This is a genomic window from Terrimonas pollutisoli (assembly GCF_029360765.1).
In the GTDB taxonomy this organism is placed as follows: domain Bacteria; phylum Bacteroidota; class Bacteroidia; order Chitinophagales; family Chitinophagaceae; genus Terrimonas_B; species Terrimonas_B pollutisoli.
On the sequence record NZ_JARKNA010000007.1, the window covers coordinates 1 to 57,671 of the forward strand.

The window sequence follows — 57,671 nt, forward strand, 5'->3', positions numbered from 1 at the left end:
TTAAGCAAGTCGAGTATTTGCTGATTGTTTCGCCTGATACGAGACGACTTATTGGTAATTTGCTCCATGAGAGCAAATCTATTTGAAGTAAGGTTTGAAAACTATGTGTAGTTAGTCGTGTGCTTACTTTATAACTACTATCTAATAATTTAAGTGTTAGCCTCCCAAGAGTGGCTTTTTCAATTACATGTTTATTTGTTACAATAGCCATGAAACGAATTGTGTCAACCTGAAATTCATAAAAAAAGCCAGTTCCAGTAGAGCTATAAGTTTTTTTTGCTCCTGAAATACTGGTATCTCTAAAGCCTTCAACTCTGACAGTGGTATTTGGAAGCAAATTTGGCGGAAATAGATTCCTCTGAGAAAAAGCTCCAAACGATATTAAGACGCTTACAAAGTAAGTAGTTAGTTTTTCCATTTTTTTGTAGTTAGATGCGATATTATAGATTTTTCATAATTTTTTTTTAAATTCTAGAAGCGGACATTAGAAAATTTATTGAAGTATAAATTGGTAAAAAATCAAAAAGAGGCCAAAGCTCCTAAGTGAATTCTCTTCCAAGGTTTTAAAACCCGAAAGCATGAGGTTTTGAAATAAAAGAATACTCATTGCATTCTTTACAGTAAAGAAGTATAAGGCCGGTTTCTTTTATTACTTGTTTAAACTCTTCTTCCCAGCCGAGTCTCATTTCAGTTTTGTGAGTTTGCCATGGACTCGGCGGCATTCGCTAGAACTCCATCTTTGGCACTGCCTCGAACAGTTGATAAATATACCGGAGTGATTCCCCGTTCTTCGCCATTTAAATTGCCGCTTTTATCCCTACCAGTCTATCTTACCTTTACGCCAAAGATCGTCCAGTACACTTGTAAGCTCCCCTTATTTTACTGATTATATTAACAAGGTCTTTTTTGCTAACATGCAACTATTTCTCTGTTGTCTTTATATCGAAATGTCCAGGCAAGTCTTTTATATCAGCCTTAGTGTGTGTCCGTAAAGAAGGAGTGGCGGCTCTGGAGTGTGCCTTCACACAGCCTGGCAACAGAAAGAAGTGAAAATGTTTCCTGGCTAATGGCGAGAATAGAAGAATAATTGAGCAGCTATTTTAATGATCACTTATGCATAACTCATCGGCTCATAGCCGAAATACCTTTTCAGTATACTTAGCTGACCAATATGGTATGCTTCATGATGGCAGATAAATGTAATAAACCCCCGCAGGGTGCTATCACCAATCGGTGTTTGAATAGGCGGGTCGGCCTGTAGTTCATCCTCGGTCAGGCTTTCCAGCCGGTCAATAATTTTTTCGGCAAAGTCCTCCCAGCCCGCTGTCAGCTTATCCATTGAGGGATAATTTATATCATCCTGAATTCCTTTTCCTTTTTCAAAAAGTTCAGGATAGGGTTCCCTGTCAGTAAGCCCCAGCACCGTGCTGAGCATGTAGCGGGTAGCAACAAGGTGACCGGTGATCCATGCTATATGATTAGGGCTGCCGCCAAAATGAGCTTTGGCATGCTCTTCCGTAATATCTCTTGTCACGTTAAGAAAAAGACGTGTTTGCAGCTTAAAAGTCTCAATTACCGGCTGTAAAGTTGTGGTTGCGGTTTCCATACACGCAGAAGTTTATCTTTGTATTAAAGTTACTGATATTATTTGTCCTCTGAATAGCCGTTCATTCGTTATAATCATACATTAATCCGGTATGTCTTACATCCGTTATATAAAGAGCAACGAATACGCCGGCAATATTGAATTGCCGTTTATTACCCATTTCAGTTTTAAGAAAGTGATAGACTGGTGGCAGGGGCAACTAAATGAACCTGGTTCCTTTGAAGCCGACCGGGCTGCCGAAGTCTTAAGGCGGGTAAACAAAAACCCTGCATTAGCGGAACCATTTACCGATACAGCCTTTATTGAAAATAACCAGGAAGATATTCAACTGTTGTTGTCGCCGTTCTTTCCATCGCTTACTACCACCAATGAAACAAGAGCGGTTACCCTGCCTTACCAGCCTTTTTTCTTTAATGTTACCAAACGCTTTGACGGGGTACTCGACGCCGCTGATGGAGATATAGGAGTGCCCTTTAACAACGAGAATTTTATGTATGTGTTTGGTAGTGTCTCCATATTGAATGCGCTTTATAGCGCCGGGATCAACTATACCCGCAATTTTTATTTTGATATCCGGGATAAAAAGACGGGTATTATGCACCGGTACCGGGCTTTTTTTAATGGTGATTTTGCACAGTTGAAGCCATTACAACAAATTGAAATAACCGAAAAAGATATCAGGGAGCTGGTAAATAATTTTGATAATATCGAATTATGGAAGAAGAAAATCCCGCCGAAGAGTTTCGTGCTCGAAGGGATCACCATCGTTACACTTTTTGACGTTACGAGAGAAGAATCCATTTCGGCGCTGAAATATGACTTGTTGAAAAAAGATGCGCTGGTAATGCCCGATATTGTTGAGCGGATAAGAACGAACCTGGGTGCCCTGCTGAACGTGCCTCATCTTAAAACAGGTTTTATCTCCTGGGATAAAGGACGAAACGTACTGCAATCATTGGGTTATGGATTCTGGAACAGTATCGTGATGAGCGATAAAAAAACAAAAAAAATTGAAGACGCATTTTACGATGTTTCGGAGCAATGCATTTTTAATAAAAAGAATCCATTCATTTTGCCGGAAATAGAGAATGGGGATGTCGATAAAAATGTATTGTCCACTCAGCTGGTTAAGCATAAACTAAAAAGTTATATAGCCATTCCATTACTGTACAATGATGAACTGATTGGGGTGCTGGAGCTCGGTTCTGAAAATGCCAATGAATTAAATGCCATTATCCCGCACAAATTGCAGGAAGTGGTCCCTCTGTTTACAACGGCATTAAAACGGTGGCAGGAGGAATTTGAAAACCAACTGGAGGCAATTATCCGCCAAAAGTGTACCGCTATCCATCCTACTGTTGCCTGGCGGTTTACGGAAGCAGCAGAGAAATTAGTGAACAACCTGCGTTTTTTTGCCGATGCCAGCATGGAGCAAATTGTATTCAATGATGTGTATCCGCTGTATGGGCAAGTAGATATACAAGGTTCCTCCACCCGGCGCAACCTGGCCATACAGGGCGATTTGGTGGAGCAACTGACGCTTGCTAAAGCGGTGCTGGATACAGCGGTCAATAAATTTTCTTTGCCTGTTTATAAAGAACTTCAGTTTCGCATTGAACGCTATATTGAAAAATTAGAGGGAGGACTTGCCGCCGGCGATGAAAACCAGGTACTGGAATTTTTAAAAACTGAAATTTATCCGGTATTCAATCACCTGCATACGCTAACTCCTGAATTGCATGAAGCCCTGCTTGATTATGAAAAACGATTAGATCCCTCACTGGGTGTGGTGTATAAACAACGGAAAGATTATGAGCAAAGCATAAAACTGATTAATGATAAGGTTTCCGCCTACCTGGATAAAACGCAGTTGGCTGCTCAAAATATGTTTCCCCATTATTTTGAAAAATATAAAACAGATGGCGTAGAACATAATTTGTATATCGGGCAAAGCCTGGTTAACAATAAAACATTTCATCCATTATACCTGCAGAACCTGCGATTATGGCAATTGCTGGTGATGTGTGAAACAGAAAATGCCATACGCCGGTTGAAGCCTAACTTAAAAACAAAGCTTGATATCTGTTCACTCATTTTAGTGCACAGCAATCCGCTGGCTATACGCTTCCGGATGGAAGAAAAGAGATTTGATGTTGACGGCGCCTATAATATCCGGTATGAGATTATGAAAAAACGGATTGATAAAGCCCTGGTAACAGAAACAAATGAACGGCTTACTCAACCCGGCAAAATTGCTATTGTGTACTCACAAGATAAGGAAGCCAAAGAATACATGAACTACCTGCGTTACCTGCAAAGCATCAGTTATATCGGGTCCGAAGTGGAATGGCTTACGCTGAAGGACCTGCAGGGTATTACCGGTCTGAAGGCATTGCGTGTACAAGTGGTGTATCAGCAATCTTTTAATGGCGTTAAAGACAGTAAGGCGGTTGAGGTGCTGGAGAGGATGAATTAGATTAATATTTTGGCTGGTAAAGCCTCCGCCTTGTGTGTCTCCACACACCAATCCTTAGCAACAAAATAAAAAAGTGTGTGTTGTGGTGTAGACATACTAAGATTTGATTTGATTTTATTTTATATTCTGAAAAATGTGATCGCTATTACATTGGTTATTGTTCAGACGTTTTGAAACGATTAGAAAGACATAATGCCGGAATGGTAACTGCAACACGAAACTGTAGACCTTATTTGATCAAAGCAGTAAAGAACTTCGCAACAGAACTGGAAGCAAGGAAAGAAGAACTCCGGTTAAAAAAACAAAAAAGCCCCCGAAGAATCGGGAGCCCTGAGATTGAAACGAAAACCAACTATTTTGACATTCATTACACAGCATTCTTTTGTTCCTGTGTTTTAAGCCTGAGTTTATTTAAGTGTACAAGAAATACTAATGTGGCAATCAGCATTACCACGGCTGCCAGGTAAGCGATAAAAAAGCCATAGTCTTTTTGCAGCGACAGCGGCCTGTAATCGGTTTTCTTTACCGAAGGTTTGGCAAATGGAGCTTTCTCTTCACCGGCAGGTTTCGCCGCTGATTTTATATACTCCACAATACTTTTGATATGATCATCTGTCAGGTCAGGATGATCAGGCATCGGCACATTATTAAATTGGTTAAAAACGGCCACCGCATCTTTGTCTCCGCTTTTTACCAGCGTTTGGGATGAATGCACAAATTTGATGATCCAGTCAATAGAGCGTCGCTGATCCACGCCGGCCAAAGCGGGGCCTGTCATTGTTTTATTTATGTTGTGACAGGCGGCACAGCGGCTGGTAAAAATTGTTCTTCCTTCTTCAACGGGAGGAGCTGCATTTACCAGGATTACTCCGCTCAATAACAACAGCAGTAGTGGTAATTTTTTACAGTTCATGTTTTAATTTTTTTATATCGTTTACCAATTGTTTCACTTCTTTGTCGCTGGTGCCATCGTAGTAGCCCCGTATTCTTTTTTGAGGATCGATCAGCACCAGCTTTTCGCTATGGATAAAATCGTTGGGTCCACCATCACCATCCGTCGCCACGATCATAAAACTATTACGAGCCAGTTTGTAGATCTCTCTTTTATCACCCGTCAGCAGATCCCACTTCGCCGTAACAATTCCAAACCGGTCTGCATGAGTTTTTAACTGTGTGGCACTGTCTCTTTCGGGATCTACACTAAATGAACTCAGCCAGATGGCACCGTCATTTTTAAATTCTTCATTAATCCGCATCATACTGGCTGTCATTTTCGGACAAATGGTTGGACAATGCGTGAAGAAAAAATCCGCAACCACAATCTTACCATCCCACTGCTTCTCTGTTTTTACAATCCCGTCCTGGTTGACCAGTTGAAAATTACCAATGTGATGATCTTTGGCTTTACCAATGACCGGCAATGCTTCAAACTCTTTTTCGTAGAAGTTCAGCAAGGCCCAGGCGCTGAACGGCAACACAAATACGGCTGTGATGAATAATGCTATCGTGGATCTTTTTTGCATTAGTTTTTAACTGACGCTTGCGGTACAGGATTATCAATATTATATCGTGGCGAACCCGGTCCACTGTTTTTATTTACGTTATACAATGCGGGGATATAAGCCAGCAGGATGATCACCAGCATGGTCACCAGCCAGGGTTTAAACCTGTCAAAAATGGGTACTCTTTTTTCATCATGGTAAGCTTCACTAACTGGTATCTCCAACTCACCTTCCGCTTTCTTTTTGCTGAAAATGGTAGCGAAGAAGATGATGATGAACAGCATACCAGCAATGAACATGATGATGCCACCCAGCAAAGCCAGCAATGTAGTCGGTACCCAGTCGCTGCGGAAAAGTGGGTTTCCAGGATCGAGATAAGAAGTACCGAGATTGGTTCTCCGTGGTTCACCACGCAAACCACCCCAGCTCATACCGAAAGAAAAGATCAGCATGCCTATTACCCATAGATAAGGAATGATCGTATTGAGCTTTGGCAAGGCGATTTTCTTTCCGCTCAGTTTTGAATAAATGTATAAGCTCATACCCACAATACTCAGGAACACCGGGCCAGCTACGGTCATGTGAAAGTGCCCCGGCATCCAGGCGGTATTATGTACTACTGTATTTAATGAATAAGAAGCATTGATGATACCGGTAACCCCACCGAAGATGAATAAGATCAGGCCACCGATAAAATAGGCAAACAAAAACCTGTTCTCATCAAACCAGGGAAGCTTTGTCATCCAGCCAAACAATCCTTTGGCTCCTCTTTGCCTGCCTGCATATTCCAATGATGCAGCCAGTGTAAAAGCAGTGATAAAGCTTGGTATGGCTACGCCATAAGTCAGCATGCCATGAAAGAATTTTACACCTTGTGCGATAGTAGGATCACTGTATTGGTGATGCACACCTACCGGTATTGAAAATAATAGGAATAGGAACAAGGCAACTCTTCCGGCAAGATCAGAATACAGTTTGCCACCTGCCACTTTTGGAAGAACAGTGTAAAACATGATGTAGGCAGGTAATAACCAGAAATACACCAGTGCATGGCCAAAGAACCAGAATAATGTTCTTGCCAGGTTTACATTCACCGTGTCGGTCCAGCCCATCGACCAGGGGATCAACAGCACTAACACTTCATACGCCACTGCCAGTGTACAAACAAACCAAATGATAAAATTGATCAGCGTACCTAATACCGCCAATGGTGTTTTGGTTTCGGGATTGGCTTTTTTCCATTGATTGTACATTCTTGCCCAATCAAACAAAGGAACCCAGGAACCCACTATTAATAAAGCCGCACCGAGATAAAACAAAGGATGACCTTTTAATGGCGGATAAAAAGTATAAAGAACAGATGCTTTACCAGCCAGCATAGCCCAGGCGGCCATCAGCACACCGGACAACATGAGCCAAAAGCTAAGCCACATTAATTTTTTGTTGGGCTCTTTTTTAAAATAAAAACTGATCGTCACATGACCAAAAGCCACGGCGAAAAAAGTGGTCAGCACCAATGCATTGATCACACCATGTAAAGTGAGACCCTGGTAGTAATCCAATTTTGCAAAAGCACTTTGGTGCAAGACACCGGCCCGGTAGATTGTTTGCATCAGGCCATGATAAATGCCAATGGTCAATAATGCTACGGGGATGGCCAGCTCGAGAAAAATGACCCGTTTGAATGATTTTGATACTTGCATGTTTGTTGGTTTTTGCCAGGCGCCATTTTCCTGTATTCGACAGGAGGCCCGGCAGTTAGTATTCTATTAATCGTTTGCAAATGCTGTTTGTTTCAACATGCTTCACCCCCCTTTAGGGGTTGGGGGCATAATTGACGATCACCTGTGCCCGCATGTTTTGGTGACCAACGCCACAATATTCATGGCAGACGATATCGTACACGCCGGGCTTATCAAATTTTACGGTTGTCTTATTGATAGCTCCATGAACCGCCATCATGTTGATATTTTTCTGGGCGATATTGAAACCGTGTACCACGTCTTTGGAAGTAAGATAGAAGTCCACCTCGCTGCCGACTGGCACATATATTTCAGATGGTTGAAACTGCCACATGGAAGCCACCGAAAATACCTGGTAGGTAGTTGAGTCCAGTTTATTGATCTTCGGTTCTTCATAGGCCTTGTCGTACGGCAGGCACTCCGGTACATCGCTTTTATATTTTCCCTTTGCATAGAGCAATGAAAAAACAAACAGGCCAATCACCGCTAAGGTGATTGCTACTACTTTCTTTTCAGATTTGTCGATTGTCATAATCAGTCAGTTTTAAACTCGGTCGATCATTAATAAATAGATACCATACCAGAAAAGCAGTGCGAGGATGACTAACAGGATAAAGAAAGCCATGGCACCTTTGGGAATAAATTTTTCTTCGTTGGGTGATTCCATATTTGTTGTTTTTGACATTTCGGAGACAAAAGTATCCTGCACTATTTCCGCAAATGATGATTCAAAGTATTCGGACCACATGATTTTTATCAGGTGAGAAAATGAGGATCGTCAAGCTGGTTGATTGATTGTTTAGTCTGGCTTCCGGATGATTAATATCTGCCTGGTATTTAACCTTAATCATGTGATACGAAACGGGTGTAGATGACATTTGCTATATGAATACTACAAGTGTCAGCCCGCTATTGATAAGAAAGTACAACCAGCCGGTACCCCGCTATACCAGTTATCCTACGGTCCCTTTCTGGTACGACAACATCGATAAGGAGAAATGGAAAGAACAATTTGCCCGGCAGTTTGATAAACAAAACGCCGCCAACGGCATCAGCATTTATATACATCTGCCCTTTTGTGAATCACTATGCACCTATTGCGGCTGCAATAAAAAGATCACCCAAAATCATTCTGTGGAAGAAGAATACCTGGCGGCTATTGAGAAAGAATGGAAACTCTATCGCCGGTTGATGAGCCAAACTCCTGTTATAAGAGAAATACACCTGGGCGGTGGCACCCCCACTTTCTTTTCGCCGCAAAATCTGAAAAGGCTGCTGGACACCCTGCTCAAATATAGTATCGTTCATCCGCAACATGAATTCAGTATTGAAGGACATCCGAATAATACGACCAAACAACATTTGAAGCTTCTATATTCTTTAGGCTTTCGCCGGATCAGCTATGGTGTGCAGGACCTTGATCCCGAAGTACAGCGGGTAATCAATCGTATTCAACCTTTTGAAAATGTAAAGCAGGCCACTGAAAATGCAAGAGCAGCCGGCTTCAGTTCGGTAAACTTCGACCTGATCTACGGTTTACCCCTGCAAAACATTCAAAGCATTGAAAACACCATCAACCAGGTGATCAGCTTAAAACCGGATCGCATCGCCTTTTACAGTTATGCCCACGTACCATGGACAAGCCGTGGTCAGCGTTTGTTTAATGAAACGGACCTGCCCGGCGCTGAAGAAAAAATCCTGTTATACCTGAAGGGAAAAGAATTGCTGACAGTACATGAATACACTGATATTGGCATGGATCACTTTGCACTGCCACATGACGAACTATTCATCGCAAAACAGAGTGGCAAACTGCACCGGAATTTCATGGGTTATACCACGCAAAACAGCGGACTTTTATTAGGACTTGGCGTATCCAGCATCAGCGACCTTGGTAATGCATTTGCGCAAAATGACAAAACACTGCATAACTACTATGCGCTCATAAACAAAGGTGAGCTGGCTGTCAACCGCGGTTATTTTTTAAATGAAGAGGACCTGGCTTTCCGTCACTATATCAAAAATATTTCCTGTAAAGGAACAACGTTTTTTCAACCGGAGCATCTTCCTTTGATACAGGAATTTTGTTTTCCGCAATTGGAGCAGTTGGCCGCAGATGGGCTAGTGAAATATGATCAACAACAATTAATCATAACAGAGGAAGGTCATTATTTTATCCGTAACATTTGTGCAGCGTTTGATCTGTATTTCCAACGCAGTAGTTCATTAGCCAGCAAAGAGACTTTTAGTAAGGCGATATAAAAAGATTATTCCAAAAATTATTAATTCTCAAGCGAGTTACAGCTAGAATACCATGACTACAACGGCCTTTGTGGGCTGCTGTAAAAGCTATTTTCGTGTCATCATTCTCAATTTTGTAATAAGTGAAAGAATCGTTTTTGACATTGTACCATCTTTAATAAATCTTACAATATCGGGCTTAAATTTATCTTTTATTTTTACTCTCAGTTCTCCATACTCTTTTAAATACTCAATAAAATCTTCTTTTTCAAAGAATTTAATGATGTCGTTAAAATCAAAATAATTTTGACTTATTCCAGCAAATCTTCTTTTTATGAAACTGTCATAGCCTTGTCTTTCTAGCCGTCCTTTCGTAAAAAATAGACCAAAAAAATCTTCTAAGAATTCTTTTATTTGCTCATCGTTTCTCTTTTCGTTTAATTTATCCTTTTTAAATGCTTTATTGAATTTGTCATCTGTTGTGCAGTTTCTGAAATTTTCTTTAGGAATGGGTATCTTTTTATGAGAATCGAAATCTAAATTTAATAGGTATGTATTTTCAAATACAGTGTTTTCATTAAATAAGCATGACCAAAAAGATTGATAATTGTCTATAAACGAATCTTTGATTGTAAGATTTGAAAAATTAAATCTTATTGCTTCCTCACTACTATGCATATTGATAATGTGAAGTCCATTTAATTCATTTGGAAATTGTGCAAATAAAGCTGTCAGTAAAAGTGTATTTTGCTCAACATTGTTTGATTTCGCTTTTATGTTTAGGGTTATGCAAATATTAAAGAGGCCTGAAATAGATTTTCTTTTTATAGATGTGTTTATTTCAGTATTCTGATTTATCTGACTTAATAAATCAGAGCATTTTAAAATTTCATTCTCTGTCCATGAGGGTATTCTGTTCTTAATATCAGTTATCATACCAGATCCATACCAGCAGTTCTCAGATATTATTTTCAAGAAGTCATCGCTTATCTTTTCAAATTCACTTTCTAGCCTTATATATCTTGATATATAAATGCTTTTAAAATAGTCTGAGAAAAAATCGTACCTGAATCTTATTGATTTATTAGAAGTAAGAATAAAAGGATGTGATTTAAAAGCCTCAATAGTTGTTGTGTCGATATGTTTATTAGTCGCTTCTTTTAACTCTCTACCAAAATTATCTAATGAGATAACACCCCTTCTTTTTATCGCCCAATATGAAAAAAATTTTACTTGCTCATCAACATTTATTTGTTCTACACGAAGTCTCTCTCTGTAACAAATGCGATAAATAATATAGTCATTTTTTACATTCTTGTCGAGAATTGTAGAATTAAATGATGTGTCAGAAGATATTACTTCCTGCTCTGACTCAACAATTGACCGAATAACATCTAAAACGTAAGGATGAAAGAAAAAGTCACCTTTATAATCTGGCATTTTGAATTCATCTGCTATTTTAAGACTCTTTTCAACTTTCCTTTTATCTTGATTATAGCTTTTTCCAAAGAATCGTTGAGTTTGTCTTTCATTGAATGGCAAAAGTTCAGCTGTAACAATTTGATTCGAGTTGTATTTCGAACTCTCCCAAAAATATGACCTACAAGTTATTATTATTTTGCCATTGCCTTGTTCAGATGTGTAATCAATGATTGAGTTTAGAAACTCGTCAACATTAAATTTGGGAACTTTAGAAATAACTTCATCAAGGCCATCAATTATCAATAAGAAGTTACCTGCATCTAAGTTTAATCTGAATAAATCTTCATTTAGTTTTTCCCCGTCAGCACTATTTATTTCGTAAAGTGCTTCATAAAAATTGTAAACATTTATGTTTTCATAACTCTTTTCTCTTTTAATTAATTCATTTCTAATTTCACTTGAATCAATAAATAAAACTGAAGAATTTGGATTGATTGTTATAAACTTGTCGGCAATGAATTGAGCAAACGTAGTTTTGCCAATACCTCCAGTTCCTTTTAGAACTAATATTGGTTCATCTTCATGGTTTAACCAGTCCTTAAAAAAGTTAGTGTCTTCAATTGTAGAATTGTTTACTTCAAAGGAAGGAATAATAAAATTTGGTATGTCAAGATATTTGTCTCCCTTATTTTCAGTTATGCTCTTTGGTGTACATAATTCCCTGATAAAGTCATCAACATAATAAATATTTAAAGGCTTAAACCTATTTTGAATGTTTTGCTTCCTTTTTTCTGGATTCACCTGATTTTTTTCTTTAGGAAGTATTATAACCAACCCCCTTTCTTTGAAAACATCCGGATGTGCATTCTTGATATGATTATAAGTTTTTTGCCAATATATCCCTTCAAACAAGTATAAAAAAAACGTAACGTTTTTTCGCAAAGAATCATATTCTTGAAAAATGTGATACCCTATTTTTGAGGTATTGTCTTCAAATTTTACAATCTCTTTAAAGTTTGCATGTCTATTGTATAGCTGAAGTATTTTTAGAAAATCTTTATTGCTTTTGACATCTCTATCGTCGATAATTTCATCGCTTACTATTTTAAAAATAAATTCACCCCCTTTATGGTTTTTATCCATGAATGGATGCCCTTGAGGTGCTTGAAACAGATTTAATGAGAACTGTTCTTTTACATATTCTATCAAACTACTTACTCTAATATCTTCCGTAGAATTTTTTAAGAAAGAAACAATACTGTGTGAGAAAAAGCTATTTTCATCTTCAGTCCCATCATAAGTAAAGCTCTGGCCTGAAGTTAAAGCCCATCTCGAAGAAAACGAGTAGTAGTCCGATGTACTTTTTGTTCCATTTTGAATTAATAAACTCCAGGAAAAACAGCAATCTGAAATTACAAAAATGTGTTTAGCTTGGATTTGTTGTATGAATGTTTGGACTGTTTCGTTCGGGACCCATGTTGTATAATCTTTGCTGCCCTCAACAGGAACCCAGAACCCTCTGTTCATTGTATTATCTAGTCCACCATGTCCAGAAAAATAGATAATTAAATTTGATTCATCTGTTAGTGTGGTAACATACTTTTTGAAAATATCTTGAATGTTTTTGTTCGTTGCTTTTTCATCATAAAGTTCACAAACGTTTGCTTCCTCAAAGTCAAATTTTTGAAGTAAAGTATCCTTGAAATCTTTTACATCTTTAACACAGGATGCAAGCTGAGTCTGATTTTGGTATTTATCTATAGCAATTAGCAGTAAATGGTTGGTTAATGTCGTGGTTTTTGTCAACTGTATCAAATTTTAGGGTGTTGAAATTTATAGCCGCTAACGTGTGTTGTGCGTCGTCTTTTTAGGCTATGGTTAATTTTTTTAAGTCGTCTCTTTTATCAATAAAGTTTTTAAGATCATAGAAATGATTATCAAAAAACAACAGATCGGCACTCATGTTTGGGACAAAAGCAAAATATAAATTGTCTTTGATAATTTTTAGTTCCTCTTCATAGCCAACCAACCAACATCCATTGTAGTATTTTTCGACTTGTGTATCAAATAGCTCTTTTAACAATAACTGCTTTTGATTCTTATCTAAAACATCATGATCGTCAATTTCGTTTATAAAACTTTTATATCTTTTTAAAAGTAGAATTAAACTAGTATGAAACAGTCTTACGTTTCCTAAAATCAAATTATCATACGGCTTCCCTTCGCTCTTAACTGAATTTCCGGCTTTAAATTTTGCAAGGTCTGCAAGCCAATCTTGATCCTTTTTTAAGTCATCATATTTATTAGAAACATAAATTGGAAAGCTTAAAAGATCATATGTAGAAAAGGCAGTACCGTTGTCCTTAGTAGGTGTCTCTCCGGCTAATTTGTTGATTTGTTCTTTATAATAATTAAAATAATTACTTCCTTGTTGGTGTTTATTTTGTTTAAAGGTCAATAAAATCGTCACAATTACTCCAACAAATCCGAAGAATGAAATTATCGGAGAAAGTATATTATTAAATTCCTGCGAATTAAACGATAGATGAATGTTTGTGCAGTATAAGATTCTAATAACAATGTCGACTAAGATAACCACAACTAGCAAAATCAGTATGGCAACAGGATTTATATGTCTCATTGAGGTGGTCGTCTAAGGTGGCTTATAACACACTAATTTATGCTTTAACGCGGCAGTGCCAAAATTTTTCGGCCATTTAAAATGAAAACCCTGCCAGGACAACCTATTTCAATCGGTAGTTATAAATGTATCTTGCGACACTACTGTCTAAACCGCTCATAAAACGCCTTCTCCAACTCTTCTCTATGATCCGGATGGGCAATGCTGATCAGTGCTTTCCCTCTTTGCTTGAGGTTTTTTCCAAATAAATTCACCACTCCATACTCAGTCACCACCCAATGCACATGGCCACGGGTGGTAACAACACCAGCTCCCTGTTTTAAAAAAGGTACGATACGGGACTGACCTTTCGTGGTGACGGATGGCAAAGCAATAATGGGTTTGCCTCCTTCTGACAAAGACGCTCCGCGGATAAAATCCATTTGGCCACCGATACCGGAAAATTGATACACACCAATAGAGTCGGCACATACCTGGCCTGTAAGATCTATCTCAATGGCGCTGTTGATAGCTGTGGCTTTTGGATTTCTTCGGATTACACTGGTATCATTCACATACGCAATATCCATTACCCGCATTTGCGGATTGTCATGCACAAAATCGTAGAGCTTCCTGGTGCCGGCCATAAATCCCGTGACGGAACGGCCCACGTTTATTTTCTTCCTGCTGTTATTAATGACGCCGCTTTCCAGCAAAGGAATGATGCCATCCGATAACATCTCCGTATGTATACCCAGGTCTTTATGGCCATGCAGGTTTTGCAATACCTGGTCGGGAATGCTGCCAATGCCCATTTGCAATGTAGCTTCATCGTCAATCAGCGAAGCCACATTCTTTCCTATTTGCTTAATAGCATCCGAGGTCTTAGCTGAATAATCCACCTCCGGAAGATCACTTTCATCCCAGATCATGGCATTAATTCTTTTGACGTGCAAAAAGCCATCGCCATGTGTACGCGGCATTTTAGGATTGACCTGTGCAATAATTATTTTGGCCGTATCAGCAGCGGCTTTGGCAATATCTACCGAAGTGCCCAACGAACAATAGCCATGCAGGTCAGGCGGCGAAACCTGTATCAATGCCACATCTATCGGTAAAATATTTCTGCGGAACAACAATGGTATTTCGCTTAGAAAAATAGGTACATAATCACCATCACTGCTATTTACCACCGATCTTGTATTAGCAGAAACAAATAAGGAATTAAAGAAAAAACTCTTTCCGTACTCAGGCTTATCAAAATCGATATTTCCGAGATTGGTAATGCTTACCAGCTCTATATCTTTCAACTCAGCATGCCGGTCCTGCAAAGCTTTGACAAGTGTGACCGGCGTAGCGGCACTGCCGTGTATAAAAACACGGTAGCCTGATTGAATATGTTCTACTGCCTGTGAAGCTGAAACAAAGAGATGATTGCTCATTAGGTTGACTGTTTTCCGGGTTAATAAAATAACAGCCGCAAAACTATTGAAGAAAACTGGTGCCTGTTGTGAGCAATATCAGCAGGCACCCTAGATAAGATCAGGAGTTGACCCGGTAAAACAGCTATCTAGCCAACAAGATGTGCCAAACCTTTACTGACCGGCTCGCAAAGGTCAACGATCTTTTTTTGAGAGAATAGTTTTTGAATATGATCACGGCTGATTTTATACTCATCATGTATCGGGCAGGGATGGGTTGCGGAACATTTGCTAAGCCCCAGTCCACACTCTTTAAACACATCTCTCCCATCTATAGCCTCAACAATCGCCATGATTGGCTTTTTCAGTTGTTCTTTAGTAATATAAAAACCGCCGGAAGGTCCCTTTACACTATTAATAACTCCCTCCCTCACCAGTGTTTGCAATAATTTGCCAACCGTATGTTCATTACCGTCTATATATTCTGCCACTTCTTTGATACCGGCATTCATACCCGATCCATATTTTGAAGCCAGGTAAATCACCGCTTTTACCGCCGTTTTACAGGTCAAACTCAGCATATCCTATTTATTTAAAAACATTTTTCCTTTTGCTGATATCAATGTTGTGCTCCATCGCGGGTTAAATGTCAATGCCACATCTGCTTTATAATCCGGGAACGCTGCCTGCAACGCATTGTTCACTGCATCAACGATAGATTCACCCATGGGACAAAATTGCGTTGTTAATGTCATCAGCGCATAAATTTTTTCGGCTTCCTCATCAAAATCAATTTGATAAATCAGGCCAAGATCCACTACACTCAGGCCTATCTCCGGGTCTCTTACCTGTCGCAGTGCAGCCAGTGCAATATTACACCTGTTACTATTATTCGTAATTACATTCATGATAGAGCCGGTCGGTGTTTGATTATTTTAAAAACATTCAGGTTGTACAAAAGGGCAGCAACCAGCAAAAGTATAGCGGAAGATTTTAAGACAAACAGGTATGAGAACATAATACCAGCAGCAAATAATATAAATCCGGCGATATAAATTACAGCCATCACAGCAAATATCTCTTGATCGAAGAGTTCTTTTGGATCAGGCGTTTTCCCCAGACCTGCTTTTTCATGATACACTTTATTCCAGACAATAAACGGGAGTGTTTTAAATGTCATTCCCAGTATGATCGCGGTTATCGAGCCAAAGAAAATGGTAAAGCCATAAGTCAGTATCAGCCTCGTATTATTCATCACAGACATTGAAAAGGCCATGATAACAAACAGGATCATTAAGGGCAACACCGTCATTAACACAGACAACAAGGATATCTTCACAGGTCTATCAATATGCTTCCTGATCCTTTGTTTGTAAGCCTGGTAAATATAATATCCAAACAGCAGCAGTGCCATTACCACGAGTGATATGGCCACCAGGTAGAAAGATGATTTTGGAAAATAAATAAACAACCCTATAAAAGAAAGTAATCCTCCATTGATCAGCGCATAGATATGCCAGAGCAACTTTGTATTCTCATACGTTGAAATAAGAAACATGGGAATAAGGCGGGAACCAACGCCCATAATCAATAACAAAAACCAGCCGATAATACCCAGGTGTGCATGAAGCGGTAAATAACTCAGCGATTCATTAGATAATAATGGGTAAGTAAAATTGTAAACCAGTATCAATCCAAGGGCCGTTGTAACAAGCAGCCAGCAAACCGCGGTAAATACAAAAACGGCTTGCACATTTTCCTGTTTGCTTTTTGAAAAACTGAGTGCAAGATTTATTAAATAGACAAGGATAGCTGCATTGATCAAAATACCACCCCATCTTGCAGGCCAGCCTATATTAAAAACATAAAAAGCATATACCAGCAAAGGAATGCCCAAAGCCGCCAAACCAAAAGAAAGATAAGCCAACCAATTACTGAAAAGTTTGGCTTCAATCAGCACCGGCACCAGTTGGTAACTGGCCCCCAATATGATCATAGTGCCCCAGCCCAGGGCCATGGCATGGGTGATCGCCAATACATGCGGATGAAAATAATGCTGAGAAAAAGCCGGGCTGGAAAAAACCAAAAGAACCGTGCTTGCCAAAAAGGCCATTGCCGCATAGATATAAAATGGCAACACTACCTTATGTGTTGTATGCTTTATTGGACTGTGTTTTTCATCAGCACCATTCATATTAATCCTTATAAATTAAAAGATTCACTTCTCCTTCCCTGATTTCTTTGATGCGGTAATTGAACTTTCTATCGGCTAATTCGGGAAGCAGGTAAACGGGTATCCGTTTGTGATAAACAAACAAGGCGCTGCCGGCAGATAGTTTATCCAATGCATTCAATATGGCCATCATGGGCAGTGGCATTTCCAAACGGCGCACATCGAGCTCCTGTAATTTGTCTTTGTGCTTTTGCAGCACATCATCCCATCCCTGCTGTGCATCCCTTACAGGTTCTGCGATCTGCGTTTTTGTATTTTCTTTTTTATAGAAATAGGTTTCCACCAGGTCGTCGTCAATAACATCCGCAAATGAATCAAAGCCTTGTTTTTTTAATAACAGGATCAGTGGCTCCGGATAAAAACTGTTGACAATTTTTAATGTCTGTCCCGGCTTCAGCCATTTTATTTTTTGCATGATAAGAGCAAGAGGATCTTTCCCGGATGTTATCAGCGGCCGGACATCCAATTCAGTTAGTTGCTCCTTCTGCATAGTAAGCATGAAAGCTGCCAAATCCTTTTTTTCCTTGTCCTCAGCTATGACACTGCCATCAATTTCAAAACCCAAAGGCCTTAACTTGTTGAAAAAATCATTCACCTTACAACCACCGATCTTTGAAGCAGTAGTAATACTGGTTCTTGCTGCCATTAGTTTTCGCAGCAATGGGTTTCTGAGCTTTTCAAATTTTGGGCTGATGCTGATAATAGCATCCAGCGCATCAGCTCTCTCCTTTATGATACTGCCAATTTTTGTATGAGCATTGATCACCATGTTGCTGCATTTTTATTGTTTATCGATTTTATAATCCGGATTTATCAGGCACCCAAAAAACATCCTGCCATTGTGAATCCACCTTGTTGCCACGGTTGTCGTCATGTATTGCGATCATTTCAAGTTCTGCATCGCTCAGCGTTTGTTGAATAGAAGCAAACAATTCTCTTTCTTCAAAACGGATATGATCCTTCAGCGTTTCAGCAAATTGAAGCAGCAATGTTTTATTTGTTCTGTCATTACGAAGCTGCTCAATCATGCCATATATAACGGCATGCTCTTTCTCTGCCCGCCTGCGCAAAACATTATCAGCAGGCAATTTTGGAAAAAGTGTTTGTTCCTCTTTTGTAAAATGCGGCTGCAGGTCTTCTTCGAAAAAATAAAGAACATAGTTGCTGATCCGCTCCGGTGCAATCGCATTAGCCAGGCCCTGTTTTATTTTCCATACCAGCAATAATCCAAAATGATGATCACGGGAAAAAGAAACAAGGGCCTGGAGCCGTTTTATGGGAGCATGGCTTTTCATGGATTTAATTTTTTTTCAATTGCCAAAGCTTTTGGAAACAGGATATTGTTTTCAAGATGGATATGGATATGTAAATCGTTTTCAAATTCATCGAGCATCCGGTACAAAAGACTGTAGCTGGCGCAGGCGTCATCGGGCAACAAAAAATTATTGGTGAGGGTTCTTATTTCCCGCAACGCTTTACCTGCCATCTCATGCTCTATCTCCATCATGCTGACAGGATTTTGTATAGTTCCAAAAGATATGGCGTGTACCGGTGGCTGCCCGCTATTGACAGCCGCTACTAATTCTTTGATATAAGGAAACAAAATTTTTTCTTCTTTTAATAAATGCGCTGATAGCTCGGTATTCACTTCTTCTACCAATTGGTGAATAGCAGGCAGTTCAGGGTGACGGCTACCATGCACACGGGCACATTTTGCCGCATAGTGTACCAGGTCCGGCAATGTTTTTTTCACATAGCTGTGATGCGTGTTCACAATATAGTCAGCCAGGAAGTCAAGGCTCCAGTCATCATAAGGCAAGGGACGGGTAACAGGGTTTCTATCGGCCTGCTGCAATTCCTGTTCAATCTTTGTTACATCCAACCCTTTTTCAGCACAGGCTTGTTTCACCGTCTTCTTTCCACCGCAGCAGAAGTCAAGACCATATTTTTTAAATATCTGCGCCTTGCGCAAATCTTTGGCTGCAATTTGTCCCAGTGTTTCATCGTTCTCTCCGCTGATGCGTTTACTGATACGAACTTTCCACCATTCAGGTCCCTGCTCCAGGTAGCCCCAATGAAATATATTCCCTCTTTCTCCCAATAACTGGTAATAAAGCGGCTTGGGATCATGGTCGTTATGAATAATTAAACTCTCCCCTTCCTCTAGTTCATCAAAACGGGCAAAAATGACGGGATGCTTTTGCCTTGGCTCGAGCAAGGTCACATCCAAAATGTTTTCTTCTGCGGTTAGCATATTTATTTTTTTAAAAGTTAATCAGTATCCTCAAAAGTAAATAATAAAAGTATTTAAATGCTTTTATTACACCGGTATCTGGACCAACCTGACGAAAATCATGTTTTCTGCGTGATATAGGTGACAAAAGTTACATCGTAGTCATTGTCTCCATCAGATTTTTGTATCAAACAATAAGCTAAAAATAATTTTTATGGCACAACATGAAATAGAAACACAATGGATGGGGAAGATGCAATTTAATGCCCTGGTAAACGGTCATACGATTGTAATGGATGCTCCGCCACGGGCAGGCGGCGAAGAAAACGGTCCAATCCCAAAACCTTTTATTCTTACTGCCTTGTCTGGCTGCACGGGAATGGATGTAGTGGCCCTGCTTCGTAAGGCTAATCTCTCAGTAGATGATTTTAATTTGAAAGTAACCGGCGAACTAAGCAAGCAACAGCCACTTGAATACATAGCCATACATATCGTTTATGATATAAGGGGCAGGAACGATGATAAAGATGCTGTGCTTAAAGCCGTCAACGACTCGCAGGAAAAGATCTGCGGCGTAAGCCATATGCTGAAAAAAGCGTTACCTATAACATGGGAAATAAATTTTAACGACGAGATTGTTTTTAACAACAGAGCAGTGTGAATCAAACTTAACTACCCCTCTCCATCCTTCGGTAAACTCAGGAGAGGGGCTTAGAACCCAGTAATAGTTTTATAGGATTTGCAAGACTTTAGTCGGACAATAGTGATTACTTATCAAGAAGTGAATACTGATAATTCAAATAATCCAGTTCCACCTCCGCTAAATCAAGGGCTTTGATAAAAGTCGCCCGGCCGGACGAGGCCACAGCGGGCAGGCGACGATAATAGCTGATACCATTCCTCAGATTTTGATAAAAAATGGTGTAGCTCTTTTTATTTTTTTCAAACCTGCTTTGTTCATCGTCCTCTAACTTCTCTTTCAGGTAATCTATATATAAATGCAGTTCTGCAATAAACATGTGTGGCCTGTTGCCATTAGCCACGATATTTGTTCTTCCATAAATATGATCCGTCATGGTTTGCAGTGAAACCACTTTGGAAAAATTGACAATATTAGGGCCGGGACAAATGGTTACAGCATTCAGTTTTTTAACAAAGGGCTGGTTATAATGAATCGCCGCTGCATTGCTCAGGCCAATGCACAAACATTCTTTATCCAACACTTCTTCCATTTGTTTTTTATAAACCGGCCCAGGAAGATTAAACGATTGCAACTGTTCAATCTTTAGTTTCTGGTATTTGCGGGATGCCGTGCAGATCGGCTCTTTGGTAAACTCTGTATTAAAAGCCAGGTGCTTCTCCGTGCAGGGGCTGCCCGGTTTGCCATTACTGATACGTGACAGCTTTTCGTTGTGTGAACTGGTTCCTTTGAGGTAATGAAACCTCACACCTAACGGCGAATTATGGCTCAGCACCACATCTTTTTCTTTTGCGGCGCATAATAGCTTCAAAGTATTTTCATCCACCGTGGTTGCTTCGGGCACCAGTAAAAAAGGTGTGCCCCATCCCGTGCTTTCGACAGTATAATGGCGGTGTAAAAATTCATCCTCTTCATGAGTGCCAATGCCACCCTGGACAGAGATGGTCAGTTGCGGCGGATAAATAAATTTTTTATTCTTCTTTTTTAAAAGGGCTGCGTTATAGATCTCAAAAAGCGAATCAATCAGCTCTTGTTTGTTCATTTTAAACTCTTCCAGTATCGGCCCCAATAAAAATCCGTCTGTCGCAAAAGCATGGCCACCGCAGTTCAACCCCGATTCAATCCTGAACTCGCTTACCCAAATCCCTTTTTTGGCCAGGTATTTTCCCTGTATCAATGCGGACCGGTAGTCACTCACCTTTACAATTACTTTCTTTGTAAACCCGCCATCTTCGTTTACATCAAACTCACTACAGTTGCCCAGGTAATTATACAACCGTGGGTTCATGCCCGCTGAAAAAACAACTGACGAATTGACAAGGTCACTCTTTGCATATCCCCTCAGTGCTGCCACCGCATCCGAACTATCGGGCTGCAATTGTCCAATCTTATCATAATTATCCCGGTCTGTTTTTGTCATGATGTTCACATCAATACTGCCGGGTTTTATTTGCGTACGTAACCAGGCTTGCAGTTTTTGTTTTTCGGGCCGGCTGGTTGTCTTCATCATTTGCCGGTACAATAGTTTTAACTGACTGTCATCGGGCAGCATCTCAAAATATCTTACGATCTCTGAACCAGTTTCAAAAGCAGCCTGTTTTAATTTCTCCACTTGTTCCTGCACAATCGTATTGACCAGGTTGAGATAATCCGTAATTCGCCTGGCCCTGTAATCAGGTTCATGGGCGCTGATGGGTTGATACTCCTTATTGATTGCCGGGTAATAATGCCGCCTCATCATCTCCACCAACCTGTCTTCAACAATTGAGATAACAGAAGATATACCAAACCGGGCCACCTTAACAGGGCTGTCAATGGTATAAGCCAAACCCATCACGGGAATATGAAATTTATGAAGTGGGGTATTACACATAAGATTTTTGAAATGAATAACAACTTAATTTTCTCAAAAACAACAAACGATACAGGAGCATCCAATATCATTTGTGTCTTTTTTTGACCGATCAGTATATTGAATCCGCTATATCGTTCTGCATACTTATATACGGATTATAGTTCGCTCTTATTTGCAATTCGATTGCTTGCAATACTTCTCCAGCTTCCTCGCGGTCAAACTCCTCGTGCTGCTTTTTGCTAACGCCAAAACGTGTTAACTCAAAATGAATATCCGGTATAATATTGTGATTGCCCAGGCAGGCTTTTGAACAAGCGAGGGGGCAACCATCTATCACAATGATCTTTCTTCCCGATTGAGCGGTCCTCACTAACTTTTTTACATTACCACCCACACCGGCAATACACGACATTTCAGCAATATTTTTTCTATCAAGCTGTATGGCAATATGGTTGGCCATTTGTGCTGCACTGCTGCATCCCGAACAGGAGTAAACAAGAGGTTTCTTTTCACCAGTCGTTTCTTTTGTCATAAAAAAAATTGAATCAGGAAGCCAAAAGTAGATGATGTAAGTATCTAATTACTTTTATTTAACCTCTATTTGCAGTGACCTGACGAAAATCATGTTTTCCCCGCGAATGGCATGACAAAAGTTATATCACCGCAATTGTAACGGTCAGACTTTTGCACCCAATAACAACCTAATAAACAATATTCATGTGAGATGGAAAATAACTTTAACCAATAAAATAGCTTGTCAAACAAACCTGCATTGCAACTGAAAAAAAAAGCTACCAGTCTTTTAGGTAACCATCAACTAAATCCTTTTTATTACAACCACTATGCTTCAAATCACAAAGGTCTTTCGTTTTGAAATGGCGCATGCCATTTATGGTTATCCCGGTAAATGCAAGGACATTCACGGTCATTCATACGAATTGCATGTTACCATAGCACCAACTGATATGAATGAAAACTTCCTGCCAGGTACCGGCCTTATCATGGATTTTAAAGAATTAAAACAAATCGTGAATGAAGGCCTTATTCGGGAATTGGATCATAAATTGATACTGTCCAGCGCTTTCATTACGGCTCATTCAACTGCTTATTCTGAAAACTTGCTGGAATGGGAACAAGAACCATCGGCAGAAAACATACTGGTTTACATCAAGCAATTTTTGTCTAAAAATTTACCGGAGCATATTTGCCTTGTCAAATTAAAATTGTTTGAAACAACCGACTCTTATGCCGAGTGGATCAATGATCACCAATGAAGGCCCGATTTATCTTTACAGTTCAACCCGCTGATACACGACATAATCCTTTTTGTCCTTTTTCACTATATAAGCAATTACTGAATTCGCCTTGTTTAATGAAGCCACAACAGGATAGGATGCTGTCAACGTATCAGCAGTGATAAAACTTTGCTGTTCACTTTTTCCCGCTGCTGATCTTTTCTGTATGGCTATCCTCTTGAAATATTTATTATTTACCTGCACCGGTTCATCCCATGCCACTAGAAGTTCTCCATTTGAAAAAGAGGAGATTTGCGGATGCGATCCTGCTGCGCTGATGCGCTCAGACTGGATAAAACTTTTTCCGTTGTCGGCAGACTGCGTGTAAAAACACCCTTTATTGCCGCCGCCTGTGAACCAGGCGAAGTGTAAGCCTTCTTCATTCTCCGTCATTGCAGGGCCGGTATGCGGACAACCCCTAATCACCCAGTTATCATTACTGATCAGCCTTGGCCCAGAAAAATTTTTACCCCCATCCGTTGAAACGCGGTGCAGCATATCCCTGACGCTGTCTTTGATAATACCACGGTATAAAACATGGATGCCTGCTTTGCTGTCGACAAACAGATCGGTACGGCAACACTGGCAACAACCTTCGCCGATCATTTTTTCATGTTGAAATCCATTGGCACCTTCAGTCTTTGCAAAGTAAAGCGCCGAACCTTCGTTGTCCGTTGCTTTCCGGTTATCTAACCAGATGATTGCCGCTTCACCGGAAGGAAGCAGGGCCACATCATAATAACGCTGATCATAACCGGCTGTATCATTTACCAATGGTTTGGACGGGCTCCATGTCTTTCCTTCATCAAATGACTGGCTATAATAAACCAATCCAGAGTATTTGTTTATTGGATTAGGATTAGCAGCTCCCCACAAGGCAATGATTTCACCCGAAGGTTTGAAAATGATCTTTGGCAGGTTTTCGGAATGTGGCTGAATATTATCGCTGGAAGGGATAGTAATAGTTTTTCCAAATGACTTGCCACCATCAGAAGATACAGCATAGCAAAAAACAAATGCAGAATCATTCACCGATCTTGCCCAGCTCATCACAATATTTCCCCTCTTGTCTTTTGTGAGATAAGGACAGTTGCCCGGCATTGAATCCATTTGAACGGGTTTGCCGGCCTGTATGGCAGAGGCTTTCTTTTCATTGTAACAGGATAAAAGCAGAAAAACGAATCCGGTCATTAAAAGTATTTTGTATAAACGCATTGCTTATTTCTTTTTAAACAAATCACCAAAATCATAACTGACACCCATATTAAAATGCCTGGGCTCTGCCGGTGTATAACTATAACCGGAATTGCTTTTGCTGCTGGTGTAGGCATAATATTTATCGGCAGCATTCATCATGTTCACCCATAGTTCCATCGCTTTCCATTTATAACCCGCCCTTACATGAAATACATCATAACCTTCATACCTTACGGTATTCAAAGGGTCCATATAGTAGCTGCCGATCTTTTGCCACTCCACCCCCACCCTCAGTCCATTTACAAATGCAGGTCGCCACCATATCTCTGCATTATGCATCCAGTTGGGTGCGCCATTCATGTCATTGCCGTTATAGGAAACTCCTTTTTCTACAAACTCCGTAAACCGGTGTTTGCTGAGTGCACTGCTGAGGCGAAAGCTGATGCTTTTTACCGGGTTTGCGTTCAGTCCAAATTCAATTCCCCTATGCTGGGTTTTACCGGCATTCATGTTTTGCGAACTTCCATCATCCATTCTTACAGAGATGATTTCATTCGTTCCTTCCAGTTGATACACGCTGATATCCGCACTCAACTTTCCTTTTATTAATTCGGCCCAGCCGCCTATTTCATAGTTATAAAAAACAGAAGGTTTTAATTCAGGTACTTTCACTCCCTTATACATTTCGGTAACCTGTGGGGGTACAAATCCTTCACTATAGTTGGCATAAATGCCGGTTGTGGAAGAGAAATTATAGGTGAACCCGATCTTGGGACTGACTCTTTTAAAATTATTCAGTGTATCCGGCGATCCACTGTAAGAAGATGGTTGCAGGTAATTATTAAAATCATAATGAAACAAATCATAGCGCAATAAGGCAACGACTCTTAATTTTTCAACCGGGCTAAATTCAAAATTGGCAAAGGCCGCATAATTATTAATATCACTTTTATAGTGTGTCAACACACTGTCCATGCTTTGATAGCCGGTATATACTTTAGAAACACTGTCTTTGCTGATCCGGATGTATTCAGCCGAATAGCGGGAAGGGCTAATGTCAACATTCAGGCCACCAATAAGCACGGCTTTTTTCCAGTTTAAGTTTTGCTTGTGCTGAGCGATCAATGCATAACTGTTAAAGCTCACTTCATTGATCTCACCATGGGCCAGGTTCTTTTTCCCTGTCCATGTCCCGTTGGAAAGCCTGCGATAATCATCCTTAATGGCATAAGCAGGGTTTTGACCGATACTGTTATCACGGAAGATGACGGATGCGGTCGTTTTACTGTTATCATTCCAGTGGTGCGATAAGGTAGAGCGATACCGGAGAGCATTTACCTTGCGGTAAGTAAATGTATAGTTGCTGCCAAATGATTTGTCAACAAACCGAATGCTATCTATACCTCCTGTCATATCGCTGTAATAATCCATCCAGGTAAAACTGTTTGTCAGCGAAGTCTTCTCATTAAAATGATAATCTACTCTCGCTGTCAGGTTGGCTTTATGAAAATCAGTGTACTCAATAAAACTATTTCGTTTGTCAACATAATAACCACTTAGTGCAAAACCCCATTTACCCTTACTAAAAGCTGTTTGCAGGTCAGTTCTTTTATAACCGATATTATTTGCCTGCAAGGACAATTTTGCAACGGGAACAGCTGTTGGAGCTACGGTAATGAAATTAACGACACCACCAATGGCTTCGCTGCCATACAATGAAGAAGAAGGCCCTTTGATAACCTCAATGTTTTTTACCGCAGCCATGTTCATTTCCAGCAATGCATTGTGATTGAACAAACCGGTCGTACGAATAGGAATGCCATCTTCCAGGTAAAGGAATAAGCTTTTTGTTGTCATCGGCTGGCGGATACTCATACTGTGCTGTTCATTACCAAGATTTACCATGTACACCCCACTCACTTTATTTAATACCTGGTCCAAGGTAACCGGCTTTGCATCCTGTATCATTTTTGATGAAATAGTAGTAATGGCAACAGGGGCCAGTGATCGCTTCACTCCTTCACGATTGGCTGTCACAACAACTGCCTGCATCGGTGAATTGTCCTGTTGAAGATTTACAACTGTCACTAGTTGACCCGCCTGGATAATGACCGGCTGGTAGCCAACGGATGATACCTCAAATGATACACAACAATTGGCCCGCGGCTTCAACTCAAACTCGCCGTGCGCATTGGTAGCGCATCCGCAGGAACAACCTGCAGAACAATGAACAGATGCGCCAACGACTGGCTCTTTAGTTAAAGCATCAATTATTTTTCCTTTAAAAACCTGCTGGCTATACCCAACAGAAGCGACTGCCATAAAAGCCAAAACAGCAGCAATTAGTTTATAGATAGATAACATACCAATTTAATTTGGATAGGGTAATGCAGTCCGTTGATAGTGCTGGCATAGCTCCGCAACGATTGCTTTTCAAATAATCAAATAGTCAAACTGTAAAAAAGGAATAGTTCAGGCAGAAGGCGGATGAAAGAAGCTTATGGGCCTGTCAATAGGTTCGCCTGAGTTAGTGGCGTTACCGTAGTTAGCAGAGGAAATGATTACAGGAGTTTCTACTGTCGCGAAAAATGACCTGGAAGAAAGTACAAGCGAAGTGATTTCAAGTTTCACTGATTCAGGAGTATTTTGTTCCTGTTTTTCTTTTTCTTTCAGTTTTTTCATCAATACACAATTACCCTTACAATTCAACTGCGGCCGGTAACGGTTCTCGCAAAGGCTTTTTGCTATATAGTCCCTGTTAAGATTGAAAGTCATAACCACAAACCATGTACTAAAGGTTTGGGTCAACAACAGCAGGATCAGTATAGGACTTACGATGAATTTCATTTCCGCTACAAAAATATCAGTAATTGCCAGATAAAATAAACGGGCTGGTCAACTTATTTACTGATCTTAATCATACCTGCTGCTGACCCGTGTAATTATGCCATTTATTTAAAGCTATTTTCTTTGTAATGAAAATGAACCTGGTAAGTGTAAAAAACCGGCTATCGACATTCAACTTTACGGCGGAAAAGACGGGAGCCGGTCACCTGCTTTTGCAAAAAAAATTGTTGAGCATTTGTCTTTTTAATTTTTTCCTCCTTTCGCTGGTTGGTCTTTTGCTTCGTGCCTATCCCCTGGTGTCGATTCCTTTTTTCACGTATAAAAATGTATTGCATGCTCATTCGCATTTTGCATTTGGCGGCTGGATAACACCCGTGCTGATATATCTTATCCTGAGGTTTTTTCCTGCTATACAAACCCCTTCTACTTATCATCATTGGCGGAATATTATAATCCTGATGCTTGTTTCAGCTTATGGAATGTTGCTGAGCTTTCCTTTCCAGGGCTATGGTGGAGTCAGTATTGTATTTTCAACTCTTTTCATTGCTGCAGGATTTTATGCCGGAATAATAATCCGTTCCGCATCTAAACCGCAATTCTTTTTGGCTTCCTGGTCTTTTCTGCGGACAGGTTTTTTATATTTCGCCGTTTCCTCCATTGGTCCTTTTGCCACCGCGCCGCTTATTGCGTTGGGCAAGGCAGGCACGCCTATTTATTATAATGCTATTTACTTCTACCTGCATTTCCAGTATAATGGTTTCTTTACATTCATCGTTTTGGCCGTGCTTTATAAAATGATCGAACGAAGCAAATCATTCAATCATGGAAAATTAGTTTTCAGGCTGATGAATATTGCCTGTATTCCTGCTTATGCTTTATCCGTTTTATGGACACAGCCATCCATCCTCCTCAATATAACCGGTGGAGCAGCGGCATTGGTGCAATTGACAGCTCTCTTTTTTTTGCTGAAAGATATCAAGGGATTAAAATGGGAAACCGGTATACAGTATTGGCTATTCAGGATTTCCATTTTCGCTTTGCTGGTAAAAAGCCTGTTGCAATTGCTGAGTGCTTTTCCTTCTGTAGCAGAACTGGCTTATCAAAACCGGAATTTTGTAATTGCCTATTTACACCTGGTGCTGATTGGGTTTATCAGTGTGTTTGTATTTTCTGTCATCGCCAGGCCGGCATCATTTAGCCGATTATTGTATAATGGTATGCTGACTTTTCTTTTCGCATTTATCAGCACAGAATTATTACTGGTGTTGCAGGCAGGAGGATATCTTGTATTTTTTCAGCCATATGCTTATATCCGGCTTCTTTTTCTCCTTAGTATTTTCTTTCCTGCGGGGTTGCTATTGATATTTATCGCCCGGGTTAAGCAAGTCGTCATCCGAACCTGCACAGATTGAGCCGGTAGTCAACAAACAAAATGCAGGCTAAGTTCTTGTTAATCGGCTACTATAAATCTTTTCTCTTAAAAACTCTTAAGGCTAATAACAAAGGGACGGCAATCCATAAAAGCATGATGCCAACAGTGAAGAGGACGCCGGTGCCGCTGCCAAAAAAATCTTTATATAAAGCACCGGTATAACCCATCAATGCACTCACATCCATTTTCAGCATAATGAAGATGCGGCCGAGATCAATAGGGTTAAGAGCAGAAAGCAGGAGGGTGAATTTTTCCATCGGGTAATCGCTGAAACTAAATAATATCAGCAATACCAGGCCATCGTATATCAGGGCGAAATAAAACCAGAGCAATAAAGCCGAGCCGATACCTCTTGCTTTATCCCTTGCTTTTACGGAAGCCAAAAAAGCGATGGAAGTAAACACAAGTGTCAGTGCACCGCCGGTAAATAAGAGAGCCACACCGGTTGCATCAAACGCAAATAATACTACAGGAAGACCTACGCCGATAAAAAAACCGCTGAGCAGCGATAAAGCGACACCGACATACTCACTGAGAAGGATCCTGGTGCGGCTTAACGGTTGCGACAGCATCAGTTCGATAAATTCGTAGGAGTTGTAATAATGAATAGTGGTAAAGATCATACTGATCAGCGGCACCACGATCAATACAATATTCAACAGGCTGAGTATAGCTTTACTATGATTTTCTTCCAACTGAAAAAGACTAAAAGAAACAACAAAAAGGAACAAGGTGTAAGCAATTACTACCTTGCTGCGAAGTATATCATATAAAACGTATCGTGTAAGTTTCATAATATTTTTTTTACCTCACCCCAACCCCTCTCAATGCCGTGGTTCGTGTCTCACGAACCATTCCTTTCATCATTTTCCCGGTTCTTGGAACACGAACCGCGGCTGAAGAGTTTAACAGGGCTCGTAGTTTTTTATTTAAACAAAAAATACTTTATCCAATCTTTTCTGTTTCTTTCAATGCCAGCACTTCATTGATCCATAAAGCTTCCTTTTTTTCGCCCCGCATCACACGGGCAATGGCTTTACCCAGTTTATCTTCGCCTGTCTCGTTGCGCAACGTGTTAATGTCTTTCAGGAATATCAGCTTACCTTCCTGCAAGTACATTACATCGGTAGTCAGTTCATCGAGGTCGCTCAGGATATGTGACGTAATAAGAATGAGTTTATTCTTTTTTTTCTCCTGCATTATCTTTTCTTTCAGTATCTCAGATGAAAGCGGATCAAGCCCGGCCGTGGGTTCATCCAAAATCAAAATATCGGGATTGAAATAAAAAGCCAGTGCAGCGCTTACCTTTTGACGTGTACCACCACTTAGTGTACGCATGGGTTTTTCGAAAATGGATACCAGGTTAAACTTTACAAGCAAATCAGTATCCAGTTCCTGCTCTGGCAACTTTCTTATGTTTTTCATCATAGAAAACAACTGGCCCACCTTCATGTTGTCGGGATAACGGCCGATCTGGGGCATATAACCAATCTGGCTACGATAAGAAGGATCACCATTTATAGGTTGCCCGTTTACATAAATGCTGCCTTCATCCGCTTTTACCATGCCCAATATGGATTTGATCAGTGTTGTTTTACCCGATCCGTTGGGGCCGATCAATGATATAACCTGTCCTTTGTTGAACAATGCATTGATATCATCCAGGGCCTGCAATTTTTTAAATCGTTTCTTTAGGTTTTCGATCCGTATCATAATTTATTGGGCTTTATCATCGGTTTATTATCTACCAGGTTTTCAGGGGTAAGACTGGGAATAGCTTTTTCCGCCCTGTCTAACAATGAAACCATAAAACTGCGCATCAGCATCAGCGTAGTGGGGTTTTGTTCCACCACCATTGCATACATGCTTACCGGGTGGTAAGGCACATCGCCAATACCATCTTTGTTCATATCATAGCCATCATATTTATCCCAATAGTTATTGAAAAACCTGTTCAGCATCATGGTGCCATTGGTTGCCACATCAAAAGAGTTGCCGTAAAAATTGTTGTGATAAAACGTATTATCATCACAACTGGCCTGCACTTTCAAGGCCCAGCCGTTTGCTTTAAAAATATTCCTGCCAATTTCAATACGGCTGCTGCCTTCCATGTGAATAGCAACGGTATTCTGAATAAATTTATTATGCAGGATATGGCTGTTCGAAATATCCTTTAATAAAATGCCATAGGCGCTGGGTCCCCAGTTTTTATCAAACAGGTTGTTTTCCATCCGCACATTCTTACTGTACATCACCGCTACGCCGGCGCCGTTATTTTCAAAGGTATTGCCCAGGTAAGTATCGCTGTGAGAGAACATAAAGTGCAGTCCGTATCTTACATTTTTTTCGCTCCGGTTTTTTTGAATAGTTGACTCCGTAACAAATTCCAAATAAATGCCATCCCGGTGACCGCTGATCGTATTGCCATCGATCATCATCGCCGCGCATTTCCAAAGATGTATGCCATTGCCGGACAAATGTTCCGACTTATTGGTTCCCTTTATTGCATTATTCCTGACAATTGAGTTCGTGGTGTTGGCAATATGTACTCCGAAAGAGGCATTGGTGATGGTATTGTTTTCTACTAAAACATTAGTAGCATCAATGATCTTTAAAGCAGCATAGTCATTCATAGATGAATAGCCGGCATTAACGAAATGAATACCTTTTATTACAATTTTTTTCCCGGTTAGTGTAAGGATCTCGTTTTTATTATCCCCATCCAGTACAGGGCCCCCAATTCCTATTAAATGAATAGCCTTATCAATAATGATATTACCTTCTTTGTAAGTTCCTTTATGCAATAAAACTGTGTCACCGTCCTTTGCTATTTTTATTCCCTGCCGCAGGTTATTGACCGGCTTATCCTTCCCCACTACAATTGTATTGGCAAAAGCATTGCATACAACGATCAGTAATAATATGGTTAGTAAGTTTCTCACTTGATCAAAATATTATAAAGCGTCGCCCAATTGGTTACCTTACTTCCTTCTATTTCGTCGGCTTTCTTTTTGGCTTCAGTTTCATTTTTAAACGCAGCTGCATTTCCTCCCATCGGGCTTTTCAGTTGACTGCTTACAACAAATTCGACGGCGTTTACTTTTATAAACTCGTTGCTGTTGTTATAGTCAATAAACAATGTTTGATGGATATCACCCATTTCTACCCCACGCCTTTTCAGGAAAGTGGCCACACAATGCACATCGTCAAATTTGAAGATCCTTCCCTTTTTAGTCACGATCTCAGCGCCAAATTTTGGATCCATGATCGTCATTTTACATTCGGCACAATTATCTTTTCCAAAAGCTATTTTTTCAGGTTTATGATTGCATGCTGTCAAAAAGAGAGCGGTAATAACTGCAATGGAAACAGTAGTCACTTTCTTTTGTGGTGCCATGGTTGTATGTTTTTTGTTTTTGCGCCATTCAAGAAACCAGCTAATAAAAAACACGCCGGTTACCGCCACCATCACCCATCCGCCTATATCCGGGTAAGAATAAGAATCAAAGTTCAATAGTTTTTTGTGGCCAATAAGAGGAGGCTGGTAGGATAACCCCGGAACCTGTATGGCTGCCGCAGGATCCAGATCGTGTCCATAGTCGTAGCCCCACATATAAAAATCAATCATTGCCGCTACGCCGCCAATGACACAAAGAACGAGATAAGCAAAAAGCAATTTGCGGCTGCCGGTAAAGGCCGCTGCTAATCCAAACACAACATAGAAACCTAAAATATAGACAAGGTAGCTGAACTCAGGGAACATTTCCGCTTTGATATGCTTCATCCCGATATAGTGATTCAGTCCATTGATAATTTCCACCTGGCCAGAAATTTTATTTAACCATATCTGCATGGATAATCCTTCGGGATATTGCGGGGCGATAAGATAAATAGACCATACCGGCACAAAGAACATGATACACATCATCAATGCCCCTATTGCAATAATGACCCTGGAAGTAATGCTCATTTTTTTCATTTGCTAATCTTTTATTTGCTTTTTGGCCACATGGAATTCGACATAAAATTTTCATCGCTGTTTGGTATGACAGCTCGAAAATTTTATATCTCATTTCATAAAAACCTGATTAGTGAACAAAAATTCCGGAAGGGTTGAGTTTCCGGAAACATTGTCAGCGTGAAACTCTTTTGTCTTTCTTATTTGGAAGGTGGCAACAGCACCGCATCGATGACATGTATGATACCATTTGCTGCAGGTATGGAGGTAATAACCGTTGCTGTATTATTGATCATTAATTTACCATCTTTTACAGCTATTGTTATATTGCCGCCATTTACCTGGTTTAAAGTTTGTCCATCCGTCATCATTTCGGTCTTCAGGCTGCCTACATACACATGATATTGCAAAATATCCTGCAGCTTTTCTTTGGTCTCATTTTTCATCAGGTTGTCCAACGTTTCTTTGCCAACCTTATCAAAGGCCGCATTGGTGGGTGCAAAAACAGTAAACGGACCAGCATTGGAGAGTGAGTTTACCAAATCTGCTTGTTTGATAGCTGCTACCAGCGTTGTGTGATCCTTTGATCCTGCAGCTATTTTCACTACATCTTTTGCTGATTCATCATCTTTTACTGAAGCCTGGCCGCCACCGTCTATTACTGCTTGGGATAAGCCAGCGGTCTCTTCGGATTTTGCACCTGGTTCATTACAAGAAAAACTGATGATAGCTGACACCGCGAATACAATGTTTATTATCTTTTTCATATTGCTAGCCTGGTTTGTTTTAAAGAGGGCAGACCATTATGAGCATCTGCCCCTTTTTCTATTTATCGTTTAGTTGTAGCCTTTAATGTATCATTAACGGGAGTGCCTTCTGTGGTCACTGCCGGCTTGTTGGTGCCCGTGCTGAAATGCAGTGCTACATTGGATCCGACAGGCGATACCCGTAAGTAACCGGACATTTCCTGGTGCAATGCAGAACAAAAGTCGGTACAATAGAATGGGAAGATACCCGTTCTATCAGCTACCCATTTCAGCGTTTGTGTTTCGCCGGGCATAATCAGTATTTCCGCATTATTAGCACCTTTGATCGCAAAGCCGTGCGGTACATCCCAATCCTGTTCCAGGTTGGTAATGTGGAAATACACTTCATCTCCTAGTTTCACGCCTTCAATATTATCGGGTGTCAGGTGAGAACGGATAGCTGTCATCCAAACATGCACCTGGTTCCCTTTACGTTCTACTTTGGCCTGGCCTTCACCTTTTGAAGCATAAGGGTGAGTATTCTCTTCTATTTTAAAGATCTTTCTTTGTTTATCTTTTATCATGCTCGCAGGCAATGCTTCAGCATAGTGAGGTTCACCTGTTGTTGGGAAGTCGAGAAGCAGTTTCATTTTTTCGCCACTGATGTCATATAGCTGTGCACTTTGTGTCAGCTCCGGACCGGTAGGCAGGTAACGATCTTTGGTAATCTTGTTATAAGCGATCATGTATTTTCCATGCGGTTTAGCTGTTGGGCCTCCGGGCACTGATAAGTGACCAATGGAATAATAAGTTGGTACACGATCCAACACTTTGAGGTCAGCGATATTCCATTTTACGATTTCAGAAGAAACGAACATAGAAGTATAAGCATTTCCTTTTCCATCAAACTCGGTATGCAAAGGACCCAGTCCCGGTTTCGCTACTTCACCATGCAATGCAGCTTCGTATTTAACAACAGGAATACCGTCATATTCACCATCAAAAGCTTTGTCTGCAATAGCCTTCTGCAATTTTGTATAAGAGAACACCGGGATACTTGCTGCCAGCTTGCCTGATGCTACAATGTATTCACCTGTTGGGTCCACATCGGTTCCATGTGGTGATTTAGGACAAGGTATCAGGTACAATATACCGGGGCACTCAGCAGGATCCAATACCAGCACTTCATTTTTAATAGTTGAGGTTGCAGTATGTGTAGCTTCATCATATACGTTGTGCGCATACTTCACCTCTTGTTTTTTTGCTTTGCCGGCTTTCAAATATTCTTCGGCTTTTCTCCAGTTCACGGCCATTACAAAGTCTTTGTCTTTGGCCGAAGCATTTACTTCCAAAAGCGTATTGGCCTTTTCAGAATTGTAACAGCTAAAGAAGAACCAACCATGCGATTTGCCTTTGCCCGCACGGGAAAGGTCAAAGTTTACTCCCGGTGTGCGGATCTGAAATGCAATATTCATTTCGCCGGATGTTGGGTTGACAGACACAAAGCTGATAGATCCTTTAAAATTTTGCTTGTACGTATTGATAGGTACATCGCCATTTTGATCATCAAGCGGTACGCTGAAACGGGTAGCCGCTACAACATATTCAGAGTTTTCGGTGATAAATGGTGATGCGTGGTTACCGGCGCTGTTGGGTATTTCCAGTATCTCGGCAGTGCGGAAAGTAGTAAGATCCACCCGGGCCAGACGGGGCGTGTTATTACCATTGGCAAAAGCCCAGCGGCCATCATGCTCCCCTTTAGTTTGTGAAAGTGCGATATGGTGCAGATCATCCCATGGCACAAAACCATGAGAGGTATTCAGCATCGGTTTTGTTTCTTCGCTAAAGCCATACCCGCTTTCGGGTGATTGCGAAAACACCGGCAGAATGCGGAACAAACGGCCCGAGGGAATACCGTAAATTCCTATCTGTCCGTTAAAGCCGCCCGAGACAACATTATAAAATTCGTCGTATTGGCCGGGTGCAACAAATGATTTGGCAGCATCGCCGACAGCGGCGGACTGAGCAGTTTTGGGTTTACAACTCTGCACTGATAAAAGACAAGCAGAACCCAATATCAAAACCGCGGAGGTTTTGAAATAATGAAATTTCATATGCTTATTTATTTAAATGAAAAGAATAGTTGTCATTTTATTTAACCCCATCGTTGGATCGCATAAATTCGAGTATTTGCCTGGAGTCATCTTTTGATATATTTTGATTGGGCATACGAACAAGGCATTGCTCCAATAGTTTTTGTGCCTCGGGATCTGTTTCCAGCATCATATCCACGTTGGTAATCATATTCATGATCCAATGCGGCTCTCTTCTTGTAGTGACACCCTTCCAACCCGGACCTACTAATCTTTCATCAGTTAACTTATGACAGGCCTGGCATTTCAATTCATAAATGCCTTTACCGCTTGCTACCCATTGTTGATTTAATGGAGTGGTCAGTTCAACCTCGCCAGGCTTAATTTCCGTGCCATGCACTTCGGTTTGCTCTTTGGCTGTTTCTGTTGTTTTTGTGTCGGTAGATTTTTCTTCTGAAGGTTTCTGTTCATTGTTGCAGGCTGCAAAAAACAAACCGCCTGAAACAAGAAGAGCAATCGCAAGTAGTGATTTGGGTTTCATTTTTCTGAATTGAAGGTTATTAAATAAAAGACATCCATATCTTTTATGAGACAAAAATATTTTGCTCCGGTAAAATTTTGATTGATAACCATCAACAGTAAAACTGATATTCATCAGTTACGGGCTTTTTTTTCAAGGATATTTTTGTGTCGCATCAATTGTCCTGCCAAAAACATGCTTTTTTCTAAATCTTTCGGATACGCCTTACGTGGCATTCTATATATAGCCGTACTTTCTGATAATAAGAAAAGAGTTCAGGTTGATGAGGTGGCTATGCAGTTGGTAGTTCCCAAACACTTCCTAAGTAAAATCATGAAAAAAATTGTAAAAAAGAAAATTTTGAATTCTACAAAAGGACCTTACGGTGGATTATCAATAAATGAAAAGACTCTTTCCACTTCACTTATCGAACTCTTTATGATTACAGATGAGAGCACCCAATTAAATAAATGTTTGCTTGGCTTAAAAGAATGCAATCCCAGCCGGCCTTGCCCGCTCCATCACAAAATGGCAAATCATAAGAAAGAACTGGTAAAGCTCCTTTCAAATACGACGGTGAGGGATTTACTGGAGCAAAACCGTCCCGGCTTTGTAAAGAGCCTGTCTGAACTATAGCCTCCCTGTTATAACTCAGGCACGCAGGTGATTAATATCATGTTCGCAAATACCTTATATAACTATTATTGTTTTTTGAAGAGATATGTTTTTAAAACCCTTTGACATCAACGATGAAAGCGTTGTCACTGATCTTGTAATGCAGGATTACAGGACTTCGTATATTTTCAGAAAGTACGGGATCGATTATTGCTGTGGCGGCAAAATGCCCCTGCAAATGGCTTGTAGTATCCACGGATTAGACATTGATTTAATAAAATATGAGCTAACAGAGATTATACGTAACATCCAGGTGTCGACCTTTACTGATTTCAGAGCATGGAATACAGATTTCCTGGTTGACTATCTTATCAATGTGCACCATGCCTATTTATTAAAAACCTTCCCGGATTTAATTGAAACATTGGATCGTTTTGTGGCCGGGCATAAATTAAAATATCCGTTCCTGGGCCAGTTGCTTGAAACTGTTTATAAATTACGTGACGACCTGTTGCCCCACCTGGAACACGAAGAAAAGATCATTTTCCCCTATATAAAACAAATCGCCCATGCTTATGAAAACAATGAATCCTATGCATCCCTGCTGGTAAAAACCTTACGCAAACCTATAGAAACCATGATGACCCAGGAACATGAATACATTTCCAAATATCTTCATAGTTTAAGGGAATTGACCAACAACTACACTTCGCCTGCCAATGCCTGTGTATCCCATAAAGTATCTTTTTTAAAACTGAAAGAACTGGATGATGACCTGGTACAACATTTATTTCTTGAAAACGAAATTCTTTTTGCCAAAACAATACAAATGGAAAAAGAATTATTGGCTTCCTAAATTAAAACATCATTAAAATCTCAATATGAAAGGTATTGTTGTTTATAAAGGAAAGTATGGCGCCACAGCGCAATATGCGAACTGGCTCAGTGAAGAGTTAAACGTCCCGGTATGCACAGCCGGTGATTTGTCCACTAAAGACTTACAGCCTTATGACCTTGTCATTATTGGCACGAGTGTGTACATCGGAAAATTACAGATCAGCCAGTGGTTGAAAGATAACCTGGCTGTGCTCAAATCAAAAAAACTATTCTTATTCCTGGTAGCCGGCACCCCGCCTCACGAAAAGGAAAAACTGGAAGCCTATATCCGCTCCGGCGTTCCTGCTGAATTGATGGCCAACTGTATTATCTTTTTCCTGCCAGGCAGGCTTACTATAAAAAAGCTCTCCTGGAAAGACCGGTTCATGCTGAAAATGGGCGCCAGGTTAACAAAAGATCCTGCTGTAAAAAAGGGTATGCTGACCGATTATGATCATGTAAAAAGAGAAAACATCATAGTGCCGGTTAAGGAAATAAAAAAATACTGTATCACTTTTGCCTCACCTGCAGAAACTGCCTGATACGATAAATCATACCCGCGATTAATAACCGCATCCTTTACTATATTTACGTGAATTACACATTCAATTATTTATTGTATGCTTGACCAGGCACACATGACATCGCTTTTTGAAAATGCTACGGAAGGCATCATACTAACGGGGAAGGATGGAAAGATCGTATTACTGAATCCTGCCGCTGAGCGGATGTTTAATTATGCTAGCAAAGAATTAACCGGTCAGCCAATTGAAGTGCTGATACCTGACAGGTACAAAGGACATCATCACCAATTACGGGACAGTTTTTACGACAATCCCTCCAACCGGGTGATGGGACAAAACAGGGATCTGTATGGAAGAAAAAAAGACGGAACTGATTTACCGGTAGAAGTAAGTTTGAGCCATTACAGGAAGGGTAATGAACTTTTTGTGATTGCATTTATTGTTGACATAACCAGGAGAAAAGAGATCGAGCACAGTATGCTTGAGCAGCAAAAGCAGTTGGAAAGAGTAAGTAATGAAATAAGAAAGCTGAATGCCGACCTGGAACTTAAAGTGGAAGAGAGAACGATGATTTTGAAGGAAGCATTGCAACGGCTGGAACAGTCACAGGCTGAATTGAGCGAAGCTCTCGATAAAGAAAGACAACTCAATGAAATCAAAAGCCGCTTTGTGTCGATGGCTTCACATGAGTTCAGAACGCCATTAAGCACCGTGTTATCGTCCGCTTCTTTGCTGTCAAAATATAAAACAACTGAAGAGCAGGATAAACGAAACCGGCATATTGATAAGATTCGAAATTCTGTCAGGCACCTGAATGATATCCTGGAAGATTTTTTATCATTGGGTAAACTGGACGAAGGAAAGGTTGGAATCAGCCTCTCCGAATTTGATCTGTATGAATTCATTTATGAAACCATCGAGGAGATGAGGGGATTGCTGAAAAAAGGTCAACAGATAGATTTTAATTGCCAGGGACAACGCAATATTGTTTCCGATAAAAAATTGTTGAAGAATATCCTCATCAATCTTATCACCAACGCCATTAAATTTTCGGACGAAAGTGGCCTGATCTCCGTCCAGGCTTCGGTTGGCAATGAATGGGCGGTAATCACAATCACCGATACAGGTATTGGCATTTCGCAGGAAGACCAGGAACATTTATTCTCCAGCTTTTTCCGGGGTGCCAATGCCATAAATATTGCCGGAACGGGACTGGGATTACATATTGTAAAACGCTATGCTGACCTGTTGAAAGGAAGTGTACATTTGGAAAGCGAACTGAATAAGGGAACATCGATCACTGTAACAATCCCGGTAAACGAGTAAGCGGGTTAAATCACTTATTATCACATGGAGTTTACCACCTGGCCAAAATAAACTAAAAAATATACGGATGAAATCTATTTTAGTTATTGATGACAATGCTGATATCAGGGAAAACACGGCTGAAATATTAGAGTTGGCCGGTTATAAAACATCAACAGCAGAGAACGGGAAGAAGGGCGTTGAATTGGCATTAAAAGAAAAACCTGATCTGATCGTTTGTGATATCATGATGCCCGAACTGGATGGTTATGGCGTATTGCACCTGCTACGCAAAAACAGCGAGACGCAATTCACTCCTTTTATTTTTTTAACGGCAAAAACAGAACGCACCGACCTGAGAAAAGGAATGGAAATGGGCGCCGACGATTATATTACTAAGCCCTTTGAAGATATTGAGCTGTTGAATGCTATTGAAGCTCGCCTGAAAAAAACGCAGGTACTGGAGCAAAAATATGCGATGACCCAGCCAGGTATCAACCAGTTTTTAAAAGACATAAAAGAAACAGGCATCCTGGATAAACTGTCGGAACAATACAGCATCGAAACCTACAGCAAAAAACAGGCATTGTACCAGGAAGGAAAACGTCCTCGGTTCTTATATTATCTCGTTAAGGGTAAAGTAAAAACGAGCCGGATGCATGAAGATGGCAAAGAATATATAATCGATATTTTTACCGATGGAGATTTCATTGGCTATCCTGCATTGATCGAAGATAAAAATTATGACGACAATGCGGTGATGCTGGAAGAGTCTGATATCATGCAAATTCCAAAAGATGATTTTTTACAAATGGTCTATGGTGATATCACCGTCGCGGCAAAATTCATTCGCATCATCACACAAAATGTAAAAGAAAAAGAAGAAAGACTGTTAAACCTGGCTTATAGTTCACTTCGGAAAAGAGTGGCAAAAGCTCTTGTGGATATTCATTCAAAATACAATAGCGGTGGTGGAACGAATCCTATCGAAATATCAAGAGAAGATATAGCCCACTTCATTGGCACAGCCACCGAGTCATTAATACGAACACTAAGTGATTTCAAAGCGGAAAAACTGATTGTGATAAAAGACGGTAAGATCACCGTTGCCAATATTGACAAGCTGAAAAATCTTCTTTATTGAGCATCTGCCTCACCTGTAGGTAGTGTGGTACTGGCTGGTTCTGATAGCTCACGACCATGATCATTCTGCTGCTTTAGCGTCCAGCGATCGGTCATAGTCGTCTCCAGCCATACAGTTCCTGATTTCCTGGAAACCTGTATCATCACGCCAAATTTTTCAAGAAAAGACTTTTCAAATTGACCGACCGTCATTGAATCAAACACCAAAAGTTCGCCTTCTTCTACAATATTCGCAGCTCCCAGCAATGTGGAGTAGGCAAACTTTATCCTTCCACCTTCAAACTGTCCCCTGCCTGAAGGCTTATACATGTCAATTTTTAAAAATGGATAAGCATTGTTAAACTCTGACTGTATTTCATTCACTGTTTTATTTCGGCGCACCTGGAGCGTAACACTCATACCTGTTTCTTTCCATCAAAATTATTAAGCTATTTCGCTGTTTTAAATGATGCGGAAAAGCGACCAACATGATTTTGATCAGTTCGGGCCACCTCAAGTTTTTAATGATATTAATCAGTTGAGAGTATAACAGGCATCATACCCTAAAGCCGTTCCCGATATCAATTTTGTGGTCGAAAATTTATCTATATGCAAATCATACAAAATATTTACAGCCCTGCTAACGTATTGGCAACTCAGAAACAATCTGTTCTTTCAAAGTTTATTGCATGGTGCAACGGGCAGGAAAAATATCGTTTTGGCTGGGTAGCTTCTATTCTCGCCATACATGGTTGTGTCCTGGCGCCAATAACGGTGCTCGCTATTGCTTTTAGCAGCAACAGCATGATCTTTTGGGGAATGCTCATCGGTGGAATAGCTATGTCATTGATCGTTAACCTCGCTGCTATGCCAACCAAAATAACTATCCCTGTTTTCTTTCTAAGTATCCTCATTGATATTGTAATAATCGTGGGTTCTATTTCTTCTGTTTTGTAAAACAGAATACCATTAACCAAAAAAGGCTTAATAGCTTCCTGAATAAGGAAAGGTCATTAAGCCTTTACCTTATTTATGTTGCTCAATCAGAAATAAAATGTAAGATGTCCTTTCAAAAAAGAACGGGGTGCCGGGAGTAAAATGAATTTCAGATACCGGCGTCGTTTCATTTTGCCGGGAAACTATGATACTTATAGGGTCGCCAAAGTGTTAATGGCTTCTTCCTTTAAACATTGGTCGATGGTAAAATCGTTAATCATTGACGCTTCTAAAAAGCGCTTCGCTTTTGTCTTTTCGTTTGTCCTTGCATAAATCAACCCCGCCCGGCAAAGCAAGGCCGGTTTTTTACTATTTGTTTTCATAGCAGCCAGGATATAGGGTATTGCTTCGTTATAGTCCCTTTTAAGATAATAGGCCCAGGCAACAGTTTCGTTCACATCGATATTGGCCGGCCGGCGACGATATTCCTTCAACGCATGTTCCAGGGCCTCATCATAGTCTCCTGCTTTCATATAGAGATGGGCTAACTCCTTATCAGCATGGTGGCTTAAATTCTGATGATGGCCCTCCTCACCGTGTTCGTTCATATCATCTAGTAATGCATGCAAAATTGAATCCGCTTTCTTTTTTTGACCGGCAAACAGGTAAGCTGAAGCAAGTTCTTCTTTTATTGAATTATCGATTACCAGTGAATCTGCTTGCATAAAATAATGTACTGCTTCGCTAAATTCATTTGACGCAATAGCTATGCGTCCCAACCCGGCAATCGCATACGCATAGGCGGGTCTTCTCTGCAGGGCGATCAGGTAATGCATCTCCGCACTTTTTAAATCGCCAATTGTTTCATACAAATATCCCAGGCGCACTCTTGACCACTCAGTTGCTTCATCACCCGGATAACCGGCATCCACCGCCAGTTTCATTGCGTCAATGGCGCCGGGATAGTCGCCATGAATTTCTCTTAAATAAGAAACTCTCGAATACGAACGCAGATCCGGACGGATTGAGATCATCTTATCTGCTTCCTCTACAGCTTTTTCGTATTTTCCCATTTCAACGTTTGCATCTACCAGGATGCCGTGTGCAAAGGCATTTTCAGGAACCAATGCCCTGGCTTTTTCAGCAAGTGAAAGGCCTTCTTCAAAATGATGTTGCGACAAGTAAAGAAGTGATTTATAGGTAAGGGCTTCGAAATGCAACGAATCGATTTCCAATACTTCATCTACATACTTCATAGCGGCTCCATTGTAATAATCATAGTCGCCTGTTATTCTCGCTTCATTAATATATAAGCCGGCTAAAGCAATCCTCGATTTAGTATCAGATGGATTTGTTCTGACCACTTTCATTAAGTTTGCAAAATTCTCCTGTTGTTTCTTTTCTTCAGCTGATTGTTTTTTATATCCAGGTCTTTCTTTAAGCGGATAGAAAACAACTATGTCTCCTTTTACTTTATGTTTCTTTTTATGTTCTATCGCCAAAAACCCGGCAGCGACAACAAAAAGTCCAATTATTATAATAAAGAAGTATTTCTTTTTCATTTGTATATTTTTTATTGCTTTTTAGCCAAATGGAATCTCGCCTGTCGGCAGACAGGTTCGCCAAAAACATCGCGGCTGATGATAAGCATTATCATGGCTCATTTCATCCCGGAAAATTTTATGTGAAGTGCAAGATTTTTTATAGAAAGTCCGCGGCCATAGCCACGGGCTTTCTATTTTATCACAGGGTTAATTTTTTATCAGCTTAATAGACTGTCCTTTTTCACCATTTTTAATAACAGTGATAAAATACATACCAGCCGGAAGTTTTTGTGTATTCCAATCCACGCTATAAATTCCCGCATCTTGTTTTTTATTCACCAATTCCTTTAACGGACGGCCTTGCTGATCCATCACTACTATCCTGATCTGTGAAGGACTTTCAACCCGGTACCTGATTGTATTGGTTGAAGCAGATGGATTAGGATATGTTGATACAAATACTTCCGGTGCGGCCACACCTAAACTGCTTTTTCGTGGCATATTTAAAGCCGATGGAGCTGTAGTGCCTTTGCCAGATGTATTGTTATCACAGTTGCAATTATTGGTGCCTGCAAAAGGCATTTGAACAAAAGGAAATTTTGTTTTAAACGGGGCATCATTTGCATTGACACCGGTACGGTAAGAGAGCACATCAATGATATCCTGTGATACAGGGTTTGTTCCATCAAAATCATCATACCACAGACCAACGGCAGCCAACACTACACCACTCACTGCCTGCAGTTCGATCAGTGTCACGTCATCTTCCAATCTTCTTCCATTAGGGAATCCATCCATGTTAGGAATAAACTGAAGATCCCTGGTGGTGTTGTAAGCCGGATCAGTAAGTCCAAGCACCGCTGCCTGTACCAGGCCGAGGGAACTGAACTTCGGATCACTGCGGGGTGTTGGAGGAACGGCGAGGTTAATCCGGAGCATATCACCACCGTTTGCCAATTCCGTTTCGATAAATGGTTTACCCGCTGCTAATGGATTACCGCCTTTACCGGTTGCCAGATGATAGGGTCGTTGATTGGGCACACCAGTGTGAAAGATCGGCCAAAGATCTACCGACCTTGGCGCATCTTTTTTCAAAAGGAAATTACCAAATTTATAATCTGCTAAAGCAGTACCGTCCAATGCATCACTACCTTTCAATGGGTATAATCCCTGCTGATCATTTCCAAATCCAAATGCCCCCAATGAGTTTCTTTGAATGCGCAGCGGTGCTAAAGCAGGCACAGCTCCGCCAAAAAAAGTATCATCCATGTATAAGGCCAATTCAGGTTGATAAAAGTATTTACCAAATTCATCCAGATGTGCCAGATCCTCATATGGGGTCATGGAATTCCAGCGATCTTTTTTGCCAATGGGAATGACCGCCTCATTGGTTAAAGGCATTCCCAACCTTGAAACTTGTACCCAGGGACCCCGGTTTGACTCGGTACCATCGCCGTTTAACACACGTATTTTTTGACGGCTTGCAGAGGCCCATATTCCGATCACATAGTTGTGATCTAAAATATTTTTTGCATCGGAAGGTTTGTCTTCATGTCTTTGAATAATAGGGATGGGAATTTCCAAAGCGATGGTAGATACGTTAAGGCACTGTAACCCGTCCTGTGAACAGGATCCGGTTGTACGGGGAGCATCACCTAAATCAAATATTCCCCCGAGGTCAACAAAGAAGGGATCCTCGGCTGTCCCACAAAAAACCCGTTCACCGGTGCTCGCCGTTTTTATAGAACTTTCGATCAATGCATCATAACCGGGAGCATTTAATCCTACGGGTGAGCTAATGGAACGGGGACCGATATTCGGTGGAGGTACAGTTCCGTTTTCAATAATTGTCTTCCAGCTATGATCCCGGTAACGAAAACGTTCCAACTTGTAAGTGGTTTTGAGATTCTGTTTACCCAGCCTGATGTTGAAAAAGGTAGTTGGATCTTCATTCGTCTTTTTAAATGTAAAGCGATAAATAACATCATCTCCCTTTGTTTCCAATTCATTATCGATATGAATTTCATACCGGATGTTTTCACCAAATGAATAATAGTTTGGGCCACCTTGTGGTAACTGCCCGGGAACATAGTTGGCAATGATGATCAGTTTGTCCGGGTTCTCAGGGCTTCGAAAGGCATACAAGTCTGTATTATCAGCCAAAGGATCATTGGAAATTAAAGGTGCTTCCCGGTGACTGGAAGAAGTGAGGAGAATAGATAAAATGCACAGCAAAATGAGGGATGAAAAGATTTTTACTTTCATCCAAAACGTAATTTGTTTTGGCATAATGGAGCTTTTAAAAGGTAAATAAAAAGATCACCATAAACCTTTTTGAATTCCTTAGTTAGTTGAAAAGCTGCGAAAGTTTAAATAGGGAAAAAATTATAAGACCTGTCCTGGTAAATAACTACGACTTTTGTTTTAACATAGATTTAAAAACCTGTTTTTATTTTTGACGTTTGAGGCTCAAAGATTTTACTTCAAAATTTAGCTTGTTATCTATTGGATGTATCGCTTTGTCCCACCAAAACATTTATTTTGTAAAAAACAGGTTTATGCCCGATATCAAATGCCCAAAGTGTGGTCATGAATTTCCTTTGGAAGAAGCGCTGAACGATGAATTGAAAGAAGTGATCGAAAAAGAGAAGAAGGAACTCCGTCAGCAAATGGTTGACTACAAGAGAGCCAAAGAAGAGGAGTTGAATAAAAAGGAAATAGAATGGCAGCAGAAAGCCAATGCTGAAAAAATTGCTCTGCAGAAACAGGTGGAAGAAAGCCTTCGCAAAAATATCAGCGCAGATTTCGAAAATAAACTTCGCCTGCTTGAACAAACCAACAAGGATAATGAAGAGAAGTTAAAGGCATCAAGACAAAAAGAGCTGGAATTTTTGCAAAAACTGCAAGAACTAAAAAATAAAGAGGCAGAGCTGGAGTTGACTGTTCAAAAAAAATTACAGGCAGAACGGGAAAAGCTATCAGAAGATCTCCGCAAAATTGAGGAACAAAAGACAGCCGCCAGGGAAACTGAATTTCAGCTCCGGGTAAAAGAGTTGGAGAAGCAATTGGACGACCAAAAGAAATTGGCCGAAGAAATGAAACGTAAAGCTGAACAAGGCTCCATGCAATTACAGGGCGAAGTGCAGGAATTGGCTTTGGAGGAAATTTTGAAAACCACTTTCCCATTTGATCTGATCAGCGAAGTTGGCAAAGGTGTTCGGGGCGCCGATTGCATTCAAACCGTTAGAAATAATTTTGGCCAGGAATGCGGAACAATCATTTATGAAAGCAAACGAACCGAAAACTTTGGTGGTGATTGGATCGAAAAATTAAAAGCTGACATGCGCAGCCTGGGTGCTGACGTAGCAATTATTGTTACCAAGACAATGCCCAAAGGAATGGACCGCTTTGGTGAAAAGGATGGCATTTGGATCTGCAGCTTTAATGAAATAAAAAGTGTGGCCTACATGCTTCGGGATGGCATCATCAAAATATTTACGGCTTCTAAAAACCAGGAAAACAAAGGCGATAAGATGCATATGCTCTATGACTATCTTACCAGCAATGAATTCGCCAGTCAATGGAAAGCCATTCGTGAAGGTTTCATGAGTATGAAATTGTCTATCCAAAAAGAAAGAGATGCGATGGAAAAACTTTGGAAGGCCCGGGAAAAACAATTAGAAAAAGTTTTGTTGAATGCTGCGCATGTGCGGGGTTCTATCGAAGGTATATCAGGGCTTGACTCTGTGGATCTGAACCTGCTGGAGTCGGGCGATGAAAACGATATGGCAGGTTAATAGCTAACTTACTACCCAACTCAGCACCAGTTGGTCAAATAAACGGTAATGAATTGACAGGTGAACCTGTGCTTTTGTAAAAAAACATTGAATGGTCTCTTTATCATGTTGCCGGGATTGTAGCTGGATTTGCTCGCTGAAATCGACGCCACCATCGCCATACCATTTAAATACGGATTCTTTGCAGCTCCACAAAAGCGTCAACAACTGACGTTGTTCAGCGCCAGCGTTGAAACCATTACCTGTAGCGTCTTCAAGCCATTTAATCTGCTCCGTTAAACCTAAAAACTTGTTCCTGACCTTTATGATTTTGTCTACCGGAATTTCTATGTCAATTCCTACCCTGTTGTTTTTGCTGACAATCGCTGCTGCGTAATCGCCGCAATGAGAAATAGAAAAATGATATTCCTCGGCTGGCAGAAATGGCTTATCCGTATCAGCTATCTGAATGAGATGGTAAGGAAAGTCCGGGAATAGAAATTGCAACAAAAAGCGTCCTGCCAGGTGCTGAATACGTTTATGAGGATGTGTAACATCGCGATGCAACGGCACGTTACCTTTGAAAAACTCTTCCGTTTCTTCAATTTTCCATATACCCAGCCGGGTCGATTCGTTGATTTGATGTTGAAAAAAAATCGGCATACATCAGCTTTTCATCATTATTTTGCCAAGCTTAGTGATCAATAAAAACCGAAGATAGAAAATGATACTCTCCGATAAGCGGATATTGCAGGAAATAGAAAAAGGTACTATCAAATTAGCTCCTTACGACAGGGAATGCCTGGGCAGTAATTCCTACGATGTGCACCTGGGAAAGTGGCTGGCCACCTATAAAGAACATATCATTGACGCCAAAAAACATAACGAAATAGATTACTTCGAAATACCCGATGAAGGTTTTGTACTCTACCCGCATATCTTTTATCTCGGGGTTACATTGGAATATACGGAGACACATGCCCACGTTCCATTCCTCGAAGGTAAGTCGTCTACGGGCCGGCTTGGTATAGACATTCACGCCACTGCTGGTAAAGGTGATGTAGGTTTTTGCGGGCATTGGACGCTGGAAATATCAGTGAAACAACCGGTAAAAGTTTATAAAGGAATGCCTGTCGGTCAATTAATTTACTTCCCCGTGGATGGAGAAATTGAGGTGAGATACAATGAAAAGAAAAACGCAAAATATAGCGGCCAACCAGATAAGCCGATCGAAAGTATGATGTGGAAGAATAAATTCTAGATTAACTCACTGATCCATCTGCCAGATTATAAGTCCAAATACTGGCAAAACTCACCTGACAATCGGGTTAAAGGTTTTCAACACCGTACTTTTTATAATAGGCTATTAACCAGGCCACCACTTCATTATAAGTCTGTTTACCTGCAGGCTGATTATTTGCTTTTAAAAAATGTCCATAGGTCCATGTTATAACCGGTTCTATCGGGTTGCGATAAGCGTTATAAAAGCTTCTTAACTCTTTAATATCTTTTAAAGCCTGGGGATGTAATTGTCGCAGGTAAGACCTGGCTTTTGTCGAATCTCTCTTGTGTAGTTCATTAATCGCATAGTTGTAGATGTCGAAATACATCGAATACTTAAAAACAGGCGAAGGATGATTTTTGCAGGCGAGAAAAGCGACAAAATTCGCCTCATTCTCCTTGCCATATCCAAGTTGGTGAGCTATTTCATGCGTGGTAATGAAAGGCTCGAGAAAACGGGGTACCGTAGTATTGACCTGCGCTTCTCCCGAAAAGGGATTATAATATCCCTGGAAACCAAGATAGTTTCCAAGATAACTAAATAAAGAAGGTTTTACCGAAACCGGGCGATAAGCTAGAAATGGGAGCTTCTTTGATATGACCTCGTATGCATGGCTGCTTTCCCTGAACAGGTCCCTTTTTTTTGCGAAAGAATCCCTTTGCACCTCACTGGCCGAGTCTGCATATTCATTGACCCTTAATTGCAAAACGGATGTTAGCGAATCGATATCGGACAAGGAATATTTACGAACCTCAATTCCTAATTGTGGGGAGATACCTTTACGATTATAGTTCAAGCCCCACAAAAGATTAAAAAAGACATAAACAAAAAGGAAAAAGAAAATAGTTTGCTGCATGGCGCCTACAAAAAAAGCCCGGGTAATTTTTTTTTGAAACAGGAATTTAAAGAAGCGAAAAGTGCGAAAGATGACAACCAAAACCAGGAAGCCATAGAAAAGGTCGCCGATACTAAAGGGGATCCATCCGAATAAGAACCGCTGTACCCTGGTTATCAAAGGATAAACGCCATATGTATATTGATTTTCTACCCAATCAGGGTACCAGGAAGCCCATTTTATCAAAATTGTTAATACAATAAGCAATACCCAACTCCAGCTTTTCATTAACCGTTTAAACAGACGGGAGAGAAATTTTTGCAAAACCGCTTTTTTTAAAAGTACTCTAAATCAGGCCATTAAATTAGGCACAACTCATGAAAATAATTCATTTACCAAGCATAATTTTTCAGCAAATCCCCTTACCTTTGCCAACTCTTAAAAAGTTGACTAATGGGCTACCGTCGTGAATTTGAGATAGCTTTTGTTGGGCTTAAACCGGGAATCCATGAATACAACTATGAGATCACAGACAAGTTCTTTGAGCGATTCCAGCAACAGGATTTCAGCAATTGTAAAGCTAATGTGAAGCTTACACTTGATAAAAAAAACAGCTTTATGCTGTTAAAATTTGAAATCGGTGGCAGTTTACTGGCTAATTGCGACCGGTGCAATAATGAGCTGACGCTGGAATTGTGGGATGAATTCAATATAGTGGTGAAAATAGTGGAAGAGCCTGAACTGATGAACGACCAGGAAGATGATCCGGACGTTTATTATATCAGCCGGGGCGAAGGCCATATTGATATTGCAGATTGGATCTATGAATTCATCAATCTCAGCATTCCTATGCAAAAAGTTTGTAGCCGCACTGATAAAAATGGTCAGGCTTGTAACCAGGATGCATTAGATGCGCTGAAGAAAATGGAACCCGAAGACGAAGAGAAAAAGATCAATCCTATTTGGAAAGGATTGGAAAAATTTAAAGACTTAGATAACTAATTATATAATTTCTGATTTTAATTGTTGAGTTATGCCAAATCCCAAACGCAGACACAGTCAGCAAAGAAGTGCAAAGCGTAGAACACACTATAAAGCTACTGCGACCACATTGACTACAGACAGTGCAACCGGCGAAACACATGTTCGTCACCGTGCCTATGTTAGCGAAGGCAAGCTTTACTATAAAGGTAAAGTGGTAGCCGAAAAGTCGCCGGTAAAGTAAGACAGGAGTCATTTCCTTCTTTCAAAAAAGCTATAATTCCAAAATCTGTTGGACGAATGTCTGACGGAATTTGGAATTTGTTATTTTAGAATTTGTATTTTACGCTTTCAATGAATATCGGACTAGATATGATGGGTGGCGACTTTGCCCCGCTTGAAGCGGTGAAAGGCGTTGCACAATACCTCGAAGAAACAAATTCCCAGGTTACGCTAACCCTTATTGGGGACAAGACCCGGTTAGACCCTTTGCTGCAGGAGTATAATATACAGTCAGGGCCTGTTAAAGTCGTTCATGCGGAACAGGTCATCGATATGCATGAACATCCCACAAAGGCTTTAAAGGAAAAACAGCAATCATCTATCGGCATTGGATTTCATTTGTTGGCGACCGGCAAAATAGATGCGTTTATAAGTGCTGGCAATACCGGGGCCATGCTGGTAGGAGCCCTTTTTAGCATCAAAGCCATTGATGGCGTTTTGCGGCCAACAATTTCTACCATTATTCCAAAAGAGGACGGAGGAACAGGTTTGTTACTGGATGTGGGATTAAATGCCGATTGCAAACCCGAACAGCTTAACCAGTTTGCTGTTATGGGATCGGTTTATTCCCAATTGATACTGGGGATTGAAAATCCTAAAGTAGGCTTGATAAATGTCGGAGAAGAGGAAGGAAAAGGAAACCTGCTTTGCCAGGCCACTTATCCCCTGCTTAAAGAAAACAAGCATATTCATTTTATCGGCAATATTGAAGGCCGGGATGTATTGCTTGATAAAGCCGATGTAATGGTTTGCGAAGGGTTCACGGGTAATATCATTCTCAAACTGGCCGAATCACTTTATGATATCACACAGCGCAAAAAGGTCGATCACCCCTATTTTGATCAGTTCAACTTTGAAAATTATGGGGGCACTCCCGTTCTGGGAGTATCCAAGCCTGTGATTATCGGGCATGGCATTTCAAAGGCAAAAGCTTTTAAAAACATGATACGGGTGGCCGAAAAAATGATCGAAAAAGATGTGCTTACCAAGATGAAAGAAGAATTGCAATAGCCGCTAAAAACACGCCAGGCTGAAATCTATGAAACCAGAAGCATTATCAGCACTAAAAAAGGAAATTGAGCAGAACTTTGGGCGTAAGATCTCATCCTACCGCGACTGCATACAATTAGTAGAAGATATCTATCAAAAGACTGATTTAAACGTAAACGTAAACACAATCAGGCGTTTTTTTGGCTTAGTAAAAACGAATTACGCTCCTTCTCATTCCACCCTGGCTATTTTTTCAAAATATTGCGGATTCAGCTCTATCGATGAGCTGGAAAATATTTCAAAGGCTCCCACAAACGAAAAGGATATTAATAAAGAAGAAGCATTCCACTACCTGGTTTCCCTTTTTAAAAATATCCCTGTATCGGAGAACTACATGCCGGTCATGGAGCCAATCGTACAACAGACTATCATTTTTCTTGAAAGAAACCCTTCTCTTATCGACAGATTTCAGAGAGAAATCGCTATTACAAAAGGAGGGCAATATTACTACTATGAGCGATGTGTGAATATGGATCGGCTTAATGGCTATTACGGTGATGGATTGAAATATTATTTGAGAGCAAAAAACAACAATGAAGCAAAGATTTTTGCTAATTCCTTATTGGTTCTTCGGTACTGGATGACTGAAGATCTTTCCCTGCTTGAAAAGCATATGAAAGAGGCTCTACGAATCTATACTGATGGGGATTATTCACCTAATACGATGAGCCGATTTTTTGCAGCCCGGCTATATTATTTAAACGCAAAGAATGATTCACCGGAAAAGATCTTATCCGATATTGCAAAATATTATAATACCAATATTTACGGGGCAAAGGAGGTTTCAATCTTATCTTTTGATCTTATAATATGTGAGGCCCTTACTTTGACCAATCAAAAGACAGAAGCCCTGGACTGGTTGAAAAAATCGAAAAATCTTTCCAGCGAAAAAGATTACAAAGACATTAATGCTTTGACAATTTTAGAAAATATTCTTCTTAACTCCTACGCACCTGTCAAAACCAGGAACTATCTACTGAATCCTAAAAAAGGCAAGCGACACCCTTCTGTTCAATCGGCGTTAAATAAAAAATATCTTAGAATTCTTCAACTTTCTTTAAAGCCGGAAAAAAAGGAACACAATGAATTGAATACCTTGGTTGAAGCAACGGGATATAGAAGGGCTTTGAATTTTAAACACTACTAAATTCTGTTTCGTTCGCTGACAGAAATATTTTATGAAAAATCGGCAATTATCCAAAAAGGTAGGATATTGAAACAGATAATCAATATTTTCTCTGACTCTGAACAAAAAAGAACAAGAATAATAGCCTAATCTAATTTACTTTAGTGGCACAATCGTAAGATTCCCTTCCTATAGAAGTCCGCCCCTCCTTTCTTTCCAATTCTTCTGAATACTTCGTGATTAGTTTTTCTGATTAGTGTAAGATGCTTTAAGCCATTTAGAGCTATTACTGATTTTATATACTACAAAACTCTATGCTAAAGAAAATCTATTCGTCGTACCTGCTAACTTTTATTGTTTTTTGTCTGCTAGCGCCCTTGATTTTTTCATCATGTGTCAGCACAAAAAAGTCAACCTATTTCTATGGTTCTACAGATGGAAAAATCGGCAGTGATAGCCGTGTTCCTGAATCAACTATCCAGAAAAATGATATCCTTAGCATATTGGTAAGCAGCCCCAATCCGGAAGCTACCGCAATGTTTAATCCGCAAGTTAGTGCTGGCACTTACAACCAATCTTTAATAACAAACCAGGCAAGCAATACGGGTTACCTGGTTAACACTGAAGGTTATATTCAATTCCCGGTATTGGGAAACATCAAGGCAGAAGGCCTTACGAAAACTAAGCTGGAAGAAGAAATCGCAAAGACTTTGCTACAAAAGGAATTATTGCGTGAGCCCGTAGTAAGCATTCGTTTTTTGAATTTCAGGGTTACAGTCTTAGGAGAGGTTAACAAGCCGTCAGTTGTGACGATGCCAAATGAAAGGCTTTCTCTGTTGGAGGCGCTGGGGCTGGCCGGAGATATCACAATCTATGGGAACCGCGAAAATGTAATGGTAATACGGGAAGAAAATGACCAAAAAACCCTGAAGCGGCTAAACTTGAATTCTACCGAATTATTTACTTCATCATACTATTATTTAAAATCAAATGATATCGTGTATGTAGAACCGACAAAAGCAAAAGTAGCTACGACGAGCAGAGCGAATCAATGGTTGCCGATTCTTCTAAGCGGCCTGTCATTTGCAGCAATAGTAGCTGATCGTGTAATTAAATAATGCTATGGCACATTCAAATTTAAAAATAACACCCAGTAAGATTAGAGAGAACAGAAGTGGTCTGCAAGACCTGCTCTTTCGCTATGTTCCCTATTGGCCAATCTTTTTGCTTTTCCTGATACTGTTTGGAGCAGCGGCCTGGTTTTATTTACGTGTCACCCCCCCTCAATATGAGGTAACGGCCTCTATCATGATCAAGGATGAGAAAAAAGGATCGACAGATGGCCAAACAGTTAATCAGCTGAATCAAATATCAGAAAAGAGAATTGTCGAAAATGAAAGCGAAATATTTCAGTCCAGGACACTGATGCAGGAAGTAGTTAACAACCTAAGCTTATATGCAACTTTTTTTGAAAAAGATGAGTTTGCTGCCAGACCTGCCTATTCGCTATCGCCGGTAAAAATTCATTTTGCTGATCCGTCGGGCATAAAACCAATCAATAAAAAAATACCATTTAAGTATTCAGAAAAAGATAGTTCGGTAATCATTGGAACAAAAAAATACCCCTTAAAGCAGTTTGTTAGCACAGATTACGGCTTCTTGCAATTTTTACCAAACAAGTCCTATAACCCGGGTGCAAAAACGAATAATCAGTTATTATTTACGCTTTCAAACCCACAAAAAATAGCCGCCTCATTGTTATCGGAATTAAAAGCAAGTCCGTCTACTAAACTGACGTCGGTACTCCTGTTGAGCATACAAGACTCCGATCCTAAACGTGGAGAAGATATCATCAATGAACTTATAGCAGTATACAACAGGAAAACTTTGCAGGACAAAAACAGGGTAGCTGATTCTACTTCTGCATTGCTTGAAACCCGGCTAAAATTGGTTGAGCAAGAACTATCCGATATTGAAAAGAAAGCGCAATCCTTTAAGGCAAATAGAGGTGCAGTAGATATAAGCACCCAGGGACGTCTTTATTTGGAAAATATAGCGGCTACGGACAATCAACTGACAGATATTAATGTTCAACTTTCATCATTAGATGAGGTGGAAAAATATGTCAGGGCTAAAGATAACAAGTCAGGAATAGTTCCTTCATCCGTTGGCGTCAAAGACCCTATCCTGACCGATCTTTTAAATAAGAAGTATCAGTTAGAACTCGACTATGAAAGACTAAAGAAAACAACCGGTGAAAACAATCCGATGGTTACATCTATCAAGGACCAGATTTCCAAAATAAGTCCAAGCATTCTTGAGAATATCGAAAACCAGAGGAAAACACTTGAAGCAGGAAAACAAAATTTGAGCACTGCTACCAATAGTTATTCGTCCATGCTTTATTCAATTCCTGAAAAGGAAAGAGAGATGATTGACATTAGCAGGCAACAGTCAATAAAAAGCAACTTATACGCTTTCTTATTGCAAAAGAAAGAAGAAAGTGATCTGGCACATACATTTAATCTCGAAGACACACGGATTATTGACAAGGCCCAGGCAAGTTTCTTACCCGTATCACCTAATAGAGGAATTATTTATGGTATCGCCCTGATTCTTGGTTTGGGGCTTCCTATTGGACTCCTGGCGTTTAAAGAGCTGTTCAACAGAAAAATACTTTATAGGCATGAGATAGAAAAATTGACAGCGGCTCCGATTATTGGAGAAGTTGCTCATGATAAAAGCAAAGATGCAATTGTGATCCAGGAAGGAAAGCGAACTTTTGTTGCTGAACAATTCCGTAGGTTGCGTGCATCACTGGGTTATTTGGGTGGAAAATCAGGAAAAAAGAAAATACTGATCACCTCTTCACTTCCCAAAGAAGGAAAAAGCTTTGTGGCGCTTAACCTGGCATTAAGCCTTGCCTTGACTAATAAGCGGGTCATCCTGATAGAACTTGACCTGTCCAATCCTTCGTTAAGTAATAAACTGAATGTGAGCTACGATGAAGGAGCAAGTGATTATCTATCAGGCGAGTCAGAACCGGAAGACATAATAAAGAGAACCACGGCTCATAAAAATCTCTTCTTTATTCCATCAGGCACACTGCCGGATAACCCTTCAGAGTTGCTGCTGAGCGAGAAACTGAATGATCTTTTAAACTACCTGGAGGAAGTCTTTGATGTTATCATTATTGATTCCGCCCCTGCCAGTTTGCTGTCCGATGCTTATATCCTGTCTCCGCTTTGCGACACTACGTTGTACGTCGTTAAGCATGGATTTACACCAAAATCCTATCTGGAAAGATTGGACGAAGAAACAGATTCAGAAAATAAGCTTACAAACATGAAAATTGTCTTTAACGATATCCGGGCACGTGGTTTTATGAAAAATGCCTATGGTTATGGATATGGTTACGGCTACATTCATAACAATAGTATTAAAACAAAAAAGAAACGTTCCTTACAAGAAAAACATAAATCAATGTAAACCCTAAAGTTCTTATAAAGTCTTTACAAATCCCTAATCTGTACCCCTTCGAGAATCGCCAAGTCTTATCCTGGAAAGCCATAGTTAGATATAGATTTTTCACTTCTAATGATCATAACTGTGGAAACAAAAAAACAATGGCGAATAGCTTATACCCGTCCCGGCTGCGAAAAAAAAGTGGCCACACTTCTTGAAAAAAAGAAGTTGGAGGTTTATTGTCCCTTAACTACGCTCCAGCGGCAATGGATCGATCGTAAACGGGTGACATATGAACCCCTGTTTACTTCATATGTTTTTGTTAACTGCCCTGACTGCGACGCGACAGGCATTCTACAAACAGACGGAGTACTCAATTTTGTTTACTGGTTAAAACATCCGGCCATAATATGCAATGAAGAGATTGAAACGATAAAGAAATTTATCGCCGAATATGACTATGTAAGCATAGAGAAGACGGAAGTTCTGCCAAACGATAAAGTGAGAATCATCAATGGCCCCCTGGTCTTATGGGAAGGCAATGTGGTAGAGGTCAGAACGAATACAGTTAAGATACTTTTACCTTCTTTAGGTTATTCGCTGGTGGCCGAAATCAGGAAAGATAACTCACTAAACAATACTCATGCAAACTATGACATAAAAAAAGTGATATAGAAATAGTTTTACTCGTTTAATCCTCCCTTAATTTGTGAAAATATTTATGCTAAGTTTTATTCCGGCAAAATTGAAATTTTTATATAGCGCAAAGCATGAAAGAACCCGGCTAGTTCAAAAAAATATAATTCTATCGTTTCTTATAAAGGGCCTGAGTATTGCGATAGGCCTCGTTTTTATACCCCTGACAATTGATTATATTGATGCAGAACGGTACGGCATATGGCTGACCTTGAGTTCAATTATTATTTGGTTCAATTTTTTCGACCTTGGCCTCGGAAATGGATTAAGAAACAAGCTTGTAGAAGCGATTGCCAAAAACAATATCGAAGAGGAACGACGGCTGATTAGTACCACTTATGTATCGCTGTCTATAATCGCTGTTGCCATAATAGCAATTTACCTTTGCGTAATGCCATTTTTAGAATGGGATAAGCTTCTGAATGTATCTTCGGTCTATCGACAGGAGTTAAGGGATCTGGCACTGATAACCGTTATCATGTTTTCGCTGCAGTTCGTTCTGCAGTTAATCAATTCCATTAACTCGGCGCATCAAAAAGTGTTTTTAACTTCTTTGGTGTTTCTCATCGGGAGCATTTTTTCGCTGCTTTTTATTTTAATACTTCGTTCTGCCATTCCCGGCAATATTCTTCTTGTTGGTACGGCTATGTTTGCCGGCAATTTGCTCGCTTTGATCTTATTTACCATCCATTTTTTTGTTTTCACACGACCCGATCTGTTGCCAAATATTAAATATTTCTCCAGGAACACATCAAAAGGCCTGCTAAACCTGGGGGGTAAATTTTTCATTATCCAGATTTCGGCGATTGTACAGTATCAAACCACTAATGTCTTAATCAGCCGGTATTTTTCTTCTATCCAGGTTACAGAATACAACATAGCATATAAGTTATTTAGCATATTCATCATGGCGTTTTCGATTATCATTAGTCCGTTGTGGAGCGCCGTCACTGATGCTCAAACTAAAGGAGACTACGAGTGGATCAAGAGAACGGAAAGAAAACTGCTTTTTTTATGGTCCCTTATGGTGATTGCCGGACTTATTATACTCATGGGTAGCCAATTTATATATAAGTTATGGATTGGCGATTCAATTCAAATCCCATTTTCCATTAGC

General features: G+C 40.3%; 55 protein-coding genes (1 of these 55 running past the window's edge). 22 read left to right on the plus strand and 33 right to left on the minus strand.

The genetic code is table 11. The features are described 5' to 3' along the window. A partial coding sequence (locus P2W73_RS13485; RefSeq protein ID WP_276502583.1) for a hypothetical protein occupies positions 1 to 418 on the minus strand: 418 nt, incomplete at its 3' end. Positions 419 to 1,111: 693 nt separating this feature from the next. Further along, entirely contained in the window at positions 1,112 to 1,606 is a 495-nt protein-coding gene (locus P2W73_RS13490; protein ID WP_276502584.1) for a DinB family protein, read from the minus strand. 91 nt (positions 1,607 to 1,697) lie between these two features. Here P2W73_RS13490 and P2W73_RS13495 point away from each other — a divergent pair, with 91 nt between their 5' ends. Both P2W73_RS13495 and P2W73_RS26515 read left to right on the plus strand, forming a co-directional pair. Further along, on the plus strand, positions 1,698 to 4,082 hold the full coding sequence (locus P2W73_RS13495) for a hypothetical protein (protein WP_276502585.1): 2,385 nt from the start codon (positions 1,698 to 1,700) through the stop codon (positions 4,080 to 4,082). A gap of 116 nt (positions 4,083 to 4,198) precedes the next feature. Then, on the plus strand, positions 4,199 to 4,549 hold the full coding sequence (locus tag P2W73_RS26515) for a GIY-YIG nuclease family protein (protein WP_369127525.1): 351 nt from the start codon (positions 4,199 to 4,201) through the stop codon (positions 4,547 to 4,549). On the opposite strand, the gene P2W73_RS13500 is transcribed toward P2W73_RS26515, so the two are convergent. From P2W73_RS13500 to P2W73_RS13520, 5 genes are all read right to left on the minus strand, one after another. Continuing rightward, complete coding sequence (locus tag P2W73_RS13500) at positions 4,450 to 4,995, minus strand: c-type cytochrome (RefSeq protein WP_276502586.1); 546 nt, start codon at positions 4,993 to 4,995, stop codon at positions 4,450 to 4,452. The genes P2W73_RS26515 and P2W73_RS13500 overlap by 100 nt on opposite strands. Beyond that, positions 4,985 to 5,605, minus strand: coding sequence for an SCO family protein (locus P2W73_RS13505; protein WP_276502587.1), 621 nt, complete (start codon positions 5,603 to 5,605; stop codon positions 4,985 to 4,987). The genes P2W73_RS13500 and P2W73_RS13505 overlap by 11 nt, the downstream gene beginning before the upstream one ends. After that, positions 5,605 to 7,287: a cbb3-type cytochrome c oxidase subunit I gene (locus P2W73_RS13510; RefSeq protein ID WP_276502588.1), complete on the minus strand. Its 1,683-nt coding sequence runs from the start codon at positions 7,285 to 7,287 to the stop codon at positions 5,605 to 5,607. The genes P2W73_RS13505 and P2W73_RS13510 overlap by 1 nt, the downstream gene beginning before the upstream one ends. 112 nt (positions 7,288 to 7,399) lie before the next feature. Continuing rightward, entirely contained in the window at positions 7,400 to 7,858 is a 459-nt protein-coding gene (locus P2W73_RS13515) for a cupredoxin domain-containing protein (RefSeq protein ID WP_276502589.1), read from the minus strand. Positions 7,859 to 7,870: 12 nt separating this feature from the next. Then, positions 7,871 to 8,074: a cytochrome c oxidase subunit 2A gene (locus tag P2W73_RS13520; RefSeq protein WP_276502590.1), complete on the minus strand. Its 204-nt coding sequence runs from the start codon at positions 8,072 to 8,074 to the stop codon at positions 7,871 to 7,873. A 137-nt stretch (positions 8,075 to 8,211) separates the two neighbouring features. On the opposite strand from P2W73_RS13520, the gene hemN reads away from it, so the two are divergent. Then, a complete protein-coding gene (gene hemN, locus P2W73_RS13525; RefSeq protein WP_276502591.1) occupies positions 8,212 to 9,588 on the plus strand; it encodes an oxygen-independent coproporphyrinogen III oxidase in 1,377 nt (458 codons plus the stop codon). A gap of 87 nt (positions 9,589 to 9,675) precedes the next feature. Here the strand turns inward: hemN and P2W73_RS13530 are convergent, their stop codons facing one another. The 9 genes from P2W73_RS13530 to ric form a co-directional block, all read right to left on the minus strand. Then, a complete protein-coding gene (locus P2W73_RS13530) occupies positions 9,676 to 12,795 on the minus strand; it encodes a caspase family protein (protein ID WP_276502592.1) in 3,120 nt (1,039 codons plus the stop codon). 61 nt (positions 12,796 to 12,856) lie between these two features. Further along, a complete protein-coding gene (locus tag P2W73_RS13535) occupies positions 12,857 to 13,630 on the minus strand; it encodes a hypothetical protein (protein WP_276502593.1) in 774 nt (257 codons plus the stop codon). A gap of 140 nt (positions 13,631 to 13,770) precedes the next feature. After that, positions 13,771 to 15,051, minus strand: coding sequence for an acetyl-CoA hydrolase/transferase family protein (locus P2W73_RS13540; protein ID WP_276502594.1), 1,281 nt, complete (start codon positions 15,049 to 15,051; stop codon positions 13,771 to 13,773). 128 nt (positions 15,052 to 15,179) lie between these two features. Further along, entirely contained in the window at positions 15,180 to 15,611 is a 432-nt protein-coding gene (locus tag P2W73_RS13545; protein ID WP_276502595.1) for an RrF2 family transcriptional regulator, read from the minus strand. Between the two features lie 3 nt (positions 15,612 to 15,614). Beyond that, positions 15,615 to 15,938, minus strand: a complete 324-nt coding sequence (locus P2W73_RS13550; protein ID WP_276502596.1) for a metal-sulfur cluster assembly factor — start codon at positions 15,936 to 15,938, stop codon at positions 15,615 to 15,617. Then, positions 15,935 to 17,224 (minus strand): cytochrome C oxidase subunit I, encoded by a 1,290-nt coding sequence (locus tag P2W73_RS13555; protein WP_276502597.1) that lies wholly within the window; start codon positions 17,222 to 17,224, stop codon positions 15,935 to 15,937. The genes P2W73_RS13550 and P2W73_RS13555 overlap by 4 nt, the downstream gene beginning before the upstream one ends. Position 17,225: 1 nt before the next feature. Beyond that, entirely contained in the window at positions 17,226 to 18,032 is an 807-nt protein-coding gene (locus P2W73_RS13560; RefSeq protein WP_276502598.1) for a DUF2249 domain-containing protein, read from the minus strand. Between the two features lie 28 nt (positions 18,033 to 18,060). Next, a complete protein-coding gene (locus P2W73_RS13565) occupies positions 18,061 to 18,558 on the minus strand; it encodes a hemerythrin domain-containing protein (RefSeq protein ID WP_276502599.1) in 498 nt (165 codons plus the stop codon). Next, the gene (gene ric / locus P2W73_RS13570) at positions 18,555 to 19,517 is read right to left on the minus strand and encodes an iron-sulfur cluster repair di-iron protein (protein WP_276502600.1); all 963 of its coding nucleotides are present in this window, start codon (positions 19,515 to 19,517) and stop codon (positions 18,555 to 18,557) included. Before ric ends, P2W73_RS13565 begins: the two co-directional genes overlap by 4 nt. A 193-nt stretch (positions 19,518 to 19,710) precedes the next feature. On the opposite strand from ric, the gene P2W73_RS13575 reads away from it, so the two are divergent. Then, complete coding sequence (locus tag P2W73_RS13575) at positions 19,711 to 20,157, plus strand: OsmC family protein (protein WP_276502601.1); 447 nt, start codon at positions 19,711 to 19,713, stop codon at positions 20,155 to 20,157. Positions 20,158 to 20,263: 106 nt separating this feature from the next. On the opposite strand, the gene P2W73_RS13580 is transcribed toward P2W73_RS13575, so the two are convergent. Then, positions 20,264 to 22,069 carry a hypothetical protein gene (locus P2W73_RS13580; protein ID WP_276502602.1) on the minus strand — a complete coding sequence of 602 codons (1,806 nt, stop codon included), beginning with the start codon at positions 22,067 to 22,069 and terminating at the stop codon, positions 20,264 to 20,266. A 91-nt stretch (positions 22,070 to 22,160) separates the two neighbouring features. Continuing rightward, entirely contained in the window at positions 22,161 to 22,583 is a 423-nt protein-coding gene (locus P2W73_RS13585) for a putative zinc-binding protein (RefSeq protein ID WP_276502603.1), read from the minus strand. Positions 22,584 to 22,893: 310 nt separating this feature from the next. On the opposite strand from P2W73_RS13585, the gene P2W73_RS13590 reads away from it, so the two are divergent. Next, the gene (locus P2W73_RS13590; RefSeq protein WP_276502604.1) at positions 22,894 to 23,325 is read left to right on the plus strand and encodes a 6-pyruvoyl trahydropterin synthase family protein; all 432 of its coding nucleotides are present in this window, start codon (positions 22,894 to 22,896) and stop codon (positions 23,323 to 23,325) included. A gap of 15 nt (positions 23,326 to 23,340) precedes the next feature. Here P2W73_RS13590 and P2W73_RS13595 read toward each other — a convergent pair whose 3' ends face one another. From P2W73_RS13595 to P2W73_RS13605, 3 genes are all read right to left on the minus strand, one after another. Continuing rightward, positions 23,341 to 24,537 carry a sialidase family protein gene (locus tag P2W73_RS13595; protein ID WP_276502605.1) on the minus strand — a complete coding sequence of 399 codons (1,197 nt, stop codon included), beginning with the start codon at positions 24,535 to 24,537 and terminating at the stop codon, positions 23,341 to 23,343. A 27-nt stretch (positions 24,538 to 24,564) separates the two neighbouring features. Then, positions 24,565 to 26,907 carry a TonB-dependent receptor gene (locus P2W73_RS13600; RefSeq protein ID WP_276502606.1) on the minus strand — a complete coding sequence of 781 codons (2,343 nt, stop codon included), beginning with the start codon at positions 26,905 to 26,907 and terminating at the stop codon, positions 24,565 to 24,567. A gap of 108 nt (positions 26,908 to 27,015) precedes the next feature. After that, positions 27,016 to 27,390 carry a hypothetical protein gene (locus tag P2W73_RS13605; RefSeq protein WP_276502607.1) on the minus strand — a complete coding sequence of 125 codons (375 nt, stop codon included), beginning with the start codon at positions 27,388 to 27,390 and terminating at the stop codon, positions 27,016 to 27,018. Between the two features lie 128 nt (positions 27,391 to 27,518). Between P2W73_RS13605 and P2W73_RS13610 the strand changes: the two genes are divergently transcribed. Continuing rightward, entirely contained in the window at positions 27,519 to 28,802 is a 1,284-nt protein-coding gene (locus P2W73_RS13610) for a hypothetical protein (protein ID WP_276502608.1), read from the plus strand. 49 nt (positions 28,803 to 28,851) lie between these two features. Here the strand turns inward: P2W73_RS13610 and P2W73_RS13615 are convergent, their stop codons facing one another. From P2W73_RS13615 to P2W73_RS13645, 7 genes are all read right to left on the minus strand, one after another. Then, on the minus strand, positions 28,852 to 29,616 hold the full coding sequence (locus tag P2W73_RS13615) for an ABC transporter permease subunit (RefSeq protein ID WP_276502609.1): 765 nt from the start codon (positions 29,614 to 29,616) through the stop codon (positions 28,852 to 28,854). A 151-nt stretch (positions 29,617 to 29,767) separates the two neighbouring features. Beyond that, on the minus strand, positions 29,768 to 30,535 hold the full coding sequence (locus P2W73_RS13620) for an ABC transporter ATP-binding protein (RefSeq protein ID WP_276502610.1): 768 nt from the start codon (positions 30,533 to 30,535) through the stop codon (positions 29,768 to 29,770). Then, positions 30,532 to 31,764 (minus strand): nitrous oxide reductase family maturation protein NosD, encoded by a 1,233-nt coding sequence (locus P2W73_RS13625; protein ID WP_276502611.1) that lies wholly within the window; start codon positions 31,762 to 31,764, stop codon positions 30,532 to 30,534. Before P2W73_RS13625 ends, P2W73_RS13620 begins: the two co-directional genes overlap by 4 nt. Continuing rightward, positions 31,761 to 32,801: a nitrous oxide reductase accessory protein NosL gene (locus P2W73_RS13630; protein WP_276502612.1), complete on the minus strand. Its 1,041-nt coding sequence runs from the start codon at positions 32,799 to 32,801 to the stop codon at positions 31,761 to 31,763. Before P2W73_RS13630 ends, P2W73_RS13625 begins: the two co-directional genes overlap by 4 nt. Positions 32,802 to 32,980: 179 nt before the next feature. After that, positions 32,981 to 33,547, minus strand: coding sequence for a fasciclin domain-containing protein (locus P2W73_RS13635; protein ID WP_276502613.1), 567 nt, complete (start codon positions 33,545 to 33,547; stop codon positions 32,981 to 32,983). 62 nt (positions 33,548 to 33,609) lie between these two features. Then, positions 33,610 to 35,640 (minus strand): Sec-dependent nitrous-oxide reductase, encoded by a 2,031-nt coding sequence (gene nosZ / locus P2W73_RS13640; protein WP_276502614.1) that lies wholly within the window; start codon positions 35,638 to 35,640, stop codon positions 33,610 to 33,612. A 37-nt stretch (positions 35,641 to 35,677) separates the two neighbouring features. After that, entirely contained in the window at positions 35,678 to 36,160 is a 483-nt protein-coding gene (locus P2W73_RS13645) for a c-type cytochrome (protein ID WP_276502615.1), read from the minus strand. A 174-nt stretch (positions 36,161 to 36,334) separates the two neighbouring features. Here P2W73_RS13645 and P2W73_RS13650 point away from each other — a divergent pair, with 174 nt between their 5' ends. The 5 genes from P2W73_RS13650 (at position 36,335) to P2W73_RS13670 (ending at position 40,603) form a co-directional block, all read left to right on the plus strand. Then, a complete protein-coding gene (locus P2W73_RS13650; protein ID WP_276502616.1) occupies positions 36,335 to 36,775 on the plus strand; it encodes an RrF2 family transcriptional regulator in 441 nt (146 codons plus the stop codon). Between the two features lie 85 nt (positions 36,776 to 36,860). Beyond that, entirely contained in the window at positions 36,861 to 37,610 is a 750-nt protein-coding gene (locus tag P2W73_RS13655; protein ID WP_276502617.1) for a DUF542 domain-containing protein, read from the plus strand. Positions 37,611 to 37,635: 25 nt separating this feature from the next. Next, positions 37,636 to 38,172 (plus strand): flavodoxin domain-containing protein, encoded by a 537-nt coding sequence (locus P2W73_RS13660; RefSeq protein ID WP_276502618.1) that lies wholly within the window; start codon positions 37,636 to 37,638, stop codon positions 38,170 to 38,172. A gap of 96 nt (positions 38,173 to 38,268) precedes the next feature. Next, the gene (locus tag P2W73_RS13665; protein WP_276502619.1) at positions 38,269 to 39,480 is read left to right on the plus strand and encodes a PAS domain-containing sensor histidine kinase; all 1,212 of its coding nucleotides are present in this window, start codon (positions 38,269 to 38,271) and stop codon (positions 39,478 to 39,480) included. A gap of 67 nt (positions 39,481 to 39,547) precedes the next feature. Beyond that, positions 39,548 to 40,603 (plus strand): response regulator, encoded by a 1,056-nt coding sequence (locus P2W73_RS13670; protein ID WP_276502620.1) that lies wholly within the window; start codon positions 39,548 to 39,550, stop codon positions 40,601 to 40,603. Here the strand turns inward: P2W73_RS13670 and P2W73_RS13675 are convergent. Next, positions 40,597 to 41,001 (minus strand): hypothetical protein, encoded by a 405-nt coding sequence (locus P2W73_RS13675; RefSeq protein ID WP_276502621.1) that lies wholly within the window; start codon positions 40,999 to 41,001, stop codon positions 40,597 to 40,599. The two genes, P2W73_RS13670 and P2W73_RS13675, sit on opposite strands and share 7 nt — an antisense overlap. A gap of 189 nt (positions 41,002 to 41,190) precedes the next feature. Here P2W73_RS13675 and P2W73_RS13680 point away from each other — a divergent pair, with 189 nt between their 5' ends. After that, positions 41,191 to 41,538 carry a hypothetical protein gene (locus P2W73_RS13680; protein ID WP_276502622.1) on the plus strand — a complete coding sequence of 116 codons (348 nt, stop codon included), beginning with the start codon at positions 41,191 to 41,193 and terminating at the stop codon, positions 41,536 to 41,538. Positions 41,539 to 41,729: 191 nt separating this feature from the next. Here the strand turns inward: P2W73_RS13680 and P2W73_RS13685 are convergent, their stop codons facing one another. Further along, entirely contained in the window at positions 41,730 to 43,079 is a 1,350-nt protein-coding gene (locus tag P2W73_RS13685) for a tetratricopeptide repeat protein (protein ID WP_276502623.1), read from the minus strand. Between the two features lie 189 nt (positions 43,080 to 43,268). After that, positions 43,269 to 45,350: a DUF4331 family protein gene (locus tag P2W73_RS13690; RefSeq protein WP_276502624.1), complete on the minus strand. Its 2,082-nt coding sequence runs from the start codon at positions 45,348 to 45,350 to the stop codon at positions 43,269 to 43,271. 269 nt (positions 45,351 to 45,619) lie between these two features. Between P2W73_RS13690 and P2W73_RS13695 the strand changes: the two genes are divergently transcribed. After that, a complete protein-coding gene (locus tag P2W73_RS13695; protein ID WP_276502625.1) occupies positions 45,620 to 46,858 on the plus strand; it encodes a DUF2130 domain-containing protein in 1,239 nt (412 codons plus the stop codon). A gap of 3 nt (positions 46,859 to 46,861) precedes the next feature. Here P2W73_RS13695 and P2W73_RS13700 read toward each other — a convergent pair whose 3' ends face one another. Continuing rightward, positions 46,862 to 47,500 (minus strand): 4'-phosphopantetheinyl transferase family protein, encoded by a 639-nt coding sequence (locus P2W73_RS13700; protein WP_276502626.1) that lies wholly within the window; start codon positions 47,498 to 47,500, stop codon positions 46,862 to 46,864. Positions 47,501 to 47,561: 61 nt separating this feature from the next. Between P2W73_RS13700 and dcd the strand changes: the two genes are divergently transcribed. After that, entirely contained in the window at positions 47,562 to 48,098 is a 537-nt protein-coding gene (gene dcd, locus P2W73_RS13705; protein WP_276502627.1) for a dCTP deaminase, read from the plus strand. A gap of 67 nt (positions 48,099 to 48,165) precedes the next feature. Here dcd and P2W73_RS13710 read toward each other — a convergent pair whose 3' ends face one another. Beyond that, positions 48,166 to 49,278: a DUF3810 domain-containing protein gene (locus P2W73_RS13710; protein ID WP_276502628.1), complete on the minus strand. Its 1,113-nt coding sequence runs from the start codon at positions 49,276 to 49,278 to the stop codon at positions 48,166 to 48,168. 129 nt (positions 49,279 to 49,407) lie between these two features. Here P2W73_RS13710 and P2W73_RS13715 point away from each other — a divergent pair, with 129 nt between their 5' ends. The 8 genes from P2W73_RS13715 to P2W73_RS13750 form a co-directional block, all read left to right on the plus strand. Beyond that, positions 49,408 to 49,956: a YceD family protein gene (locus P2W73_RS13715; protein WP_276502629.1), complete on the plus strand. Its 549-nt coding sequence runs from the start codon at positions 49,408 to 49,410 to the stop codon at positions 49,954 to 49,956. Positions 49,957 to 49,987: 31 nt separating this feature from the next. Then, on the plus strand, positions 49,988 to 50,179 hold the full coding sequence (gene rpmF / locus P2W73_RS13720; RefSeq protein WP_276502630.1) for a 50S ribosomal protein L32: 192 nt from the start codon (positions 49,988 to 49,990) through the stop codon (positions 50,177 to 50,179). A 110-nt stretch (positions 50,180 to 50,289) separates the two neighbouring features. After that, entirely contained in the window at positions 50,290 to 51,228 is a 939-nt protein-coding gene (plsX, locus tag P2W73_RS13725) for a phosphate acyltransferase PlsX (protein ID WP_276502631.1), read from the plus strand. A gap of 28 nt (positions 51,229 to 51,256) precedes the next feature. Further along, a complete protein-coding gene (locus tag P2W73_RS13730; RefSeq protein ID WP_276502632.1) occupies positions 51,257 to 52,414 on the plus strand; it encodes a hypothetical protein in 1,158 nt (385 codons plus the stop codon). A 293-nt stretch (positions 52,415 to 52,707) separates the two neighbouring features. Then, complete coding sequence (locus P2W73_RS13735; protein WP_276502633.1) at positions 52,708 to 53,511, plus strand: polysaccharide biosynthesis/export family protein; 804 nt, start codon at positions 52,708 to 52,710, stop codon at positions 53,509 to 53,511. A gap of 4 nt (positions 53,512 to 53,515) precedes the next feature. After that, positions 53,516 to 55,882 (plus strand): GumC family protein, encoded by a 2,367-nt coding sequence (locus P2W73_RS13740; protein ID WP_276502634.1) that lies wholly within the window; start codon positions 53,516 to 53,518, stop codon positions 55,880 to 55,882. Between the two features lie 120 nt (positions 55,883 to 56,002). Continuing rightward, positions 56,003 to 56,533, plus strand: coding sequence for a transcription termination/antitermination protein NusG (nusG, locus tag P2W73_RS13745; protein WP_276502635.1), 531 nt, complete (start codon positions 56,003 to 56,005; stop codon positions 56,531 to 56,533). 46 nt (positions 56,534 to 56,579) lie between these two features. Continuing rightward, a protein-coding gene (locus tag P2W73_RS13750; protein ID WP_276502636.1) for a lipopolysaccharide biosynthesis protein crosses the window boundary here: on the plus strand, positions 56,580 to 57,671 show its 5' portion. It continues 267 nt past the right edge of the window; 1,092 of the gene's 1,359 nt are visible here — the first part of the coding sequence; the start codon lies at positions 56,580 to 56,582; its stop codon lies beyond the right edge, outside the window.

Excerpts from the sequence above, each read along its gene's own strand:
- P2W73_RS13490 (WP_276502584.1), bottom strand. The coding sequence starts at position 1,606 with ATGGAAACCGCAACCACAACTTTACAGCCGGTAATTGAGACTTTTAAG.
- P2W73_RS13495 (WP_276502585.1), top strand. The coding sequence starts at position 1,698 with ATGTCTTACATCCGTTATATAAAGAGCAACGAATACGCCGGCAATATT.
- P2W73_RS13500 (WP_276502586.1), bottom strand. The coding sequence starts at position 4,995 with ATGAACTGTAAAAAATTACCACTACTGCTGTTGTTATTGAGCGGAGTA.
- P2W73_RS13505 (WP_276502587.1), bottom strand. The coding sequence starts at position 5,605 with ATGCAAAAAAGATCCACGATAGCATTATTCATCACAGCCGTATTTGTG.
- P2W73_RS13510 (WP_276502588.1), bottom strand. The coding sequence starts at position 7,287 with ATGCAAGTATCAAAATCATTCAAACGGGTCATTTTTCTCGAGCTGGCC.
- P2W73_RS13515 (WP_276502589.1), bottom strand. The coding sequence starts at position 7,858 with ATGACAATCGACAAATCTGAAAAGAAAGTAGTAGCAATCACCTTAGCG.
- P2W73_RS13520 (WP_276502590.1), bottom strand. The coding sequence starts at position 8,074 with ATGTGGTCCGAATACTTTGAATCATCATTTGCGGAAATAGTGCAGGAT.
- hemN (WP_276502591.1), top strand. The coding sequence starts at position 8,212 with ATGAATACTACAAGTGTCAGCCCGCTATTGATAAGAAAGTACAACCAG.
- P2W73_RS13535 (WP_276502593.1), bottom strand. The coding sequence starts at position 13,630 with ATGAGACATATAAATCCTGTTGCCATACTGATTTTGCTAGTTGTGGTT.
- P2W73_RS13540 (WP_276502594.1), bottom strand. The coding sequence starts at position 15,051 with ATGAGCAATCATCTCTTTGTTTCAGCTTCACAGGCAGTAGAACATATT.
- P2W73_RS13545 (WP_276502595.1), bottom strand. The coding sequence starts at position 15,611 with ATGCTGAGTTTGACCTGTAAAACGGCGGTAAAAGCGGTGATTTACCTG.
- P2W73_RS13550 (WP_276502596.1), bottom strand. The coding sequence starts at position 15,938 with ATGAATGTAATTACGAATAATAGTAACAGGTGTAATATTGCACTGGCT.
- P2W73_RS13555 (WP_276502597.1), bottom strand. The coding sequence starts at position 17,224 with ATGAATGGTGCTGATGAAAAACACAGTCCAATAAAGCATACAACACAT.
- P2W73_RS13560 (WP_276502598.1), bottom strand. The coding sequence starts at position 18,032 with ATGGTGATCAATGCTCATACAAAAATTGGCAGTATCATAAAGGAGAGA.
- P2W73_RS13565 (WP_276502599.1), bottom strand. The coding sequence starts at position 18,558 with ATGAAAAGCCATGCTCCCATAAAACGGCTCCAGGCCCTTGTTTCTTTT.
- ric (WP_276502600.1), bottom strand. The coding sequence starts at position 19,517 with ATGCTAACCGCAGAAGAAAACATTTTGGATGTGACCTTGCTCGAGCCA.
- P2W73_RS13575 (WP_276502601.1), top strand. The coding sequence starts at position 19,711 with ATGGCACAACATGAAATAGAAACACAATGGATGGGGAAGATGCAATTT.
- P2W73_RS13580 (WP_276502602.1), bottom strand. The coding sequence starts at position 22,069 with ATGTGTAATACCCCACTTCATAAATTTCATATTCCCGTGATGGGTTTG.
- P2W73_RS13585 (WP_276502603.1), bottom strand. The coding sequence starts at position 22,583 with ATGACAAAAGAAACGACTGGTGAAAAGAAACCTCTTGTTTACTCCTGT.
- P2W73_RS13590 (WP_276502604.1), top strand. The coding sequence starts at position 22,894 with ATGCTTCAAATCACAAAGGTCTTTCGTTTTGAAATGGCGCATGCCATT.
- P2W73_RS13595 (WP_276502605.1), bottom strand. The coding sequence starts at position 24,537 with ATGACCGGATTCGTTTTTCTGCTTTTATCCTGTTACAATGAAAAGAAA.
- P2W73_RS13600 (WP_276502606.1), bottom strand. The coding sequence starts at position 26,907 with ATGTTATCTATCTATAAACTAATTGCTGCTGTTTTGGCTTTTATGGCA.
- P2W73_RS13605 (WP_276502607.1), bottom strand. The coding sequence starts at position 27,390 with ATGAAATTCATCGTAAGTCCTATACTGATCCTGCTGTTGTTGACCCAA.
- P2W73_RS13610 (WP_276502608.1), top strand. The coding sequence starts at position 27,519 with ATGAAAATGAACCTGGTAAGTGTAAAAAACCGGCTATCGACATTCAAC.
- P2W73_RS13615 (WP_276502609.1), bottom strand. The coding sequence starts at position 29,616 with ATGAAACTTACACGATACGTTTTATATGATATACTTCGCAGCAAGGTA.
- P2W73_RS13620 (WP_276502610.1), bottom strand. The coding sequence starts at position 30,535 with ATGATACGGATCGAAAACCTAAAGAAACGATTTAAAAAATTGCAGGCC.
- P2W73_RS13630 (WP_276502612.1), bottom strand. The coding sequence starts at position 32,801 with ATGAAAAAAATGAGCATTACTTCCAGGGTCATTATTGCAATAGGGGCA.
- P2W73_RS13635 (WP_276502613.1), bottom strand. The coding sequence starts at position 33,547 with ATGAAAAAGATAATAAACATTGTATTCGCGGTGTCAGCTATCATCAGT.
- nosZ (WP_276502614.1), bottom strand. The coding sequence starts at position 35,640 with ATGAAATTTCATTATTTCAAAACCTCCGCGGTTTTGATATTGGGTTCT.
- P2W73_RS13645 (WP_276502615.1), bottom strand. The coding sequence starts at position 36,160 with ATGAAACCCAAATCACTACTTGCGATTGCTCTTCTTGTTTCAGGCGGT.
- P2W73_RS13650 (WP_276502616.1), top strand. The coding sequence starts at position 36,335 with ATGCTTTTTTCTAAATCTTTCGGATACGCCTTACGTGGCATTCTATAT.
- P2W73_RS13655 (WP_276502617.1), top strand. The coding sequence starts at position 36,861 with ATGTTTTTAAAACCCTTTGACATCAACGATGAAAGCGTTGTCACTGAT.
- P2W73_RS13660 (WP_276502618.1), top strand. The coding sequence starts at position 37,636 with ATGAAAGGTATTGTTGTTTATAAAGGAAAGTATGGCGCCACAGCGCAA.
- P2W73_RS13665 (WP_276502619.1), top strand. The coding sequence starts at position 38,269 with ATGACATCGCTTTTTGAAAATGCTACGGAAGGCATCATACTAACGGGG.
- P2W73_RS13670 (WP_276502620.1), top strand. The coding sequence starts at position 39,548 with ATGAAATCTATTTTAGTTATTGATGACAATGCTGATATCAGGGAAAAC.
- P2W73_RS13675 (WP_276502621.1), bottom strand. The coding sequence starts at position 41,001 with ATGAGTGTTACGCTCCAGGTGCGCCGAAATAAAACAGTGAATGAAATA.
- P2W73_RS13680 (WP_276502622.1), top strand. The coding sequence starts at position 41,191 with ATGCAAATCATACAAAATATTTACAGCCCTGCTAACGTATTGGCAACT.
- P2W73_RS13685 (WP_276502623.1), bottom strand. The coding sequence starts at position 43,079 with ATGAAAAAGAAATACTTCTTTATTATAATAATTGGACTTTTTGTTGTC.
- P2W73_RS13690 (WP_276502624.1), bottom strand. The coding sequence starts at position 45,350 with ATGCCAAAACAAATTACGTTTTGGATGAAAGTAAAAATCTTTTCATCC.
- P2W73_RS13695 (WP_276502625.1), top strand. The coding sequence starts at position 45,620 with ATGCCCGATATCAAATGCCCAAAGTGTGGTCATGAATTTCCTTTGGAA.
- P2W73_RS13700 (WP_276502626.1), bottom strand. The coding sequence starts at position 47,500 with ATGCCGATTTTTTTTCAACATCAAATCAACGAATCGACCCGGCTGGGT.
- dcd (WP_276502627.1), top strand. The coding sequence starts at position 47,562 with ATGATACTCTCCGATAAGCGGATATTGCAGGAAATAGAAAAAGGTACT.
- P2W73_RS13715 (WP_276502629.1), top strand. The coding sequence starts at position 49,408 with ATGGGCTACCGTCGTGAATTTGAGATAGCTTTTGTTGGGCTTAAACCG.
- rpmF (WP_276502630.1), top strand. The coding sequence starts at position 49,988 with ATGCCAAATCCCAAACGCAGACACAGTCAGCAAAGAAGTGCAAAGCGT.
- plsX (WP_276502631.1), top strand. The coding sequence starts at position 50,290 with ATGAATATCGGACTAGATATGATGGGTGGCGACTTTGCCCCGCTTGAA.
- P2W73_RS13730 (WP_276502632.1), top strand. The coding sequence starts at position 51,257 with ATGAAACCAGAAGCATTATCAGCACTAAAAAAGGAAATTGAGCAGAAC.
- P2W73_RS13735 (WP_276502633.1), top strand. The coding sequence starts at position 52,708 with ATGCTAAAGAAAATCTATTCGTCGTACCTGCTAACTTTTATTGTTTTT.
- P2W73_RS13740 (WP_276502634.1), top strand. The coding sequence starts at position 53,516 with ATGGCACATTCAAATTTAAAAATAACACCCAGTAAGATTAGAGAGAAC.